Consider the following 56225-nt stretch of genomic DNA (forward strand, 5'->3'; position numbering starts at 1 on the left):
GGGATTTGGGTAAACACCGATAGCGTGCTGGTCGACCTGGCACCAAGTTTCTACGCAGTTGCCACCAGCGAACCGTTGGATCAAATACTGACCGATACCGAAGACCTGCGTCACCGCATTTCGATTGAACGCGCGATCCGGTCTGTCGGAGCGGCGATGCACATCCGTGGTGCTCAGGATTTTGCAGATGCCGTAATCCGGATCCGTGAATCCGAACAGTTGTATTCCATCCGCGAGAACACAGTGGCCGTGGACGAACAAACCTTGTTCCGGACGTCAATCGACATGCCCGCGGACCTGACCGAAGGGGATTATTCCGCCCGGATCTTCCTGACCCGCGGAGGAGAGGTTGTATCGCAATACGAAACCACAATCGATGTTCGCAAAGTCGGGTTAGAGCGGTTTCTGTACAATATGTCCCGTCAGCAACCCGTTTGGTACGGGCTGATGTCATTGGTTATCGCAATTGCAGCAGGTTGGGGCGCGTCGACAGCGTTCCGTCTGTTGCGGGAAAACTGACACTCACCCCCTGCCGATATAGGGCATGGTCGTGGCCATGACCGTCATGAACTGCACATTTGCTTCGGGTGGCAGGGTGGCCATATGCAGAACAGACCGCGCGGCATCCTCGACCGCCATGGTTGGGTCCGGCGTCTGGCCTGCCGCCTGCGCCGCATCCACCAGATCCTGAACCATCTGCGTGCACGCGTTGCCGATGTCGATCTGACCACATGCAATTCCAAATGATCGCCCATCCAGTGAAAGGCTGCGCGTCAGCCCGGTAACGGCATGTTTGGTCGCTGAATAGTGTACAGAATTCGGGCGCGGAACATGCGCTGCAATCGAGCCGTTATTGATGATCCGCCCGCCCTGCGGGCTTTGATGACGCATGATCCCAAAGGCCTCGCGCGCGCATAGAAACATACCGTTCAGGTTCACGTTGACGGTTTGATACCAATCGTCCAGAGCGATCTCGTCGATCGTGCCGCCCGGCGCAAAGATCCCGGCGTTGTTGAACAGAACATCAAGTCGCCCTGCCCGCTCCGTAAAGGCGTGGAACGCCTGTTTGACTGCGTCCGGGTCGGTTACATCTGCGGGCAATGCTATGGCCGCCGGGTATTCCTGCGCGAGGGCATTCAGCTTGTCCGCGCTGCGCGCCAGCAGCCCGACCGTCCAGCCCTGTACCAGAAAAAGCTCGGCGGTGGCCCGACCGATGCCAGAGCTTGCACCAGTTACGATTATGGAACCCATGTCTCTTCTGTCTCCAGTGTGAGTGAAACTGCGGGGATCGCGCGCAAATCATCTATCTGCAACGGGTGGGTGGGTTTTGACAATCGATTGCGAACCACCCAGATCAAACGCTCTTGTGCGCGGGTGATCGCAACATAAGCCAAACGCTTCCACAAAGGTTGCCCGGCCTCGGAACGGCCCATACGGGCGGCGGCGTAAATGTCGGGGGCAAACACCTGAACCGTGTCCCACTGTGATCCTTGCGCCTTGTGTATCGTCACAGCAGCCCCGTGCAAAAACGTTGCCCCCATGCGAGCGGCAAAAGGAATGAACGGCTCTTCCTCATCCGGTTTTTCGATCTGGACAATCGACGCAGCGCTGACCTGAGGGTCTTCGGCCCCCATCACATGCAAGCGCGAAAACCCAGGCTTACGACCGGGGCCAAGATAGACAACCTGGGCCCCTTTGATCAGGCCGCGCGCCTCAAGATCCAACCGCTTCTTGCGGTGCTTCAACGGCAACTCGATCCCATCGCAGATCAGCGGCTCACCTTCCAAAAGCTCGGTATCCGGCGCGCCGTGAACTTGCCTGAACGCCTGTATTAAACGAATGCGCGTGGCGTTGCGCCAGACCAGAACCGGGCTGCGCGCCATCAGATCAACTTCGACCCGCTGCCCCCAAACAACCCTGTCGTCCCGCCGGGCGGTTTCTTCGACCAGACGCTCAAATTCTTCAAATCCCATCGACGGATCGGCAAGAGCGTGCGCCAGATCCAGGATCGGGTTATCCGCGTCCTGCCGATGCACCCGCTGAAGCGTCAGCTTTCGCGGTTCGGGCAAGGCTTCAAACACCATGCTGCCGGACTGATTGACTGGAGCCAGCTGTGCGGGATCACCGAACAGTAGAAGGGTCGGGAAAATCTCTTTCAGGTCCTCGAACTGACGATCATCCAGCATCGATGCCTCATCGACAAACCCGATATCCAGCGGTTCCTCACGTCGTTTCCAACCGGTTATGAAATCTGAACCGCGCAATCCGGCTGCGGCCAGCGCACCGGGGATCGATTTGTTGTTACGATAAAACGCAGCAGCACGGTCCAAAGCTTCGTCTGTCAGACCTTCGATCTCGGGGCGCTCATCATTTCCGGCCAGCCACTCGGCGATACGCTCGTATTCCGGGTCATAGACCGGCGTATAAAGGATGCGGTGAATCGTGGTCGCAGGCACGCCGCGCAATCGCAGAACGCTTGCAGCCTTGTTCGTCGGGGCCAGGATGGCAAGGCTGCGCTTGTCTTTCGATTTGCGGCTTTCGTAATCGCCGGACACGACCTGAACACCGGTCTCAGCCAGCGCCTTATATAGTTCTGCCAGCAGCAACGTTTTGCCGGACCCGGCCTTGCCGATGACAGCCATCACGCCAGACTTCCTTGCCCCCGGTAATTTCAGAAGGGCATCGTCCTCGAGGTCGACACCGGCTAAGCGCAGCATCTCGGCGATGCTGTCGTACGCGGTGGCCTGATCGTCTGAGAAGGTCACATTGGGCAAAGGCATGGCGCGACCCTACAGGGCCGCGCCAACCATCACCAGATGCGGAATTGCGTTTTCCGGCCCTTAGGCAGACAAGGCAAATCGGTGCAGTTTGGATCGCCCGAAAGCCGCCCTGAACCACATGCGCGAAAGCTCACGCGGAATGCCTGCCCGTTCAGCCACGCGGTTGCAATCATCCGCTGAATAGGGCCACAACCCAACCGAGATCTGGTCACGCCCTTTGCCTTGGGTTCCAAGAACCTCGGGGGACGACCCGATCAGACGATAGATCCGGATCATACGGGCATCAAAAACACCGGCAATATGCGTCAGGCCAAAGCCTTCCATCATCTCGCCCCCGCTTAGCATTATGGCCCCGGCAGTGTGCGGGCTGGCTGTGCGGGACAGGCAGAACCGGGTCACCTCCCAGATCAGCGGGCTGCAAATCGGCTTGCCACTGTTGAGATGCCCAAACACCTCATTGATCATTACCCGGCCGGTTGTCGGCAATACCCGCATCGACCCGCCATGGCTGCCATCCGGTTCTTCCCAGATGACATATAGCGGGTTGAGGTCATCGTACTCATCCCGCTCTTCTCCTTTTTTGTTGACATGGACGTCCCACCCCAACCGGGTTTTGAACTGATCTGCGCGATCCTTGAACATCCCCTCAGCCAGAGTCGGAAATCTGTGTAACTCATCGGCATATAGATAACGCAACATGACTTTTCCCCTTGTCGTCCTGTGCAGGAACGAAGGGGGTACAGAGTCGTGGTTAATATTGCGTTTTGAGTACGCTCTGCCCTTAAACCACTATTAATCCCCGGCTGAGTGCCGTTGCGATTGCGTGGGTCGTGTTAAGGGCTCCGAGTTTCGATCGGGCGCTTTCAATGTAAACGCGTAGCGTATGTTCGGAAATCGACAGGGAATGCGCCACCTGAGCACGGCTGTAACCCAGTGCCAAAAGGGTAATAGCGTCGATTTCACGGGGCGACAGGCCTCGCGTGGCATCCGGTTGCCTGTCCTTTTCAAACTCCAGCGCTTTGCGGTTGATGTAGTGCGCGACAAGAATCAACTCGCGCCCGTAGGTCGAGATGAAGGTCTGCCAGGTTTGATCGTCGCAACTATGATTAACGGTAAAAAGAGCGAACTGGCCGTTTGGACCTCGAATCGGAATTGAGTATCCCTGATTGCCGACCCCATGGTCGTGGGCATCCTGAAGGAATGATTTGGCCACCTTGCTGGACCAGTCCAGCGACTTCCAGTCAACCGGGTGAAATCGCTGGAAACACCCCAGAATTACAGGATCGATCCGATGATAGTTTTTTTCCCTGTATCGTTCGTCCCAGGCGTCTGAGTATGTCGTATACCCGTATTGGTCCCCTGCGCCGTCAACCCAGTGATATGTCAGATGTGCAACCTTCAAAGTGTCTCGCAGACACTCGGCGACGATGCTGAGCTCTTCAAGCGTGCTGGTGTTTTCCAAATCCTGCAGGATTTGACCCAAATCGGTTTTCGTTCCCATCCGCGGGCGCCCGTGCCTCGTTCTTCAGGGACGCGATCTCGGCCGCGGCAATCAGCCTTGTATCATCAAGCTGTTCTGCAAGCGCGCTCAACCCATTCGCAACGGCGAAAGCGTTGAGGTCCGATAGTACGTCCAATATCCACTCATTTTGCGCCATCAGGGTCTCTCTGAAACAGTTAACGAAGCGTTAACACAACCATAACATGTATGAACTTTTTCGACCTATTCACCGGTTTCTACTCCCCAAAAATAGCGGGGGTAAAAATCGCAAGCATCTGAAAGCATGAAACAGGCCTGCAAACAGCAAACCACCCGCGAACTGACAGTGCGATTCGCGGGTGGTTTTTGTCTAAGGTCCTGAACTTTATCAGCCTGCGTCCAAAACTTCCTCGAGGGTGCGCAATCCGGTACGCGGTGCCTGAACAAGCACAGACATGTTGCCCGGCTTGTGTTCATTTCGCAGCATTTTCATATGTGCTTCCGGAAGGTCGTTCCAGGCAAACACCTCGGACATACAGGGATCCAGGCGGCGCTCGACCATCAGCTTGTTCGCCGCTGCCGCCTGTTTCAGATGGGCAAAATGCGAACCCTGCAGGCGTTTCTGGTGCATCCACATGTAACGCACGTCGAATGTGCAGTTGAACCCGGACGTCCCCGCACAAATCACAACCATGCCGCCTTTTTTCACCACGAAGGTCGAAACCGGAAAGGTGCTTTCGCCCGGATGCTCGAACACCATGTCGACATTGTTGCCCTTGCCGGTGATGTCCCAGATTGCCTTGCCGAACTTGCGGGCCTCTTTGAACCATTCGGCGTATTCGGGCGTATTGACCGTGGGCAGTTGACCCCAGCAATTAAAATCGCGGCGGTTCAAGACCCCCTTTGCGCCCAGACCCATGACGAAATCACGCTTGCTTTCGTCCGAGATCACCCCGATCGCGTTTGCCCCGGCTGTGTTGATCAACTGGATTGCATAAGATCCCAGACCGCCCGAGGCACCCCAGACCAGAACGTTCTGACCCGGTTTCAGGTCGTGCGGTTCGTGACCAAACAGCATACGATATGCCGTCGCGAGTGTGAGCGTGTAACACGCCGCTTCTTCCCAGGTCAGGTGCTTGGGGCGCGGCATCAACTGTTGAGCCTGAACGCGCGTGAACTGGCTGAATGAACCATCAGGCGTTTCATAACCCCAGATCCGCTGACTGGTCGAATACATCGGGTCGCCGCCGTTGCATTCCTCGTCGTCGCCATCGTCCTGATTGCAGTGAATGACAACTTCATCGCCAACCTTCCACCGCTTGACCTTGTCGCCAACGGCCCAAACGATGCCCGATGCATCAGAGCCAGCGATATGGTACGGCGCCTTGTGGCCATCAAAGGGGCTAATCGGCTGGCCCAGAGCAGCCCAGACACCATTATAGTTGACGCCTGCCGCCATCACCAGAACAAGCACCTCATTGCTGTCAAGCGTGGGTACATCGACCACTTCCTGCTGCATCGCAGTATTTGGCTCGCCGTGGCGTTCCTTTCGGATGGCCCAAGCGTACATTTGTTTCGGGACATATCCCATCGGAGGGATCTCACCCATTTCATAGAGGTCTTTTTCGGGTGCCTCATACGACGCGATACCGGTTTCGGTGTCCAAAGCCATGCTGGCCTCCTTTTTCAATACTTTTGCCGCGACGCAGAATCGCGTGCTTTATCAGATGAAATATTGGCCGCTGCGAAATATTGCAACCTGTTTCGGTGAAAAATTGTAATTTTATGACCCAGCAGTTGCAGAAATTATTTTGCAGACGCAGAATTTTAGGGGCGCGCGGAAACCGGTACAGATGCCGCATAATATTCCAGCAGATCACCGCGTTGCCCAGATGAAGAAAGAATATCTCCCTGCCGCTTGAGAATCCGTCGTTCAATCAACTGGTCCAAAGCGCTTGATATGGCCGGCGCATTGTCTTGGGTCTGCCTACCATCGCGTTCCATCATCGTCTGAATACAGGACCGCAGATCCAGTTCCGCCATCGGCCCATTGTCACGTATCAGCAAACAGGCCGCAGGGGCCGGAACCAACGGGATCGCGTTCTGGATACGCTGCATCAATGTGCGCGCCAGATCGGTCATCATGTCGTCACTGCCTTCGGCCCGGAACTCTTTCAGGGAAATCGGCATTCCGTACCGGACCGATGCCAGCCCAAACCGCTTGTAGCGTCCGATCACTCGCCGCCAGAATTGCTTGAAAATCCATCGCGCGATGACACCGATCCGGGCCCGAAAACGACGCTCTTTTCCCAGTGCCGCACGGGTAAGAATAGTGTCTTCAAGCACACGGTCATAATTCAAAGCGACGGGAACAAATACGACATCACGCCCCTGCGACGTCGTCCCATCCATTATGTACTTGAGCAATCCAAGCTTTGGGCGGGCGAGCGCTCCTGTCAGGCTTAAGCCACCTTCTGGAAACATGGCTTGCGTCACACCGGCTTCGGTCGCATGGCGCACATAGGTGGACAGAACCTGCCGGTAGAGCTCGCTACCCGACTTGCGCCGGATAAAGTAAGCCCCCATTGCCCGGATCAACCGGCTCAGCGGCCAAACCCGCGCCCATTCCCCTACTGCATAGGACAAAGCAGAATGCGGGGCCGCCAGATATGTAACCAACACGTAGTCCATATTGCTTCTGTGGTTCATCACAAAAACAACGGTTGCATCAGGGTCGATAGTCCTGACCGCGTCTTCGTCTTGGTAGCTAAGCCGCACTTCGTAGAATGTGTTGCTTAGTAGCCGGGCCAGCCGGATCGCAAAACTGAAATAGGCGAAGGCAGAAAAGGACGGTACGATCTCGCGGGCATAGCGGCGTGCCTGCTCGGACGCAACGGCTTCGGGTATTCCGGTTTCAAGGGCGTGATGCTGGACCGCTTTTCCGACCTGTGGATCATAAATCAGCCGTTGAATCATGTCGTGCCGGCGGGCCAACTTGAACGGTTGGATCGGACGTTGCAGGCGCTGGTTCAAACGCGCCACGGCACGTTCCAACCGGCGGCGGAAGAACCACCGGACTGACGGGAACAGGAAATGTGAAGCGAAGGTAACCATGGCAAAGACCACGATCAGCACAAAAAGCCAAAGCGGAAGTTCCACGGTTTGTGTCATGGCCGCACCTTGCCACCAATCTCAGCTGCTCACAATCTGAACAATTGCAGGATGCCGCAACGCAGCGAATTGACATGTCCCGAAAATTGCGCTTTAGAACCCCTAGACGTAATTTTATTGCCCACCGAAACGCGAGGCCCCTTCATGACGCAGATGCAGAAAGATCGCCCCTGGCTCATCCGGACCTATGCCGGTCATTCTACCGCCAAGGCCTCGAACGCGCTTTATCGTGGCAACCTTGCCAAAGGGCAAACCGGTCTTTCGGTTGCCTTCGATCTGCCCACCCAGACCGGATATGACAGTGACCACACGTTGGCACGTGGCGAAGTTGGCAAGGTCGGGGTGCCCGTTTGCCATCTGGGCGATATGCGGGTTTTGTTCGATCAGATTCCATTGGAACAGATGAACACGTCTATGACGATCAACGCCACCGCCCCTTGGTTGCTTGCCCTTTACATCGCAGCGGCCGAGGAACAGGGCGCTGACGTTTCCAAGTTGCAGGGCACGGTCCAGAACGACCTGATCAAGGAATATCTGAGCCGGGGCACTTATGTTTGCCCGCCAAAACCGTCGCTCAAGATGATCGCGGACGTGGCCGAGTATTGCTATACCAAAGTTCCGAAATGGAACCCGATGAACGTGTGCTCGTATCACCTGCAAGAGGCGGGCGCGACGCCAGAGCAGGAGCTGGCGTACGCCCTGGCCACTGCCATCGCCGTGCTGGACGAATTGCGCCCACGAGTACCTGCCGAGGATTTCCCGGCGCTCTGCGGCCGGATTTCCTTTTTTGTGAATGCCGGCATCCGCTTTGTCACCGAAATGTGCAAAATGCGTGCCTTCGTGGATCTTTGGGATGAGATTCTGCAACAACGCTATGGTGTTGAAAATCCGAAGTTCCGCCGATTCCGGTATGGCGTGCAGGTGAACTCTCTGGGTCTGACCGAGCAACAGCCTGAGAACAACGTCTACCGCATCCTGATCGAGATGCTGGCCGTAACCCTGTCGAAGAATGCACGCGCCCGTGCGGTGCAGTTGCCCGCCTGGAACGAGGCGCTTGGCCTGCCACGCCCTTGGGATCAGCAATGGTCCATGCGGATGCAGCAGATTCTGGCCTATGAAACTGATCTGCTGGAATTCGATGATCTGTTCGATGGCAACCCGGCTGTTGATGCCAAGGTCGAAGAATTGAAAGCAGGTGCACGCGCAGAACTGGCGAACCTGGATTCGATGGGCGGTGCGGTTGCGGCAATCGAGTATATGAAATCCCGCCTTGTGGATTCCAACGCTGAACGTCTGAACCGGATCGAACGCAACGAAACCGTCGTCGTCGGCGTGAACAAATGGATGGAAGGCGAGGCTTCGCCCTTGCAGACCGAAGATGGCGGCATCATGGTCGTAGATCCTGCCGTGGAACAGGAACAGATTGACCGCCTGAATGCGTGGCGGGTTGAGCGGGACGAAGCGGCTGTTGCAGCGACCTTGGCCGCATTGCGCCAGGCTGCTCAGACAGGAGCGAACGTCATGGAGCCGTCCATTGCCGCTGCCAAGGCGGGTGTGACAACCGGGGAATGGGCCGAAGAGATGCGCAAGGTCTTCGGCACTTATCGTGGCCCGACCGGCGTTTCCGGATCGGTCTCGAACAAGACCGAAGGGTTGGAGGACCTGCGCACGGCGGTTGATGCTGTCAGCGACAAACTGGGACGGCGCCTGAAATTCCTGGTTGGGAAACCGGGGTTGGACGGCCATTCCAACGGCGCTGAACAAATCGCGTTCCGTGCCCGCGACTGCGGCATGGATATCAGCTATGAGGGTATCCGGTTGACCCCAGAAGAAATTGTCACCTCAGCCCGTGACGATGACGCACATGTCATCGGGCTGTCGATCCTGTCCGGCAGCCATCTGCCGTTGGTAGAAGATGTAATGGATCGGCTGCAAAAGGCTGGCCTGTCTCACATTCCCGTGGTTGTCGGCGGAATTATTCCTGATGAAGATGCAGCAAAATTGAAAGCCATGGGTGTATCCAAGGTTTACACCCCCAAAAACTTTGAACTTAATGCGATCATGAGCGATATCGTAACGCTGGTAGACCCCAAAAACCTCGCAGCCGAGTAACTGAAGTTTTAGACTCCTAATTCCCCGTTTCTTCCCTTTGGATATTTGGGATGGAATAAACCATTTGTTAGAATTACGGTGCGCGCTCAAGTGCACCGTAAATATATCCTTCGGAGATGAATGATGGGGATCAATCTTGAACAGATGTCGCGTAAAGACCTTATGGCACTGCGTGACGATGTCGAAAAAGCCTTGGTAGGAGCCGAAAAACGCGAGCGCCGTGAGGCATTGAAAGCCGCTGAAAAGGCCGCCGCGGAATTCGGGTATTCGCTGTCCGAGCTTTCAGGCGACGCACCCCGCGCATCCAAGCAAAAGAAAACAAAAGAAAAATACCGCAATCCTGCCAATCCGGAACAAACCTGGACAGGTCGCGGCCGCAAGCCGAAATGGGTGCATGATGCGTTGCAGGCGGGTACCGATATCTCCGATCTTGAAATCTGATCAGGGCGGATCAAAACAATGACAATTCATATCGGCGCTGAAGAAGGCGAAATTGCAGAAACTGTTCTATTACCCGGAGATCCTTATCGGGCGAAATGGGCAGCCGAGACGTTTTTGGACGATGTGAAACAAGTCAATAACGTCCGGGGGATGCTTGGGTTTACCGGAAATTGGAAGGGAAATCCTGTAACGATACAGGGTAGCGGCATGGGAATGCCCTCGCTCTCTATTTACGTAAACGAGTTAATTCGTGATTACGGTGCAAAAACCCTGATCCGAATTGGGTCGTGTGGCGGAATGCAGGACAGTGTCAAAATTCGAGACGTCATTCTGGCAATGACCTCGACAACGCTAAGCACGCCGTCACGCGGTATCATGAAAGAACTGAACTTTGCGCCCTGCGCCGATTGGAGTTTGTTGCAGGCGGCCGCAAAGGCGGCGGCTGCCAAAGGGACTCCTACCCATGTCGGTGGGATTTATTCTTCGGACGTTTTCTATGATGAGCGCCCGGACCTGAATGAACAGATGGTGCGTCACGGGATTCTTGGCGTCGAAATGGAGGCGGCCGAGCTCTATATCCTGGCAGCGCGCCACAAATGTCGTGCTCTGGCAGTTCTCACTGTTTCCGATCACCTTCTGACGGGAGAAGCTCTGCCATCCTCGGAACGTGAAAGCAGCTTTGGAGACATGGTGGAAATCGCGCTACAGGCCGCATTCCCGGGCAACTAGCAGTAAGGTGGGTGCCCGCAGATCCTAACGCCCGTGCGTGCGATCATAGCCATTGCGCGCCGGGCTTTCCCAGCCATCCAGGTCTGTGGCCGTCGCGGCAAATGTTTCGACCAACAAGGGATAACACGCGGCGGTGTCAGAGGAATGTTCCGAGGAACAATCCCCACCCGGACAGGCGCTGAGATTGCCAAGCAAATCGATCTCGGCAAAGAATTCCAGATAGTCGCCGGGGCGAACGGGCGATGCTTTCATGAAATACCGCCCTGTATCCCGAGTGAAACCGGTACACATGAAGACGTTCAAAACGTCGTGCACCGCGGGTTCGGCCTCATCCATCGGGATATTCAGATAATCCGCCAGCGCGCGGGTCAGGTTGGAATGGCAACAGTGGTGATACTGCGTGCCGGACAGCAAGTTGCCCGTATATGGATCACAACGCGTACCGATTACGTCATGAACCGATCCCCCATAGGCATCGATCCCGTACCACTCCAGTGTATCCGCTATGATGGTGGCCATCGGGCGCAGATGTGGGAAACTGGACCACATCCGCTCTCCGATGGTCAGGTGCGTGCCATGCAGAGCCCGCGTCTTTCCGGAATAAAAGCGCTCGGACAAATCATTGCGGTTCCACAAATTCAAATCGCCAACCTGCGGGCCTTCAACCGATGTGATGCGAAAGAAATGCCCGGCAGGTACATCAAAGCAGCGCGCCTCACGCGGAGGAACCAGGACTTCGCCGGTTTTGGCTGCCCGTTGGCGCACAGATCTCATCCAGGGCAAATCTGGTCGCGGCAATGCATCGTTCGGATAACAAATGACAGGGGCGACCGAACGACGGGCTTCGGCATCTTCTGGGGGGCGGGCAATATTCTCAGAACCGGTCATGGCGTGCAGAGTGGCGGATTCTCTGGCTCGCGAAAAGCCCTATATTCAACCCTCACTTCCCTTAAGACAGCGCATAGGTTGGTCCGTCGCAGCGTCTTCCGCTCCACAAAAGCTGCACCGCCAGATGCCCTGACGTCTGTCCTGCCGCCAGCGACAATCACGTGTCAGCGTTGAATGGCGCGAGCGCCAAAAAAAAATAGGCGAACACTGCGGCGGCCAACAAAAGCAGAAGAACAGGCATTCCTCTGCTTTGCCGATTGACCAAAGCTTTTCAAGGGCTGTCGTATTTGATCAGGCCGCGTTTGCGTATTCGAACAGCTCGGGCTCTTTGTCGGCTTTAACCGGCTCCGGTGTGTAGTAGGCCCATGCCTGCTCCAGAAGATTCAGGGCCTCTTTAGCGTCGATTTTTTGTTTGGAAGTGTTTGTATTCATCGGAGTGATCCTGACTCGAACTCATCACTCCTCCCTGACCAAAAAAATAAGGCAATGCAGCCGGGGCTACATCGCCTTATTTTGCAAGATCGACATGCGCTTACCGCAATGCGGCGCAGGTGCTTAAACCGCGCGTTCAACCATCATCTTCTTAATCTCGGCAATCGCCTTGGCCGGGTTCAAGCCTTTGGGACAGGTCTTGGCGCAATTCATGATGGTGTGGCAGCGATAGAGCTTGAACGGGTCTTCCAGCTCGTCCAGGCGCTCGCCCGTGGCCTCATCCCGGCTGTCGATGATCCAGCGATAAGCATGCAGCAGAGCAGCAGGACCAAGATACCGGTCGCCGTTCCACCAGTAGCTGGGGCAAGAGGTCGAGCAGCTTGCGCACATCACACACTCATAGAGACCATCCAGCTTTTTCCGATCTTCAATCGACTGCTTCCATTCCTTTGCAGGACGGTTGGTCTTGGTTTCCAGCCACGGCATGATCGAAGCATGCTGGGCATAAAAATGAGTCAGATCAGGGATCAGATCTTTGACCACAGGCATATGCGGCAGCGGATAGATTTTCACGTCGCCCTTGATCTCATCCATGCCATAAATACAGGCCAGCGTGTTGATCCCGTCGATATTCATTGCGCACGAGCCGCAGATGCCTTCACGGCATGATCGGCGAAATGTCAGGGTCGGGTCGATTTCGTTCTTGATCTTGATCAGCGCGTCCAAAACCATTGGCCCGCACGTGTCCATATCGACAAAGTAGGTATCGACACGGGGGTTCTGACCATCATCCGGGTTCCAGCGATAGATCTGGAACTTGCGCACATTGGTCGCGCCATCCGGCTTGGGCCAGGTCTTGCCGGTCGTAATCCGGGAATTTTTGGGCAGGGTCAGTTGAACCATGTCAATTCTCCATTCAGCACAAGGCCGCCTTTCAGCCTGTCCGGGCGCGCTGGGACGCCCCTCGGTTATAATGCCCCCAATGGGCGATGTTCACGTCAAAATCCGGCGCGAGCCAGTCCGCAACGCGTTGCGGATCATCACAGTCGATATCAAAGCGCAGGAAGCGCGGGTTGCCGTTAAAATAGGCTTCTACCTCGGCATGGTGCACATCATACATATGCGCCCAGCCGCGTTTCACTTCATCCACACTCAGGCCATTGGCTTTGCAACACCGATCCAGATACCCGCCACCGGAATGGTTGGCACGCGAAACAATCCAGTCATCCTTGTCCCGTGTGTTCAGCAAGAAATAGGCATCCGGGTAAGCAGCATGCAATTCACGGAAGAAACGCGCCCCGTCCAGCATGAAGCGGGGATTGACAAAAGCGATGTCTGTGAAGGCCCGCACCGCTCCGAACCCGTCCAGTGGTCGTCGCCCCATGGCAATGTTGGTCAACATCCGGTGCGCAAGATTTCGACCTTGGTCATCTTCCCAATGAACCGACGGTATCCCGCTGTTCTGGAACAGTCTGTGAAACGAGGTCGTCGCACAGCGGTTCAGCCCGATCAGGATAATCTTGGGATCGCCTGAACCGGATTGCAGGACCTCGACCATCATGACAAGCACCGGACACGGATCGACCGCTGGCCAATGGCCGTTGCGGTCTTCGTGTGTATTTGGCGCTTGCTCACCATTGCCTGCTGTCCGAGCCTTTTAGAACGTACGTGCCTTGGGCGCGATTTTCTTCAGGCTGATGCCACCTTCGTCTTCGGTCGTCAGCGGATCGACGATCACGGGACGATAGCTGAGCTCAACCTTGTTGCCTTCGACCCGGCTAACCGTATGAACGCGCCAATTTTCGTCATCACGTGCAGAGAAATCCTCGTGCGCGTGGGCACCACGGGATTCTTTGCGCGCCTCTGCGCCGACGATCGTGGCCAGCGCGTTGGGCATCAGGTTGGTCAGCTCCAGCGTTTCCATCAGGTCACTGTTCCAGACCAGCGACCGGTCGGTGACTTTCAGATCGTCCATCTTGGCAGCGATTGCCGTCATCTTCTCGACGCCTTCGGCCATGGTCTTGGCGGTACGGAACACGGCAGCATCCGCCTGCATGGTTTTCTGCATTTCAAGCCGTAATTCTGCGGTCGGGATGGAACCGCTGGCGTTGCGCACCGCGTCGAACCGGTCAAAGGCCTTATCGACCGATACCTGGTTCAGAACCGGGTTCGCAGCTTCCGCATCCACGACTTTTCCTGCCCGGATCGCCGCCGCGCGGCCAAAGACCACAAGGTCAATCAGCGAGTTCGAGCCCAAGCGGTTCGCGCCGTGGACCGAGGCGCAACCGGCCTCGCCCACTGCCATCAGGCCCGGCACCACAGCTGTCGGGTTCTCGGCCGTTGGGTTCAGAACTTCACCCCAATAGTTTGTGGGGATACCGCCCATGTTGTAATGCACGGTTGGCAGAACCGGGATCGGTTCCTTGGTGACATCCACGCCGGCAAAGATCTTGGCGCTTTCCGAGATGCCGGGCAGACGTTCTGCCAAAGCCTCGGCTGGCAGGTGGCTGAGGTTCAAGTGAATATGATCGCCTTCCGCACCGACACCACGGCCTTCGCGGATTTCCATTGTCATTGAGCGCGAGACATAGTCACGCGGCGCGAGGTCCTTGTACTGGGGCGCATACCGCTCCATGAACCGTTCACCTTCCGAGTTGGTCAGGTAACCACCCTCGCCACGCGCTCCTTCAGTGATCAGACAGCCCGAACCGTAGATGCCGGTGGGGTGGAACTGAACGAATTCCATATCCTGCAAGGCCAGCCCAGCACGGGCCACCATGCCACCGCCATCGCCGGTGCAGGTATGGGCCGAGGTCGCGCTGAAATAGGCGCGGCCATAACCGCCGGTCGCCAGCACAACCATCTTGGCATTGAAGACATGCATTGTACCATCGTCCAGTTTCCAGCAGACAACACCCTGACACTGGCCGTCATCGGACATGATCAGGTCGATGGCGAAGTACTCGATGTAAAACTCAGCATTGTTCTTCAGCGACTGGCCATAGAGCGTATGAAGGATCGCGTGGCCGGTCCTGTCCGCAGCGGCACAGGTGCGCTGTACTGCCGGGCCTTCGCCGAATTCAGTGGTGTGACCACCAAACGGGCGTTGATAGATCTTACCCTCTTCAGTTCGGCTGAACGGAACGCCATAGTGTTCCAGTTCGTAAACAGCCTTGGGTGCTTCCCGTGCGAGATATTCCATCGCATCGGTGTCGCCCAACCAGTCCGAGCCCTTGACGGTATCGTACATGTGCCATTGCCAATGGTCGGGGCCCATATTCGACAGCGACGCGGCAATGCCACCCTGCGCGGCCACGGTATGAGAACGGGTAGGGAAAACCTTGGTCACGCATGCCGTGCGCAGACCTTGCTCCGCCATACCCAATGTCGCCCGCAGACCGGCCCCACCGGCGCCGACAACGACCACGTCATATTCATGCGTTTCGTATTCGTATGCAGCCATTTCTTTCAGCTCCGGGAATTAAAGGGCAATGCGCGCGATGGCGAAGATGCCGGCCGCAGCCGCACCGTAGGACAGGCAGGTCACCAGAATGATCAGGACCTTTTCAAGCGTGCCGTGAACATAATCTTCAAGCATCACCTGCGCACCGTCCGCAAAGTGTTTAAAGCCAACCGCCAGCGTCAGTGCTGCCACGATGGCAGGGAAAGGTCGCGAGTAGTAGTCAAGAACGACTTCGAATGGCTGGCCCAGGATCGGACCAAAGGTGAATACAAACAACGGCACAAGGATCAGCAAAGCAACCGAGCTGACTTTCATCGCCCAGAAATGGGCAGTGCCGGATTTCGCCGAGCCAAGTCCAGCGGCGCGTTTGCGGTCGGTCAGATAACGCATGTCAGGCCTCCAATCACGCGACGAGGACAAGGGTCAGAAGGGTCAAAACGACTGATCCGATGACAACAGCCCAACCCAGTTTGGTCGCCGTCGGAATATCCAGACCAACCGCATTGTCCCAGATCAGATGCCGCACACCGGCCAACGTGTGATACCAAAGCCCCCAAACGGACAGCGCCATCACAAGGTCTCCAAGCATCGAGGTTATTACCCCATTCGCTACTGCAAACGCTTCGGGCGAGGTTGCTGCGGCCAGAAACCACCAGACGATCAACAGAGCTGCGAGCAGAAGGGCGTTACCGGTGATGCGCGTCAGGATGGACGTGATCGACGTCAGCTGCGGGCGATAAATCGACAGATGCGGCGAAAGTGGGCGATTGCCCCGATTTACATCGGCCATGGCGGCTCCTTTTCGGTTGGCTACCGAACGTTTTACTGGTTTTTGCGACACTGTCACGTGCTGCGAGTGCAAAAACCATCAAATTGCGCTCAATTACACGGATAAATCAATTATGTGATCACACAAAATAATCTCGTGATCACATATTACATTCCGCGCTGTCAATGTTAGCGTTTTCAAGGCCGAAGAGATGTGATCACGAATCTCTCAAACCGTCATTTCAGGTCTGCCGTTTGCCGCGTCACTTCGCGCAGCAGTTTTCGGCGAATTCGTTCCGGGTAATCCGCGAACCCGGTGGCAGAAACGACAAAGGCACCTTCGCCCACGATGACATTCTCAAAGAAATATGCCGTCAGGTCCGGTTCGCTTTCCTCAATAGCCAGCGCGTTGACAACGATCCCCTCGGCGCGCAGGGCCGCATGAACCCGCGTCGGTTCAATCCCTTCATTGGACACACCGTCCCCTGACAGGTCAATCAAATGCCGTCGGCAGTCGGAAACCGAATCGAATGAACTCAGGGTCATTTGAAGCGCCTCGCCGATAGCCGTCGAAAAATTCCGCCAGATGCGCGGATCGGCGGCAACCTGGCCTGCAAACTGATCCAGCGTGGCAAAGCTATCGATATGGGTCCAGGGAATAGTGATCCGCTGGCGCGATGAGCCGGTCCATTGCACCAGCATCAGCCGCGCCTGCCCCCGCACCAGTGCCTCGGACACGATCGGGTCGCGCAAACCGGCGGCCAACCCATCCATCTGGATGCGGTATTCGCTGCTATCGACCGAACCAGAAACATCCACGGCCAAAGCCAAGGCCAGATCGCAGGCCTGAGCCGCCGGTGCCAGAATAACGCTGGCCAATATCGCGCGTAGCAGGTTCATTGTGCAAACCTATCACGCCTTGCAAGCCGTGGCGTCACATATCCGTCAGATCACTTATTTGGGCATCAATGCCCAATAGTCGAGATCCAGCAGAACGTCTGGCAGGTACCGCCCTTCTTCGTTCTTCAGCTTGAACGGATCACCTCCCTTGGTCGCGACCAGACGCAATCGTACTGCGCCTATGCCGGGAACCCCAGTTTCCGCTTTGTCCAGAACTTCGGACCATGCCTTGATCGTATCACCCGCAAAACAAGGGTTAGCATGGGCGCCACCATTCAAGCCGACAATCATCTGCGCATTTGCAAGGCCATTGAAGGACAAAGTCCGCGCCATCGAGATTACATGCCCACCATAAATGAGCCTGCCTTCCGGACGGAACGTCAGGTCGTAATGCACCTTGGCGGTGTTCTGCCACAGACGTGTGGCAAGCATATGTTCGGCCTCTTCGACGGTGACACCGTCCACATGATCGATGGTTTCACCGATCTCATAATCGCCCCAGCGATGCACCTCGCCCGCAAGGCCAAAATTGTAGTTTGAAAAATCAAGCCCTTCCGGCACGATCAGGTCCTGCGGATCAAGGGCCGCCTTCAAATCAGGAACAACTGTCTCGGGCGCGGGTGCATCTACGTTTGCCTTGCGCACCATGACCCAGCGCACGTATTCAAGAACCACCTCGTTCAACTGGTTCAGCCCGCGTGTACGAACCCAGACAACACCGGTTTTTCCGTTGGAATTCTGCTTCAGGCCAATAACCTCTGATACGGATCGCAGCGTATCGCCAGTATAAACGGGCTTCAGCCAACGGCCTTCGGCATAGCCAAGATTGGCAACCGCGTTCAAGGAAATGTCAGGCACGGTTTTGCCGAACACGATGTGGAACGCGGCCAGATCATCAATCGGGCTTTCCGGCAACCCACAGTCCCGGGCAAATTCATCCGAAGAGTAAAGCGCATGACGTGCGGGATAAAGCGCGTGATACAAGCCGCGCTCTCCCTCGGTCACGGTGCGAGGTACTGCATGCTGCAACACCTGCCCTACAGAATAGTCCTCGAAAAATCGGCCCGGATTAGTTTTCGCCATTACTGCTGTCCCAGTTTCATGTCGGGGGAATAATCGGCCTCGACCTCTTTGGTCACGGCCTGCGCACAACGCATTACGTTGCCGTTGGCATCAAAGGCGTAAGCCGGGTCGCCATACAGCTCCCATCCCTTTGACAGGGCGTCGGACACCTTGTGACAGAAGGCCGAAGTGTCTTCTTCGGTCAGCAAGCGATAAAGTTTCGACATCAAATCAAATCCTTATGAGCCGAACGGAGATGGGCCAACCAGCCCGTGGATGTATCCGATAATTCCCATCAGAACGATCGAAGCCACAAAGAACATCGCATCCTTGCCGTAAGTGCCAGGCTCTGCCGGGGTCCACTCGGGTTCAGACTTGTTGATTACAATGACTTCGACCACCGCCCAGGCCAGAAGGCCACCAAACAGAATGATCGAGGCCAGATCGCCGTTCACCAACAGGTGCGCAAAAGCCCACAGCTTGAACCCGCCCAGCATCGGGTGGCGCAGCTTGTTCAGCAGCCGGCCTTTTGTGCCCGCAGGGCTCATCATATAAATCGCGATCAAAACCAACAGGTTGTTGACGTGAACCAGAAAGGTTGGCGGCGCCCAAACATGGATGAAGTCGGTCATGCGATACCCGAAGATCATCAGTAGGATCGACGCGACCAAAGCCAGGGCAACAGCGCCTTTACCCGCGTCACCCATTGCGGCGCGGCGTTCAGGTGCCACACGTTTGAACAGATGCGCCCCCCACCACAGCGCCACACCCAAGATCAGAAGAACAAAGCCCATGCTGGCCTACCCCGCTTGCAAAGCTAATATCGCCTCTGCTTTTGCCAGAATTTCGCGGGCAGTTACAACGTGCAGATTTTCAACAATCTTGCCATCAACAACGGCGACCCCTTGGCCAAGGGCTTCGGTCTCTTCAAAAGCCGAGATCTGGCGGCGAGCCAGGTCGATCTCATCGTCCGATGGCGCGAAGGCGGTATTTGCCACTTCGACCTGGGCCGGGTGGATCAGCGTTTTACCATCAAAGCCCATATCGCGGCCTTGCGCACATTCGCAAGCCAGACCTTCGACATCCTTGAAAGCGTTGTAAACGCCGTCGATGATGATCAGCCCTTCGGCCTTGGCGGCCAGCAAGCACAGCCCTAACGAGGTCATCATCGGAAGGCGATCTGGGCGGAAGCGGGTTTGCAGCTCTTTCGCCAGATCATTTGTTCCCATTACGAATCCAGCCATCAGCGGATGCGCGGCTATTTCTGCCGCGTTCAACATTCCACGCGGGGTTTCCATCATGGCCCAGATCGGCAGATCTCCGGTGATTGCTGCCAGCGCATCCACGTCAGCCGCCGAATTCACCTTAGGCAACAGGACTACGTCGGCATCCATTTCGCGCACAGCCTCGGCATCCGCACGGCCCCATTCGGTGTCCAACCCGTTGATCCGGACAATCTTGACGCGTGACCCGTACCCTCCGGCAGCCAAAGCCGCCCTAAGCGTTTCGCGCGCATTGTCCTTTTCGTCGGCCGCGACCGCATCTTCCAGATCGAAGATGATTGCATCTACCGGCAGAGTGCGGGCCTTTTCCAAAGCCCGATCCCGGGACCCAGGAATATAGAGAACCGAACGATAGGGGCGCTGACGAGGATCCATGGACCACTCCCATTGAAATAAAGTTGCGCGGAATGGGGCATTTTTTACCGGAAAGTTCAAGCCCAAAATTGCCGCACCGCAGCAAACAGGGGGCAACGTGCTTTGCCTTAACTGAATTTCGGCCCCTACGCCGCACCCTGACCAGCAGAGGGAACCGAAAGGATTCGGGATGCGAAAGACAATGTTCGAGATGACGATGGGACTTGGGATCATGGTTCTGGCGGCACAACAGGTACAGGCCCAGGGGCAAAACTGCGCACCGCGAGAAGATGTGCTGACAAGATTGACTGACACTTATGACGAAACGCGCAGGGGCTATGGTCTGGCCCAGCAAGGCGCGGTCATGGAGCTTTTCGCCTCAACTCAACGCGGCAGCTGGACCATCACGGTGACTTTTCCCAACGGGGTCACCTGCCTTGTCGCTTCGGGGCAATCTTTCGAGGCTGTAGCCGAAGCGCTGCCCCCGAACGCCTGATCAGGTAAGTGCGTCCCAGATCAGCTTACCGCCGGTAAGGGTCAGCAACACATAGGCAATTCCAAAGAACAGGCGTTCGGACAACATGAAATGTGCGCGGACGCCCAGCCAGGCACCGAGAACAGCAAACGGTGTTAACAGCATATCGGCCCATGCCGTCTGCCATGTGAACATGCCCAGATAAGCGTAGGGTACGAACTTTGCGATATTTATCACCCAGAAAACCAATACTGTACTGGCTTGAAACTCGGTCTTGGTCAGCCGTTGGGACAATAGGTAAACGGCAGCCGGAGGGCCTCCGGCATGGCTGACGAAGCTGGTGAATCCCGCGACCAGCCCTGCAAACAGGCCAGCGGAGGGTGGCAACCGTCTGGCAAACCCGCGCACCCAGCCTTTTGACTGTGCGATGTGCCAGATCACAAACCCAACAGAGATGCCGCCGATCAGCAGGCGCAGCAGGTCATCATCCGTTGAACGGTAAAGCCATGCCCCCATTGCCACACCGGGTACAGCACCCAGGATCAGCACGCGTGCATCCCTCCAGCTCCACCGCTTCCAATAAGGGCCCAAAGTGGCCACATCGATCACCATCAGAATCGGCAGCATCAGGGCAAGGGCTTGCCCGGGCGTTAGGATCAAGGCCAGAATCGATGATGACGCAAAGGCCACGCCCGAGCCGAAACCGCCCTTCGAGATTCCCGCAAAAATCACCGCCGGGATCGCCACAGCAAAAAACATCAGGTTCAATTCGAACATCCACCAACCCCGGTTTTGGCTTGTCTCAAAGGCCCTTTAGCGCAACCACATAGGGTCTCGCAAACGGTATGCGGTTGTATGCCACGTCGCAGAACTCTTGCCTAATGCCGTTTTAGCGAATAGCACAGCCGCGATTTCAAAACCGACTGGAGATATTCCAAATGGCCAGACCCAAGATTGCGCTGATCGGCGCGGGGAACATCGGCGGCACGCTTGCACATCTTGCAGCTGTCAAAGAACTGGGTGACGTTGTCCTGTTTGACATCGCTGACGGGCTGCCACAGGGCAAGGCGCTCGACATCGCCGAGTCAGGCCCGTCCGAAGGCTTTGACGCAACGATGAAAGGCACCAGCGACTATGCTGATATCGCCGGGGCGGATGTTTGCATCGTGACCGCAGGCGTAGCCCGCAAGCCGGGCATGAGCCGCGATGACCTGCTGGGCATCAACCTGAAAGTCATGAAATCGGTCGGCGAAGGCATCGCAGCACACGCGCCCGATGCGTTCGTGATCTGTATCACCAACCCGCTGGACGCCATGGTCTGGGCGCTGCGCGAATTCTCGGGCCTGCCGCATAACAAAGTCTGCGGCATGGCTGGCGTGCTGGATTCAGCGCGTTTCGCGCATTTCCTGTCGGAAGAGTTCAACGTCTCGATGCGCGATGTAACCGCGTTCGTATTGGGCGGCCATGGCGACACCATGGTGCCGTCGGTTCGTTATTCGACCGTTGCCGGTATCCCGCTGCCTGATTTGGTTGAAATGGGCTGGACCTCGCAAGAAAAGCTGGATGCCATCGTACAGCGCACCCGTGATGGTGGCGCCGAAATCGTCGGTTTGCTGAAAACCGGATCGGCTTATTACGCGCCCGCCACCTCGGCGATCGAAATGGCCGAAGCCTATCTGAAAGACCAGAAGCGTGTTCTGCCTTGTGCGGCGTACTGCAGCGGTGAGTTGGGTGTTAACGGCCTTTATGTCGGGGTGCCGACAGTCATCGGCGCTGGTGGCGTCGAGCGCATTGTGAACATCAAACTGAACGAAGACGAGCAAGCCGGCTTCGACAACTCGGTCAACGCCGTGAAAGGCCTGATCGAGGCTTGCAAGGGTATCGACAGTTCACTGGCATAAAACTGCCAGACAATCCGAATTTGAGGCCGGCCCAATTCTGGGCCGGTTTTCATTTACCACCCTGGAACCCGGCCGCATATGTTGGCGCAAACGTCCCAAATCCCTTTTTTCGAATGTGATTTCAAAAAACTGTGCAGGAATATCGAATCAATCGATGACACTCGAATTTTTGTGATCACACCCTAAAAACCCGTGATCACAAATGTCGAAAATCTTCGACAATTTCCCGTCGCAGGTCAAAAAACCCTTTAAATTTGCCCGCTAGACACGCCTATAACGGTTAAACGCAGTCAGACGGGACAATTTCGATGAACATTCACGAATATCAGGCCAAGGCTCTTCTTCGCAGCTACGGCGCTCCGGTCTCCGATGGTCGCGCCGTATTGCGCGCCGAGGAAGCCAAAACCGCAGCCGGTGAACTGGATGGGCCGCTTTGGGTCGTCAAGGCGCAGATTCACGCGGGTGGCCGCGGCAAAGGCTCGTTCAAAGAAGCCGATGCTGGTGAAAAAGGCGGTGTCCGGCTGACCAAATCGGTCGAGGAAGCGGCCGAAGAAGCCAAGAAGATGCTGGGGCGCACTCTGGTCACCCATCAGACGGGTCCGGCAGGCAAGCAGGTCAACCGCATCTATATCGAAGCCGGTTCCGGCATCGAGCGTGAACTGTACCTGGCTCTGCTGGTGGATCGTCAGACCAGCCGTATCTCGTTTGTCTGCTCGACCGAAGGCGGTATGGACATCGAAGAGGTTGCCGCCGCGACGCCCGAGAAAATCCTGTCCTTCTCGGTTGACCCGGCCACCGGCTATCAACCCTACCACGGTCGCCGCATCGCGTTTTCGCTGGGGCTTGAGGGCGCGCAGGTCAAGCAATGTGTCAGGCTTATGGGCATCCTCTACAAAGCCTTCGTCGAGAAAGACATGGAGATGCTGGAGATCAACCCGCTGATCGTATCCGACAGCGGCGACCTGAAAGTGCTGGATGCCAAGGTCGGCTTTGACGGCAACGCGGTCTACCGTCACCCCGATATTTCCGAACTGCGCGACACGACCGAGGAAGACCCCAAGGAACTGGAAGCCAGCAAATACGACCTGAACTACATCGCACTGGATGGTGAGATTGGCTGTATGGTGAACGGTGCCGGTTTGGCGATGGCCACGATGGACATCATCAAGCTTTATGGGGCCGAACCTGCCAACTTCCTCGATGTGGGCGGCGGTGCGACCAAAGAGAAGGTGACCGAAGCGTTCAAGATCATCACCTCGGACCCACAGGTCAAAGGCATTCTGGTCAACATCTTCGGCGGCATCATGCGCTGTGACGTCATCGCCGAGGGCGTGGTGGCTGCGGTGAAAGAGGTCGGCCTGCAAGTTCCGCTGGTCGTGCGTCTGGAAGGCACCAATGTCGAGAAAGGCAAAGAGATCATCAACAATTCGGGTCTGGACGTGATCGCGGCAGACAACCTGAAAGACGGTGCCGAGAAGATCGTGAAGGCGGTTAAAGGGTAAGCAAGTTGCTGTGGAGTGGGCTACAGGCCGACCCCACGGCAACTATAACCCAAGTTTATCTGTTTCACGCGGGAAATCGAAAGAAACAACCGATCTGATGACCATCCCCATCTTCCTCATAGGTCTTGAACGCGCCACCGGGCGGGCGCGTTTGATGGAGCAGGAGCTGCAAAAGGCAGGCCTGTCGGCGACGCGCGTTAATGCTGTTGATTGCGATGCCGCCACCCGTGAGGATTTCCTGCGCGAATGCCGGGCCGAGGGGCCGTGGGGCTATTTCCATACCAAGGACATGGCCTGCACTCTCAGCCACGCCAAAGCGTGGGAGGCCGTTGTCGCCTCTGGCGCGGAACAGGCCTTGATCCTTGAGGATGATGTTTTCCTGTCGCCAGAACTGGCGGATTGGTTGAACGATGCATCCTGGTGGCCAGAGGATGCAGATATCGTGCGGTTCGAACGCTGGCGCAGTACAAAGCTCTACCTCGCACTTGAGCGCAAAAGCTCATCCCATCTGGGTCGGGAACTGCGCCTGATGCACTCACGCCACCCCGGAGGTGCAGCATATGCGCTGACCCGGCAAGCGGCAGAACACTTTCTGGCGCAAAAGCCCTATGATATCACGCTGGATGGCCTGTTGTTCAACCCGTCAGCCTCGCCTGCGGCGCGTCAGGTCAATGTCTATCAGGTGGTCCCCGCGATGGTCGAGCAAGGCAACGAAGCGCCGGGCGAAATCCAGATGGGTGCCCCCCGCGAACGCCCTTCGGGCTGGCCGCTGGTCCGACAAAAAATCAGGCGCGGTATCGCCGAAATCAGCAGCGGCCTGCGCACGACGGCCAATCTGGCCCTCGGTCGCGCCACGCTTCAGAAAATTACCTATGCGCCGCAGGTTCTTCCAGCGGCAGAACCCTATCAATCCAACACCGCCTAGAGAAAGGGACAAAATGGCAGTCCTCATCGACGAAAACACCAAAGTGATCTGTCAGGGCTTTACCGGCTCGCAAGGTACATTCCACAGCGAACAGGCCATTGCCTATGGCACCAAGATGGTTGGCGGCGTAACCCCGGGCAAAGGCGGGATGGAGCATCTGGGCCTGCCCGTGTTCAACTCGGTCCACGAGGCAAAGCACGTGACCGAAGCCAACGCATCGGTGATCTACGTACCGCCTCCATTCGCGGCGGACTCGATCCTCGAAGCGATTGATGCCGAGATGGAAGTGATTGTCTGCATCACCGAAGGCATCCCGGTTCTGGATATGATGAAGGTGAAACGCGCGCTGGAAGGCAGCAAGTCGCGCCTGATCGGCCCGAACTGTCCCGGTGTCATCACGCCCGACGCCTGCAAGATCGGCATCATGCCCGGCCATATTCACAAACGCGGCTCGGTCGGTGTTGTGTCGCGCTCGGGCACCCTGACCTACGAGGCGGTCAAACAGACCACCGATGTCGGTCTGGGCCAGTCCACCTGTGTGGGCATCGGCGGTGACCCGATCAAAGGGACTGAGCATATCGACGTGCTGGAATGGTTCCTGGCAGATGACGAGACCACGTCGATCATCATGATTGGCGAGATTGGTGGTTCGGCCGAGGAAGAAGCCGCGCAGTTCCTGGCAGATGAGGCCAAGAAAGGCCGCAAGAAGCCGGTTGCAGGCTTCATCGCAGGCCGCACAGCCCCTCCGGGCCGCCGCATGGGCCACGCAGGTGCCATCGTCGCTGGCGGCAAGGGCGGTGCCGAGGACAAGATCGAAGCCATGCGCTCGGCCGGTATCGTCGTGGCCGAAAGCCCGGCACAGCTGGGTGAGGCCGTGCTGGAAGCGATCGGGTAAGATGCTCAAGGACCGGGCATATGCTTGTAGGGCAGCGCCCGGCCCGAGGGTGGGCGAGAAGCGCCCGCCCTGGGGGGCCGGTCCGGCGCTGCCCGGCGGTACCCGCCGGGCGGTTAGCTTTGCATTCAGCCTTGCTCTTTGCCTTTGGGTCCCAACAGTTGGACTTGCCGAACAAAACAACCCCCTGAAAGCTGTTCTAGATGTTTGTGCAAGTGACGGTTCCACATTTGAAGAAACCGTTGCGGAAATTTATGCGAACGGTTGGATTAAAGTTTCTCCAGACAACCGTAGTTCCGCCACCGGTGCGATCGCTGACGCACATTTATTCTCGGGCAAAATAGCTTCGGAGAATGAGTGGCCAAGACTAAGGTTCGAGGAACGAAGTCAGGTTGGTAGCCGCGTGAACAGAGTGGACAGCCGTTACTTCCAATCAGCAACACTGTCTTCTCAAGACAAGAGTAGCTACGTAAATGTTTTCTTCGAAGAGCGGCGAAAACGGTTGGACTGTATGGCATCTACCACGAACACCAACGGCTTAGATGATTTGACTTACTCAATTGCCGACCGGTCCTCAAGCGGAAGACTTGGCGAACTAAGCGTTGAATGGGTGGCTCACTCGGACACTTCTGAGCATCCAGACGTGCGAGCAACCCTGTATTTGGTCAAACCACACGTTCAAGACAGCTTCAAAGCTGATCCGCTTCTTGCACCGGCAGGGTTAACTGTCCTTCGGTATTTGGATTGACCGCATGACCTTCTCCGACGCCATACGCACCTGCTTCTCCAAGTTTTTCACCTTTTCGGGTCGCGCATCGCGCCCCGAATACTGGTTCTTCTTCCTGTTCATCGTGATCTGGAACATCATCGCTGGGATCATCGATTGGCAGTTCTTCACGCAGGTTGCGGTGACGGAAACCGAAACCTCGAAATCCGTGTCGGCCACGTCCTCGCAACCGGTGCAGGGCATAGTCGGCCTGATTGTCTTCTTTCCTCATTTGGCGGTCGCTTTCCGGCGGATGCATGATACTGGTCGCAGCGGGCTGTATTCTCTGCTGCCGATCCTGCTGATCCTTGGCGCCGGAGCCGTGCTCGTTTTCGGTATCGGCCTGGCCTCTCATTTCCAGCATGGCGGCAGGCTGGATATCCTGTTCACCCGCGCCACGTTGCTCATCGTTCTTCCGACACTTCTGGTACTGGTCGTGTCGCCCCTCCTGGTTCTATGGTGGCTGACACGCCCCAGCCAGCCAGGCGCCAATCAATACGGTCCCAACCCAACAGAGGTAGCCCAATGACCGAACATTCGCCCAATTCCGCCTTTCATGCCTCAAGCTTCATGCAGGGGCATAATGCCGAATATCTGGAGCAGCTTTACGCGCAATACACAAAGAACCCCGGTGCGGTGGATGCCGCATGGGGCGCGTTCTTTGATGCCATGGGCGATGCCGCACCCGATGTTCAACGCGAAGCCGACGGTCCGTCCTGGGCGCGTACCGACTGGCCGCCGATGCCTGCAGATGACCTCACGGGCGCTCTGACCGGGGAATGGGCCGAGATTGACGCCAAAGCGGCGGGCAAGAAGATCAAGGACAAGGCGGCTGACAAGGGGGTCGAGGTCAGCGATGACCAGATCAAGCGTGCGGTGCTGGACAGTTTACGGGCACTGATGCTGATCCGGGCCTATCGCATCCGGGGCCATCTGGCCGCGGATCTGGACCCGCTGGGCATGCGCACCGCCAGCACACATCCTGAGCTGGACCCGAAGACTTACGGCTTCACCGATGCCGACATGGATCGCCCGATCTTTATCGACAACGTACTGGGTCTGCAGGTCGCTTCGATGCGGCAGATCGTTGAGATCGTGAAACGCACATATTGCGGCACTTTTGCGCTGCAATACATGCATATCTCGAACCCCGAGGAAGCCGCGTGGCTGAAGGAGCGGATCGAGGGCTATGGCAAGGAAATAGCGTTCACCAAAGAAGGCCGCAAGGCGATCCTGAACAAAATGGTCGAGGCCGAGGGCTTTGAGAAGTTCCTGCACGTCAAGTACATGGGCACAAAGCGGTTCGGTCTGGACGGTGGCGAGGCGCTTATCCCGGCGATGGAACAGATCATCAAGCGCGGCGGTGCACTTGGCCTCAGTGACATCGTCATCGGGATGCCGCACCGGGGTCGCCTGAACATTCTGGCCAATGTGATGGGCAAGCCATATCGCGCGATTTTCAACGAATTCCAGGGCGGTAGTTTTAAACCCGAAGACGTGGATGGCTCTGGCGATGTGAAATATCACCTCGGCGCCTCCAGCGATCGCGAATTCGATGGCAACAGTGTGCACCTGTCATTGACTGCCAACCCCTCTCACCTTGAGGCGGTAAACCCGGTGGTTCTGGGTAAGGTCCGCGCCAAGCAGGACCAACTGGGCGATACAGATCGCACAAGGGTCATGGCGATATTGCTGCACGGTGATGCGGCCTTTGCCGGTCAGGGTGTTGTGGCCGAGGGCTTTGGCCTGTCCGGCCTGAAAGGGCACAGAACCGGAGGCACCATGCATATTGTGGTGAACAACCAGATCGGGTTCACAACCGCGCCGCATTTCAGCCGCTCAAGCCCCTATCCCACCGATATCGCGCTGATGGTCGAGGCCCCGATCTTCCATGTGAACGGTGACGACCCCGAGGCGGTAGTTCACGCCGCGAAGGTGGCGACCGAGTTCCGCCAGAAGTTCCATAAAGACGTGGTTCTGGACATCTTCTGCTATCGCCGGTTTGGCCATAACGAGGGCGATGAGCCCATGTTCACCAACCCGATCATGTACAAGAAGATCAAGACCCATAAGACAACGCTTTCCTTGTATACCGAGCGGCTGGTCAAGGACGGGCTGATCCCCGAGGGTGAGATCGAAGATATGAAGGCCGCCTTTCAGGCCCACCTGAACGACGAGTTCGAGGCCGGGAAAGACTACAAACCCAACAAGGCCGACTGGCTGGATGGGCGCTGGTCGCATCTTGACAAGAACAAGGACGATTATGTCCGGGGTGAAACAGCGATCTCGGCAGAGACACTGGCGGAAATCGGAGCCGCACTGACCAAAGCTCCTGACGATTTCGCAATGCACAAAACCGTTGGGCGGTTGCTGGAACATAAGAAGCAGATGTTCGAGACCGGTGCAGGTTTTGACTGGGCCACGGGTGAGGCACTGGCGTTTGGATCGTTGCTGACCGAAGGATATCCCGTGCGTCTGGCCGGGCAGGATGCAACGCGGGGCACGTTCAGCCAGCGTCACTCTGGGTTTGTTCATCAGGAAACCGAAGAACGGTATTACCCGCTTAACAACATCCGTGCCGGGCAATCCCAATACGATGTTATCGACTCGATGCTGTCCGAATACGCTGTGCTGGGTTTCGAATACGGCTATTCGCTGGCAGAACCTAACGCTCTGGTTCTGTGGGAGGCGCAGTTCGGCGACTTTGCCAACGGTGCGCAGATCATGTTCGACCAGTTCATCAGCTCGGGTGAAAGCAAGTGGCTGCGGATGTCCGGTCTGGTCACATTGCTGCCACACGGGTTCGAAGGGCAAGGCCCGGAACACTCGTCAGCGCGTCTGGAACGGTTCCTGCAAATGTGCGGTCAGGACAACTGGATCGTGGCGAATTGTACGACACCGGCGAACTATTTCCACATCCTGCGCCGTCAGTTGCACCGGACCTTCCGGAAGCCACTGATCCTGGTGACACCGAAGTCACTGCTGCGTCATAAGCTGGCCGTCAGCACGGCGGATGACTTCACCACTGGGTCCAGCTTCCACCGGGTGCTGTGGGATGACGCGCAGAAGGGCAACTCTGACACCAAGCTGGTGGCCGATGACAAGATCAAGCGCGTCGTCATGTGTTCCGGCAAAGTCTACTTCGACCTGCTGGAGGAACGCGATGCGCGTGGCATCGACGACATCTACCTGATGCGGATCGAACAATTCTATCCGTTCCCGGCACATTCACTGATCAACGAGCTCGAACGGTTCAAGAATGCCGAGATGGTCTGGTGTCAGGAAGAGCCCAAGAACCAGGGTGCGTGGACCTTTATCGAACCCAACATCGAATGGGTCCTCTCCCGTATCGATGCAAAACACACTCGCCCGACCTATGCCGGTCGCGCCACATCGGCCTCGCCCGCAACGGGGCTGGCCAGCCAACACAAAGCCCAACAAGAAGCGCTGGTAAACGAAGCGCTGAGCATTGAAGGAAAGTAAGCGATGACGATTGAAGTTCGTGTTCCCACGCTTGGCGAATCGGTCACCGAAGCCACAGTTGCAACCTGGTTCAAAAAGCCCGGTGATGCGGTCGCCATGGATGAGATGCTGTGTGAGCTGGAGACAGACAAGGTCACCGTCGAGGTTCCTTCGCCGGCAGCGGGTGTAATGGGTGAAATCGTGGCAGCCGAAGGCGAAACCGTCGGTGTTGATGCCTTGCTGGCAACGATTGCGGCTGGAGAAGGCGCGGCCCCTGCCCCGGCGGCAGCCGCAGCTTCGGCAGCGGCACCTGCCGCATCGGCCGGGTCGGTTGACGTGATGGTGCCGACACTTGGTGAGTCTGTGACGGAAGCAACCGTTGCGACCTGGTTCAAGAAGGTTGGCGACAACGTCGCGCAGGACGAGATGCTGTGCGAATTGGAAACCGATAAAGTCTCAGTTGAAGTTCCTGCGCCAACTTCGGGTGTTCTTGCGGAAATCGTTGCTCCAGAAGGATCGACCGTGGATGCGGCTGCCAAGCTGGCTGTCATCTCCGGAGCAGCCGCTGGTGCAGCAGCCGCGCCGGCCCAGGCAGCAGCGGCTGCGCCCGCAGCAACCAGCACAGGAAAAGACATCGCAAACGCGCCGTCCGCCCAGAAGGCAATGGCCGAAGCCGGACTGTCAGCTGATCAGGTCACCGGAACAGGCCGCGACGGTCGCATCATGAAGGAAGACGTGTCCAAAGCCGTCGCAGCAGTTTCGGCCCCGGCACCTGCGCCCGCCCCTGCGGCGCAAGCCCCACGCGCCCCGGTGGCCGCCGAGGACGAGGCCCGCGAAGAACGCGTGCGGATGACCCGCTTGCGCCAAACCATTGCCAAACGTCTTAAGGACGCACAAAACACCGCTGCGATCCTGACCACCTACAACGAAGTGGACATGACCGAGGTCATGGCCCTGCGCAATCAGTACAAAGACCAGTTCGAGAAGAAGCATGGCGTGCGTCTTGGCTTCATGTCCTTCTTCACCAAAGCCTGCTGCCACGCCCTGAAAGAAGTGCCCGAGGTAAATGCCGAGATCGATGGCAATGACATCGTCTATAAGAATTTCGTGCATATGGGCGTGGCGGCCGGTACGCCGCAGGGTCTGGTGGTTCCGGTGATCCGCGACGCCGACAGCATGTCCTTTGCCGCGATCGAAAAAGCCATCGCCGAAAAGGGCAAGCGCGCCCGTGACGGCAAGTTGAGCATGGCTGAGATGCAGGGTGGCACCTTCACGATCTCGAACGGTGGTGTTTACGGCTCGTTGATGTCCTCGCCGATCCTGAACCCCCCGCAGTCGGGCATTCTGGGCATGCACAAGATCCAGGACCGTCCGATGGTCATCAATGGCGAGATCAAGATCCGCCCGATGATGTATCTGGCCCTGTCCTATGACCACCGCATTGTTGACGGCAAAGGTGCCGTGACCTTCCTGGTTCGTGTGAAAGAGGCGCTGGAAGACCCGCGCCGCCTGCTGATGGATCTGTAACCATGGCGACACATGTACTCTGGCAGGCCGATGTGGCCGATTTCGACGCCTGGCTGAAGGTGTTCCGCGAGGATATGCCAATGCGCAAGGCCGCGGGTATCCGCGACCTGCATGTCTGGCGCGATCCCGATCAGAAAGACCATGCGATCGCGATGTTCGAGGTGATCAACCTGGAAAAGGCCAAGGCATTTTTCGGATCCGAGGAGTTGGCGATGCATCACGAACGCGGCGGTATCGCGCATATCTCGATCAAGATGCTGGAACCTGTTTGACAAAGTCTATTTCCGGCCCACCAAATCGGGTCGGGGAAGCGCCGGAACGTCCGGTCGATTTAGGAGAATGTAATGGCAAATTATGACGTCATCGTAATCGGCGCCGGACCCGGCGGCTACGTCTGCGCGATCCGCTGCGCTCAACTGGGTTTGAAAACCGCCGTGGTCGAAGGGCGCGAAACACTGGGTGGCACTTGTCTTAACGTGGGCTGCATCCCCTCGAAGGCGCTGCTGCATGCCAGCCACCAACTGCACGAGGCCGAGCATAACTTTGCCAAGATGGGCCTGAAGGGCAAAGCGCCTTCGGTCGATTGGAAACAGATGCAGGCCTATAAAGATGAGGTGATCGAGGGCAACACCAAGGGCATCGAGTTTTTGTTCAAGAAGAACAAGATCGACTGGCTGAAAGGCTGGGGCTCGATCCCTGCGGCCGGCAAAGTTCAGGTCGGCGATGAAATCCATGAAACCAAGAACATCATCATTGCGTCAGGCTCCGAACCGTCCTCGCTGCCCGGTGTCGAAGTGGATGAGAAGGTGGTTGTGACCTCAACCGGTGCTCTGTCTCTGGGCAAGATCCCGAAGAAAATGGTGGTGATCGGCGCGGGTGTGATCGGGCTGGAACTGGGATCGGTATACAGCCGCCTGGGCGCTGAAGTTACCGTGATCGAGTTCCTCAAGGAGATCACGCCGGGCATGGACCCCGAGGTGCAAAAAACCTTCCAGCGCATTCTCAAGAAACAGGGCCTGACCTTTGTCATGGGCGCGGCGGTGCAGAAAACCGAAGCGACCAAGACCAAGGCCAAAGTTACCTACAAGCTGCTCAAAGACGACAGTGAACATGTGATCGACGCCGATACCGTGCTGGTGGCCACCGGGCGGAAACCCTATTCGGATGGTCTGGGATTGGACGCTTTGGGCGTCGAGATGACCCCGCGCGGCCAGATCAAGGTGGGCAAGGACTGGCAGACCAACGTACCGGGCATCTACGCCATCGGCGACGTGACCGAAGGCCCGATGCTGGCACACAAGGCCGAAGACGAAGGCATGGCCGCCGCCGAGCAGGTTGCAGGAAAGCACGGTCATGTGAATTATGGCGTGATTCCGGGCGTGATCTATACATGGCCCGAAGTTGCCAATGTCGGTGAAACCGAAGCGACGCTCAAAGAACAGGGTCGTGCCTATAAGGTCGGCAAGTTCATGTTCATGGGTAATGGCCGCGCCAAGGCGAATTTTGCGGCAGACGGGTTCGTCAAGATTCTGGCCGACAAGGAAACCGATCGCATTCTGGGTGCCCATATCATCGGCCCCGGCGCGGGTGATCTGATCCATGAGGTCTGTGTGGCAATGGAATTCGGTGCTTCTGCCGAGGATCTGGCGCTCACCTGCCACGCACATCCGACCTATTCCGAAGCGGTGCGCGAGGCTGCCCTGGCCTGCGGCGACGGCCCGATCCACAGCTAACATCCCGGACCCCGGTGGCGATCAGCCTGCCGGGGTCAACCACGCATCCAGATATGTTTCCAGCCTGTCTGTGAACGTTGTTGCTGAGTGCAACGCACAATACTGTAAGGACATGGCCTGAATGGCAAAGGCCTGCACGCCTTCTGCCAACAACTCGGACGGTACATCCTTGCGCATCTCTGCGGTTTCAAGCCACATCATCACGACCCGAAAATATCGTTCAAAACAATAGGCAATCGGCCCAATATCTGCGATGGCCGTTGCCCCCGAGTATCTGATCAACAGATCGAACACGTACCGTTCGGATGTCATGAATTCGTGGACCGGTTCCAGCGATGCGATGATCTCTGGTACCGTTTTGGGTGGAGTTTCGGATTGGGCCTGATCCAGACAGGCATTCAGCTTGTCCGCGATCAGGATTTCCATCAGTGCGTCCTTGTCGCGGAAATGCGCGAAGAAGGTCCCCTTGGCAACTCCCGCGGCCTTTACAACTTCTTCCACCCGCAATGCTTCATATCCGCCATGTCGGATAACCTCTTCCGCAGCTGAGAGAAGCTTGGCGCGGGTCTTGATCGTACGTTTCTGGATCGGTTTTCGCATACCGCTCAATCGCACAGTTTTTGACCGTGGTCAAATTTTATATTGACCGTGGTCATTTTTTGATTCTATAAACTGACCACGGTCATTTTCAGGAGAACTACAATGCACCCTAAGAAAATTCTTATCCTCGATGGACACCCGGCAGAAAGCAGCTTGTCACGCACATTCGCAGAAACCTATGGCGAGGCAGCCCGCAAAAACGGACATGACGTCCGGATAGTCCATCTGAGCGACCTACAGTTCGATTTTGATTTCGGTCAGGGCAACTATCACGACTTCAAGCCGCTTGAACCGGTTCTGGAACACGTGTTGCAGGACTTCGAATGGAGCGACCATCTGGTCCTGACCACACCTATGTGGTGGGGCGGGCTGCCTGCAAAACTCAAGGGATTGATTGACCGGATGTTCATACCGGGGCGGACATTCGACACCCGCAACACCACGATGGCTGGCCTGCCAGCCCCGATGCTGACCGGACGCACCGCGCGCGTTATCCTGACCTCTGACACGCCGGGCTGGTTCATGCGCCTGATGTACAGGCAAGCGCTTATTCGACAGGTTCGGGGCCAGATCCTCGGGTTTGTTGGCTTCAAACCAACGCGGTTCACTTATTTTGCAGGCGCAAGCTATCCCAAACCGGGCAGCGTCGAGCGCTGGATCAAAAAAGTGTCCAGAATCGGAGCCGCCGCAGCTTGACTGAACAGCCGTCCGTTACCTACCACATTGTTTTGGCGGCGCGTGCAGCCCAGTCTTTGTCATACTGCGCGCCGCCCTCTTCACCTTCTGACGCCTCGGACAAAAGCTGCCCAATCGTCGGAAGGTCCTTGCTTTCGTCGCCACAAGTCCAAGTGCGGGCGCGCATCAGTGCACGCGCGCACTGGCTGTAAATCTCGTCAATCTGCACAACGATAACCGTCGCCGGAACCTTGCCAGCCTTTTCGAACTGGTTGCGCAATGCCGCGTCTGCGGTCAATCGGGCCGTTCCGTTCACCCGAACGACATTCTCAGAGCCCGGCACAAAGAACATCAGCGAAACGCGCGGGTCCCGAACGATGTTGCGCAAGCTGTCCAGGCGGTTGTTTCCCCGCCAGTCAGGCAACGCCAGCGTTTTTGTGTTCAATTCGCGCACAACAGCACCGTCGTCCCCACGGGGGCTTCCGTCCACCCCCTCGGGACCAACTGTACTGAGAACACAAAGGCGCGCCGCTTCAATCCACTTGCGATAGAGCGGAGTTAAATGTCGAACGACCTTCCGCAAAGAAGCAGCACCCGGCGTTCCGTACAACGCCTCGAGATCTTCTACTTTTTCAATGAATTCCATCAGGATCAAACCCCACTTCGCGCATCAATTCGTTCGAACGTGTTTCGATCACTTCCTCCAACCGCGCGAGGAACTCATCGCGGGCTACACCCGGTTTGATCGGCTCCAGAAAATCTACAATGGCAAGGCCGGGTTTACGCATCACGCCTGTACGGGGCCAGAACACGCCAGCATTCGTCGCAACCGGAACGCATGGAAAACCGAGGCCTTCATACAGGATCGCTGTACCAACCTTGTAGGGTTTCTTTGCACCAGGCGCCACACGCGTGCCCTGCGGATAGATCACCAGCTGTCCAGGTTCGGAAAACTCTTTTGAGACGTCCTTGACCATTTTTGCCACAGCCGCACCGCGTTTGCCGCGATTAACCGGGATACAACCAAGGCGTCGTGCATACATGCCAATGACGGGTGTGAACAATAGCTCGCGCTTCATGATAAATTTGCCGTGAGGAATGGCATCAAAAATCATGATGATATCAAGGAACGACTGATGTTTAGCCCCTATGACCACTTCATTCGTTGGGGCATTGCCCCGCACCTCGCAGCGGATACCAACCATCCACCGGGCCAGCCACATGGTGCTTTTGGCGTAGGTTTTGCACGCTTTCAGGGCACCGTTTTTGGAAAACAGCGCATAAGGTAGAAACGCGATACCAAGGATCAGCATCCAGGCATAGATCACAATCATGAAGATGAGGGAACGAACCCACTGAATTGCCATCAACATCAGGAAAGCTCCTTCAACTTGCGTCGGGCCGCGGCCCATGTGGCAACAAAGGCAACGGCTGCCCCAAGGACGGGGATAAGAACCGGCAATACCCAGTCTTTGCCCTGAAATCCAACTCCGGTCAGAAACCCGCCCGCGTCCGAAGCTTCGGGCAAAAGCAAGACACCTGTCATTCCCAGCAGGGTCCCAACCGAGGCGCCGAAAAACGCGCGATAGGTAAACCGCCGTACAAAAGCACCAGCGATGAAACCATCCTGTGCGCCAACCAATCGCAGGACCTCGATAATCTGCGCATTGGCCGCAAGCGATGCGTTGGCCGCAAGAGTAATCATCGCAGCGGTCGCGCCACCGATCAGCAGGATTGATATCCACCCCAAACGACGCAGGGACATCGCAGCATCGACCAGCGGTTCGCGCCATCGCGTATGATCATCCAGAACCGCGCCGGGTACCTCGGCCCCCAATCGCAATCGCAGCCCGAGCGCATCCAGTCCCGGTTCGCCCTCGATGATCTCGATCAGCTGCGGGATTGGCAAAGTATCCAACGGCAGGTCCGGCCCGAACCATGGTGCCAGCAACGCGGCTTGTTCATCTGCGCTAAGCGCACGGGCAGACGAGACACCGGGTGTCTGGCTGAGGACGGTCAATGCCGCTTCTGTCTGGGCAGCAAGCTGCTCGGCCGGTGCGTTGATGCGCAAGGTTGCAGCGCCCGCCAGTTCCGAGGCCCACCGATCCGCGATGCGGCCAGCGGCGAGGGACAAAGCCAAAGCAAAAACAGCAAGAAATGCCATAGCACCAGCGACAAACAGCGTCAGATGCGCGGTGTAGCCGGTTGGCGGAACAACACGGTCAGCACGGGTATCGCCGCGCAGCAGGTTTCGGATATCAGCCCCAGTCACAGGTCTGCCCCCGCCAGATGCAGCTTTCGCTGCGAAATCCGCAAAACACGTGCCTGAACATGACTTTTTGCCGCGCGGATCAGGCTCAGGTCATGGGTGGCAATCAGAACGGTCTTTCCCATACGGTTCAGCTCAACCAGCAGGTGCAACAAACGTTGCGACATCTCCCAATCTACATTGCCGGTGGGTTCATCCGCCAATATGACATCAGGCGACAGGATGACAGCGCGCGCCAGAGCCGCCCGTTGACGTTCACCGCCGGATAATTCCGGTGGCCGCGCTTCGAGACGTGCACCAAGCCCCACCCAGCTGAGCAGTTCGGTCAAATTGTCTTGCCCAGACGATTCCCCGCGCCCGGAGACCATCAGTGGCAAGGCGACATTCTCGGCAAGCGTCATATGGTCAAGGAACTGGCAATCCTGATGAACAACGCCGACGCGTCGGCGGAGCACGGCCAGCTGATCCCGATCAAGGGCCGAGATATCTTGATCAAATACGCTAAGACGTCCAGAGGTTGGTAACAGTGCCCCGTAACACAGCTTGAGCAATGTCGTCTTTCCCGCTCCTGACGGACCGGTCAGAAAGTGGAACGACCCCGGCTGTAGTTGAACCGAGACATCGCTCAGCAACTCGCCGCCACCGTAGGTATAGCTGACATTTTCCAGCTCGATCACACGTGCCCCCAATATTTTGCCGCTCTTCTTGCCCGAGCAGGGCGACGGTTTCAATGGCTCTACCGAGTCCAATTGGTGACACTTGACCTATGAAACCGAAAACGCCCTTTGCTGTTGGGTCTTAACGGAATATCATCCCTGAAAAAACTATTATCGGCCCTTCATCCGGCCGAGGAGGCAGTATGCGTCTTACATGTCCGAATTGCACTGCGCAGTACGAAGTTCCTGACGAGGTCATCCCCGAGGAAGGCCGCGACGTGCAGTGTTCGAACTGCGATCAGACTTGGTTTCAGGCCAAGCATCCATCCGAGCAGACGGATGAACCGAACGCGCCCGAGGACAAGCCTGTTGAGGCAGATACATCGGACACCGAGGTCGAGGCCCAGAAGGACGCCGAGCCCGCAGAAAAAACAGCGCCAGAGGTTGAAAAACCTGCGGCATCCACAGGAAATGTCGCCCCATCAGTTGCCAGCATCCTGAAAGAAGAAGCCGCACGAGAAGCGGAGTTGCGTGCGCAGGAAGGCGGTGGTCTGGAAAGCCAGCCCGATCTGGGCCTGGAAGCCCCGCCAGAGCCAAAGGTCAGGCCCAAACGCCCTGCAACTTCGGAAACCGCTGTAGATGCCGGGCAAAAGGATGCACTGCCGGATGTCGATGCCATCAACTCGAGCATGCGCTCCGACCCGGCAGAAGATGAGGCGCAAGCACCCCGCAAGTCCGGTGGGTTCTTGCGCGGTTTTGCGCTGATGCTGATCATCGGCGTGGTTCTGTACCTGATTTACGGGAATGCCCGCCAGATCAGCGAGGCTGTACCGCAGGCCGATCCGCTGCTCAGCTCATATGTGTCGCTGGTGGATCAGGCGCGAATCTGGCTCGAAACTCAGGCAGGGTCCGGTGCGCAGAACTGAGGGCTAGAACCGTTCCAGCAACCGCTTGAGGTATTCCAGCTCGATCTGGGGACGGTCTGTTTCACCGGTCCGGCGGCGGATTTCATCCAGCAACTCGCGCGCACGGCGATAAACGTCTTCGCCCTGCAACAGGTTTTCATCGGTTGAAATCGAACCCGCAGCGCCTGGGTTTCGGCCCAGCGGATCGCGGTTGTTGGCCTGCATATCGCCGTCCTGCGTTCCCTGCCCCGGTTGGTTCTGCTGTTCCTGCGCCATGGCTTCACCCAGCGACCGCATCCCTTCGCGCAGAGCTTCCATCGCTTCGGACTGGCGGTCGATAGCTTCGGCGAGATCATCGCCACGCAGGGCTTGCTCGGCCTCGTCCATGGCGCGCCCGGCCCGATCCAACGCCTCGCGCGCGGCGTCACCTTCGGGCGTGCCGGCACCGGGCAATCCCTGTTGCTGGCGGCTCAGTTCATTTCTCAGCGCTTGCTGCCGATCCGCAAGTGAGCCTTGACCCTGCTGGCCTTCGCCAGCCTGATCCGAGCCTTCGCCCTGACCGCCCTGACCTTCGTGGCTTTGCCCCCGACCTTGCCCGCCGTTGCGGCCTTCGTTCCCTTGGCTTTCACCTGATTGCGCGCCTGGGTTGAACTGTTCCTGCAAATCACGAAAGGCCTGATCGCTAAGGCCCTGCTGTTCGCGCAGGGTTTCGGCGAGACCTTCCATGGCCTGCTGGCCTTCGGATTGCTGCCCTTGGCCCTGACCCTGAGTTACACGCATGTTCTCCATCATCTGCTGGAATTCTTCCAACGCCTGCTGGGCTTCGGCCATGCGGCCTTGTTCCATCAGTTCCTGAATGCGGTCCATCATGCGCTGCAGGTCATCCTGCGTCATTTGCAAAGATTCACCATTCTGGCCGGGCTGACGCTCGCCGTCTTCGCCATCTTGCTGTGCAAGGCGTTGTAGTTGCTGAAGGTAATCTTGCGTCGCCTCGCGCAACTCCTGCATCAGTTCGGCTATTTCTTCATCGCTGGCCCCGTTCTTCATCGCTTCGGTCAGACGTTCCTGCGCGCGGCGCATCCGTTCCAATGCATCCGCCAGCGTCCCGTCCTCGATCAGCACGGCAAGGTCCCACAGGGCCTGCGCAATCTCTTCCTGTTGTTTGGGCTTCAACCCGTATCGGTGAAACGTTTCCAATCGCCGCAGCACAACCCGCAAGCGCAGATAGGCTGTGTCAGAGCGAAACAAATCCTCGGGGCGGTGCGACACAGCCCTCAGGACCTGCGAGACACGAGGTGCATTTGATCGCGACCAAAGCAGATCGCGCCTCTGTTCAATCACGGCTGCCGCCAGCGGATCAAAGAAGCGCCGTGCTGGCAATGCTGTCGCATAGGGATCCGAAGACGTTTGCTGATCCGCTGCATCCGTCGCCATCAAGGTTATTCTGACCGGCAGATGCGCCCACGGATGCTGCGAGAAATCCTCGATCAGGTCTTCGGTAAAGTCCGCCCTGTCACCGGTGATCGGCATAGGTAACTCGATTTCGATCACCTCGCGCGGCTCTGGCTCGGCCGCCAGTCCGTACCGACGGTCAATCGCCGCCAGATCCAGCTCGATCCGGGCCAGACCCGAGACCACTCCGTAATCGTCGCTGGCGGAAAATGGCAGCTTCATCTGCCCGCCCGCTTCAGACTCTGCGGTACCGGAAACTTCGATCTTCGGAGCCACGTCATCAATGACCTGCACCGACCACTCCCGCCCCGCCGGTCCATCGATGCGAAACTGACCCGAGCGTTCGGCGACAAACTCCTGTTCCGGGTCTGTTGCCGCCTCGGTTCCGCTAGCAGAACTGCTCTCGGACAGACTGTGTGCGCCAACTTCACCATAAAGTCGCAAGGTGATGCGACTGCCCTTGGGAACAGAAAGCGCGCCCGTCTGATCAGCAAGATATAAGGTCGGTAAACCTGTGTATCTGGGGGGTTCCACCCATCCTTCCCAAGTTGGGCCCTGTCCAGCGACGGCTGTGCCCGGGGCCATGTCCGCCACTGAACCTACGCGCCACAATGAACCAAAGATCAGCGCCACAACAAATGCCAACAGAGCGGCATACCGCAGCGCATACGGGTCGCGCGACGCAAGCCGAAGATCAGGTTTCACGGCCTCAGCAGTGGCCGCACGCTGTGCCATGCGTTCCTTGTGCGCCTGCCACAAAGCAACCGAGTCCCCATCATTGGCACCGATTGCCTGCTCATCCAGCAAAGCCTGAATCGGCCGGCCAGGCAGAGCCTCATCCAGCCGCGCCAGCGCATCAGCGCGGGATGGCAGTTTGAATTTCGTGACACCCCGGACGGATGCCACACCAAAAGAAATCAACGACAGCGCACCAGCACCCCAGACGATTTCAACGGGCAGATGATCCTGCAACCCCAGAATCAGAGCGGCGAGCAAAGCCAGAACAATCGAGAACGCAGGCCAGAACGCGCGCAGCACCTGTTCAGCCACCATGCCGAGATGGGTTAGCCACAGGGACAGGCGCGGAATGGGCAGGTTCGTTCTGTTGGTCAAGACGGGCCTCCGAGGTGGGCCCGCGCGGTTATCGCGTCAAAGCCACGATGGTATGGTATCGCGGTTTATGATTTCGTCAAAGCTTGGCCGTTCACGAATGACTGCAAATTGATCACCATTCACCAGAACTTCGGGGATCAACGGGCGGGTATTGTATTCGCTGGACATCACCGCACCGTACGCACCCGCGCTGCGAAATGCGACAAGATCACCCGATCTCAACGGCGGCATATTGCGCTGCTTGGCAAAGGTATCCCCGGATTCGCAGACCGGACCGACAATGTCATAAGGGCGCTGTTCCACACCGGCGACAGGCTCCTGCACTGCAACGATATCGTGGTAAGCTTCGTACATTGCGGGGCGGATCAGGTCGTTCATCGCCCCATCAAGGATCAAAAAGTCGCGACCTTCGCCTGATTTCACATAGATGACCTTGCTGACCATAATCCCGGCGTTGCCCGCGATCAGGCGGCCCGGCTCAATTTCGATCTCACAGCCCAGATGGCCCAATGTTCTCTTGACCAGCGCACCATATTCAATCGGCAAGGGGGGTGCGTTGTTCGACCGGGTGTAAGGAATGCCCAGACCGCCACCCAGATCGAGACGCCGAATGTTGTGACCTTCAGAGCGGAGACGCTCGGTCAGCTCGGCCACCTTTTTGTAGGCCAGCTCATACGGTTCAAGTTCGGTTAGTTGCGAGCCAATATGAACGTCGATACCGATCACCTCCAACCCCGGAAGGCTGGCGGCGTGGGCGTAAACTTCCGAGGCACGGGCAATCGGAATGCCAAACTTGTTCTCGGACTTGCCCGTGGCAATCTTGGCGTGCGTCCTGGCATCAACATCCGGGTTTACCCTGACGGTGATCGGCGCGATCACGCCAAGCTCAAGCGCGATGGCGTTGATCACTTCCATCTCGGGCTCGGATTCGACATTGAACTGGCGAATGCCACCGCTCAGCGCCATGCGTATCTCGTCCGCTGTTTTCCCAACGCCTGAGAACACGATCTTGTCACCGGGAACACCAGCCGCCTTCGCCCGCAGATATTCTCCGCCCGAGACCACGTCCATCCCCGCACCCGCTTGCGCCAGTGTCTTCAGGATCGCCTGATTGCTGGCCGCTTTCATCGCGTAGCAGACCAGATGATCGGTGCCGTCCAACGCGTCATCGAACAGTTTGAAATGCCGCAGTAATGTAGCCGTGGAATAGACGTAGAACGGTGTTCCGACCGCGGCTGCGATTTCGGAGACTGGGACGTCCTCGGCGAAAAGCGCGCCGTCGCGGTACAAAAAGTGATCCATGCCTGCGCGCTTAGACCATAAGAGGACTTCGGATCAATGGATTCCGAACCCCTCGCCCTTGTTTAATTTTGTGTTGAAACACCAACGCGGCCGTAGCCCGAGATTGAAATGCCGGTGCCCGATTGCTTTGGTTCAGCTGCAGGTTCCGGGCGTCGCGCTGACGAAGGCTCACAAGCTGCCAAAACCGCAAGTGCAGAAACCAGTCCCAGTATTCTCATTTCAGTACCATTTCTTTGCGTGACAGGTGATTGATACGTGGACCCAACATGAGGTGTCGGGACCAAGGGCGCAACATTCAAAAGGATCAGAATCCAAGATAAATGCCCAGCGGTCCGCGGCTTAGGCCGACACCCCCGCCAACATACGCGCCGCTTGATCCAACCCCGATTGTTGCACTGACCGTGGGCTGAGGGGCAATTGGTTGCTCAGGCTCGCCATCAGCCCCGCACCCGGCCAGCACCAGGCCGGAAACCGTAATCAGGATCGCACGTAGCGCGGTTGTCATACCATTGCCTTCCATCGTTCGATCTGGGCCCGCACCTGATCGGGGGCGGTACCGCCATAGGACTGGCGCGAGTTTACCGAATTGTCGACGCCAAGGACAGAGTAGACGTCACCCGAGATTTCACCATGAACCGATTGCATTTCGTCCAGAGTCAGATCGGGCAGGTCAGACCCCTTGCCCTCGGCCATGGCCACCAGCGATCCGGTGACGTGATGCGCATCCCGGAACGGCAGGCCCAGCACCCGCACCAGCCAGTCGGCTAGATCGGTTGCAGTCGAGAAACCTGAACCCGCAGCAGCAGCAAGGCTGTCGCGATTGGCGGTCATGTCCTTGACCATCCCTTCCATCGCCGCCAGAGCCAGCATCCAGTTGTCGGCGGCGTCAAAGACCTGTTCCTTGTCTTCCTGCATGTCCTTTGAATAGGCCAGCGGCAGGCCCTTCATCACCATCATCAACGCGGTATTGGCCCCATAGATGCGCCCAACCTTGGCGCGGATCAGTTCCGCCGCATCCGGGTTCTTTTTCTGCGGCATGATCGACGAGCCGGTCGAAAACCGGTCGGACAGGGACACGAAACGGAACTGGGCCGAAGACCAGATCACCAGTTCTTCGGCAAAACGCGACAGGTGCACGGCGCAGATCGACGCGGTCGACAGGAATTCCAATGCAAAGTCGCGGTCGCTGACAGCATCCAGCGAGTTGGCGGCGGGGCGGTCAAAGCCCAGCGCCTGTGCCGTCATGTGGCGGTCGATGGGGAACGAGGTTCCGGCCAGCGCTGCGGCGCCCAGCGGGGATTCATTCATGCGCGCGCGCGCATCGCGGACGCGGGACAGGTCGCGGCCAAACATCTCGACATAGGCCATCATATGATGGCCCCAAGTTACGGGTTGCGCCGTTTGCAGATGGGTAAAGCCCGGCATGACCCAATCGGCGCCTGCTTCGGCCTGCGCCAAAAGCGCGCGGATCAGGGCCAGAATACCGGACTCCGCCGCATCAAACTGATCCCGGACCCACAGTTTGAAATCCGTCGCCACCTGATCGTTACGCGAACGCCCTGTGTGCAAACGGCCTGCCGGCTCGCCAATGATCTCTTTCAGCCGCGCCTCGACATTCATGTGAATGTCTTCCAACGCTGTTGAGAACTGAAACGTGCCGCTCTGGATTTCTGACAAAACGGTGAGCAGCCCTTCCCGAATGGCCTGCGCATCACTATCACTTATGACGCCTGTGGCAGCCAACATGGCCGCATGGGCGCGCGAGCCTGCGATGTCCTGGGCTGCCATCCGCTGATCGAACCCGATCGAGGCGTTGATCGCCTCCATGATCGCGTCTGGACCGGCGGCAAAGCGGCCGCCCCACATCTGGTTCGAGGATTGATCGGTCATGTAAGAAAATCCGGAGTTGATATGCGCCTATTTCGTTTGATCCCCCTTTATATGGCCCTTGCGCTGGGTGCAAACGCCGCTTTTGCGACCGATGCCGAAACGCTGGCTCCTCTGCGGGAAGACAGCCTGAAACGTCTTATCCTGCACAAAGAACCCAAACCCGCAAAAGAGATCGAGTTTCAGCTGGAAGATGACGGCGGTGTTGGCACGTTGGCTGATTACGAGGGCAAGTATGTGCTGCTGAACTTCTGGGCCACCTGGTGCGCCCCCTGCCGCAAAGAGATGCCGCAGATCGCCGAATTGCAGGACGAGTTCGGGGGTGACAAGTTCCAGGTTCTGACTCTTGCCACAGGCCGCAACTCGCCAGCTGGGATCAAGAAGTTCTTTGAAGAAAATGGCATATCCAACCTGCCGCGTCATCAGGACCTCAGCTCGGCCGCCGCGCGCGAATTTGGCGTAATTGCGTTGCCCATCACGGTCATTCTGAATCCCGAAGGTCAGGAAATCGCGCGTTTGATCGGCGACGCCGAATGGAATTCGGACAGCGCCAAGGCGATTATCTCGACGCTTGTTGGCGCAGAAAGCTGATGAAATAGCTTTAAAATCAGTGAATCATCCTATCCTCCGGGCATTCAACCCGGAGGATATTTTGGTGAAACCAATTGCAGGAATTGCGGCGATGGCGGGTGTTTTCTAGATGGCCGCCGATGCTGCTACTGCCAAGGATGTAAGCAAGAAGGGCAAGGGAGATCCGGTAACCTACACGATCTCCGACCAGTATTCCCGCTTGTCGAATGGTTCCGGTCAAAGCCTTGGTTTTGGAACACAACTGACGCGACGCCACCTTTGACAGTTTCCATCCTCCTTTGCACTCTGCGCTCAGGAGGATGGAATGCCGCTGGAAATTCTATTGGTGCTGGTCGTTGGGGGCATAGCCGGGATTACGCTGTTGCTGCATCTGACGGGCAAGTCGCGGTTGCACGTGCTGACGCCGGACACTGCGCCACGCCAATGGATGCGGCATTTTCCCGATGACACGGTGATCGACGTGACAATCGCCCATGACGGCCACGCGGCACTGGTGCGAACCCAGAACGGGGCCGGACTGATCTGGTCCTTCGGGGCCGATACAGTAGCGCGGCATCTTCAGGATTTCGACTGGTTCGAGACCGCCAATGGCATCGAAGTTCGGTTTCACGACTTCAGCACACCGCGCGCGACCCTTCACCTTGACCAGACAGAGCGCCAGCACTGGCAACACATGATGAGGCCCGCATGACAGACCAGGTAAGTTTTCCCGATGCGGTGCAATGGGCCGTTCCTTTTTTCATCGCTGCCATACTGGCAGAATTCCTGTGGATCGCAGTCAAGGGCAAAGGCGGGCGGTATGAAACACGCGATGCTGTGACCTCGCTGATCATGGGGGCCGGAAACATCGCGTCGGGCTTTTTGCTGGGCTTTATCGCCTATGCGTTTTTCATGTGGCTGTGGCAGATCACACCGTTGGATTTGGGTACATCAATTCCCGTTATCATTCTGTGCTTTGTCCTAGATGATCTTCGCTATTACTGGGTACACCGTTTTGGACATCGCATTCGCTGGGTCTGGGCCAGCCATGTCAACCACCACAGCTCGCAGCACTACAATCTGACCACAGCTCTGCGGCAGACTTGGACCTATACCTTTACGTTCATGATGGTCGTTCGCGCGCCGCTGATACTGCTGGGTTTCCATCCGGCTATGGTTCTGTTCGTTGGCGGATTGAACCTGATCTATCAGTTCTGGATTCACACCGAGGCCATCGGCAAGATGCCCCGATGGTTTGAGGCGGTCATGAATACCCCCAGCCATCATCGCGCGCATCACGGCCGGAACGCACGGTATCTGGATTGCAATTACGCCGGAGTTTTCATCATCTGGGACAAGATGTTCGGGACATTTGTGCCTGAACAGGAAAACGACCGGGTCGATTACGGGCTGGTTCACAATATCGGTACCTTCAACCCTTTGCGCGTTGCGTTTCACGAGTGGGTCGGCATCTGGCACGACGCCACGCAGCCCGGCCTGACACTGCGGCAACGTCTGGCCTATTGTTTCGCACCTCCAGGGTACAGCCACGACGGCAGCCGCGACAACTCGGAACAGATAAAAGCCAAGCACCTGGCTCGCCACCCCGAGGACCGGGGAACGCCCGGTTTTGAGCAGGTCGACAAGATCCTGCCCAAAGGACAGGCAGAACAGGCCTGACACAGCCAACAGGCCCCGCCCAGACTTGAACTCCGATCGTTGCACGCCATATCGGTGATTAAATGTGGCGCATAACTGAGCGAGGGGCGGCATGAAACGTTTGGCAACCATTTCAACCTTCGTCGGGTTGTTTGGCCTGTTGCTGGCCATGCTTGCTGCGCTTGGCAGCTTTGTTGGTGCACTGGTCGCATTGGGTTTTGCCCTGATGATTCTGGGTGCGACAGGAGCCCTTCTTGGAGCCGCGGCATCACTTGTCCGTGCCGGACATTCCGCGCGCTGAAACCACGATTAGCAACTTCTTCTGACGCTTTAACCGCAGATTCATCTGTTTGCCCCGAAACTGTGTCAAAACACCTGTTCCGGACACACGGGAATCTACGCCTATGGGAAACAAAAAGCTCGCCAATCTTCCCGAAGGATTGGACACCCCTTTGAATGCAGCGGTGTCAACGCGGGATCGTTCGGTGGTGCAGATGGCAACCGATGCTGTGAAGCACAAGCAATGTCGGTTGGCCTTTCAGCCGGTTGTTCAGGCGCACCCGCCGCATGACATCGCGTTTTACGAAGGCTTCATTCGTGTATTGGATGAAACAGGGCGCGTTATCCCGGCGCGCGAGTTCATGCCACAGGTTGAAAACACTCCGATCGGACGTGATCTCGATTGCGTCGCGTTGGAACTTGGTCTGCGCACGTTAGTGAAGAACCCCCAGATCCGCCTGTCGATCAACATGTCCGCCCGCTCGATCGGTTATTCCAACTGGTCCGGAATACTGGACCGGTTTCTGAAACGGGACCCGCAGCTGGGCGAACGGCTGATCCTCGAAATTTCCGAAAGCTCTGCCATGCAGGTGCCTGAATTGGTGGTCGACTTCATGGACCGCCTTCAGGATCGCGGCATCGCCTTTGCGCTAGACGACCTTGGTGCCAGCAACTTCAGTTTCCGCCACTTTCGAGAATTTCTGTTCGACGCCGCCAAGATCGATGGACAGTTTATCAGGGGCATCAGCGACAGCCCCGACAACCAGGCTTTGGTGCGGGCCCTGATCGCAGTGGCGCGTGAGTTTGAAATCCTGGTCACTGCCGAATCGGTCGAAACTCACAAGGATGCAGCATTTTTACGTTCGAGTGGCGTGGATTGCATGCAGGGCTTTTTGTTTGGTGCGCCCAGTGTTTCACCCCCGTGGAAGCAGGAAAGAAGTTCAAAAACAGCAAGTTGATCTGTGGTTGATCGACATTTTTTCGCCAGTTCCTATGCTGAGACAAGCTGCCCGTTGCTGCAACTGCAGCATTACGCTATTGCAGAAGTACTTGAGCGGGGGATAACGGGGCGCTCTTGTTTCGAGAGGGAAACTCTCGGCCTGCGCCGTCAGCCATTCCGCCAGACAATGACGGTAAAGGACTGATCATATGACCAACGTAGTAATCGCATCCGCCGCACGAACAGGTGTTGGCAGCTTTAGTGGTTCGTTTGCGAACACCCCCGCACATGATCTGGGCGCGGCCGTCCTGGAAGCAGTTGTCGAGCGCGCCGGGATTGAAAAAGGCGAAGTCAGCGAAACCATCTTGGGTCAGGTGCTGACAGCGGCTCAGGGCCAAAACCCGGCTCGGCAGGCGCATATCAACGCCGGTTTGCCGCAGGAAAGTGCCGCCTGGGGCATCAACCAGGTTTGCGGCTCGGGCCTGCGTGCGGTCGCATTGGGCGCTCAGCACATCCAACTGGGCGATGCCGAAATCGTCGCCGCTGGCGGTCAAGAGAACATGACCCTGTCGCCCCACGCAGCTGCCCTGCGCGCCGGTCACAAGATGGGTGATATGAAATACATCGACACCATGATCCGCGATGGTCTGTGGGATGCCTTCAACGGCTACCACATGGGTCAGACGGCGGAAAATGTTGCCGAGAAATGGCAGATCAGCCGCGACATGCAGGATGAATTCGCTGTCGCTTCCCAGAACAAGGCCGAGGCGGCGCAAAAAGCTGGCAAATTTGTCGACGAAATCGTGCCCTTCACCATCAAGACCCGCAAGGGCGACATCGTGATGGACAAGGACGAATACATCCGCCACGGCGCTACAATGGAAGCCATGGCAAAGCTGCGCCCCGCCTTCACCAAGGACGGATCGGTCACAGCTGCAAACGCTTCGGGCCTGAACGACGGCGCGGCCGCAACCCTGCTGATGTCGGCGCAAAACGCAGAAAAGCGCGGAATCGAACCTTTGGCGCGCATCGCGTCCTACGCAACTGCTGGACTGGACCCGTCGATCATGGGCGTTGGCCCGATCTACGCTTCGCGCAAGGCATTGGAAAAAGCGGGTTGGTCCGTCGACGATCTGGACCTGGTTGAAGCCAACGAAGCCTTTGCTGCGCAAGCCTGCGCAGTGAACAAGGACATGGGCTGGGACCCGTCGATTGTGAACGTGAACGGTGGCGCAATTGCCATCGGCCACCCGATCGGTGCATCAGGTTGCCGCGTTCTGAACACTCTGCTGTTCGAAATGAAGCGCCGCGATGCAAAGAAAGGTCTGGCCACTCTGTGCATCGGCGGCGGCATGGGTGTCGCCCTGTGTGTGGAGCGCGACTAAGTGCGCCAATAACGAAATAGATAAGGGCGTCCACGGGACGCCCTTTTTTGTTACACTGGGGTCGTACCCCTTAGATGCGACGATATTGCCATCCGAAATAAACACCTTGATGACGAAACAATATTGCGCACAAGTATCTCTCAAAGTAACAGCATTACCAAGACGACTAAAATTGGAGGAGTCCTAAATGGCACGTACAGCACTCGTTACCGGCGGTTCCCGCGGCATTGGCGCAGCAATTTCCAAGGCGCTCAAAGCCGAAGGATACAACGTTGCGGCCACCTATGCGGGGAATGACGAAGCCGCCGCGAAATTCACCGAAGAAACCGGCATTAAGACCTACAAGTGGAACGTCGCCGATTATGACGAATCCAAAGCAGGTATCGAAAAGGTTGAGGCCGAGGTTGGCCCCATCGATATCGTTGTCGCCAACGCAGGCATCACCCGTGATGCACCTTTCCACAAAATGACACCCGATCAGTGGAAAGACGTGATCGACACCAACCTGACCGGTGTATTCAACACTGTGCACCCTGTCTGGCCCGGCATGCGCGAGCGCAAATTTGGCCGTGTCATCGTCATCAGCTCGATCAACGGCCAGAAGGGTCAGTTCGCTCAGGTGAATTATGCTGCGACCAAGGCAGGCGATCTGGGCATCGTGAAATCTCTGGCGCAGGAAGGCGCGCGGGCAGGCATCACGGCCAACGCGATCTGCCCCGGTTATATCGCAACCGAGATGGTGATGGCGGTGCCCGAAAAGGTGCGCGAATCGATCATTGGCCAGATCCCCGCCGGTCGTCTGGGCGAGCCCGAAGAGATTGCACGCTGTGTGACCTTCCTGGCCTCGGACGAATCTCAGTTCATCAACGGCTCGACCATCTCGGCCAACGGTGCGCAATTCTTCGTCTGATCCAGACTTGTGAACAAAAAAACGGGCCGGTCACTTTGGACCGGCCCTTTCTGATCCCGTAAGAACGCGCGCGCTGCGATCAGCGGGAACCGAATATCCATCCCCAAAACTGCCAAATCACCCTGCTGCGCTCTTGGTGGGCACGCAGGATCGCCATCTGGGCGGCGGGATTTGTCGTCATCTCGATCATGGCAGTCTCCTTTTTCAAATCAGTTTTATTTGACCTGATGCGAACATGGCGGATAAAAACAAACGCGACAAACGAGCTTTCTTGGAACTTCAGTTAAGTTTTTCTTCACTATGAGTGACTATCTGCCCCCACTTACCGCATTGCGTGCTTTTGACGCCGCAGCCCGGCACATGTCTTTTTCGAAGGCGGCGGAAGAGCTGCATGTGACGCCAGCTGCGCTGTCCTTTCAAATCAAGTCGCTTGAAGAACACCTTGGACGTCCGCTGTTTCGCCGTCTGAACCGCGCCGTAGAGCTGACCGAGGCGGGCCGCGCCCTTGCTCCTGGTGCGGCAGAAGGGTTTGCCACCTTGCAAACCGCGTGGCGCGCCGTGCGCAGGAAGGAGAATGATACCGGACTGACCGTCACCGCAGGTCCGGCACTGACTGCAAAGTGGCTGGCGCCTCGCCTTTACGAGTTTGCCCGTGCGCATCCCGAGATCGACCTGAAATTCTCGGCCACGTTACGCAACATGGATCTGGAGCGGGACGATGTGGATGTTGCCATCCGGTTCGGGAACTCGGCCGATGACGGGCTGTATTCCGTTCCTGTCAGAAAGGAGTGGCTGACCCCGGTTATGACCCCGGAGCTGGCAGAACAATTCACCACGCCAGACAGCCTGCGCAACGCACCGTTGATCCATGACGATTCGATCAGTTTTCTGACCCCGCCCTGCGATTGGCCCGCTTGGTTCCGCGCCGTGGGAATGGATTTTACCCCGACCCATGGTGCGCATTTTTCCAACGCAGATCACGCGATTGACGCCGCTGTCGCCGGTGTTGGTGTCGCCCTTGGACGGCGTGCCATGATCCTCAAGGACTTGACCGAAGGTCGGCTGGTCGCACCCTTCAAGGTCGCGCTGGAAACACAGGGCCGGTTCCGGTTCCTGTGCCTTCCGGGGGCCGAGAAACGTCCTCAGATCGCAGCCTTTCGGGATTGGTTCCTGACCGAGATTGAAAAGACCGCACATATTTCGGATGAGTTCGACATCATTCCGATCGAAGAGGTTTCCGGTTCATGACCAAAACGCGCGCAACAGCCGTCGGCTTTGGGGCCGTCCTATTATGGGCTTTGCTGGCACTTTTGACCGTCGGCTCTGCACCTACACCACCTTTGCTGTTGAACACGATTTGCTTTTCGATTGGTGGGGCGCTTGGGTTGATCTGGACAGGTGCAACCGGTGGGTTTAGCGGGTTGAAACAGGTCCCCTGGACGACCTATCTGTTCGGTTCATTGGGTCTGTTCGGGTACCACGCATTGTATTTTTCGGCCCTGCGTATGGCCCCTGCGGCCGAGGCCGGACTGATTGCCTATCTCTGGCCCCTTCTTATCGTTCTGTTTTCCGGCCTGCTGCCGGGCGAACGGCTTCGCGCGGGTCATCTGATTGGGGCATGCCTTGGCTTTGCTGGGGCTGCTTTGATCATCACCGGAGGCGGGGGCGCCGGTTTTCAGGCGCAACATCTGCCCGGGTATGCATTGGCCTTGCTTTGCGCCCTGACATGGTCAGGCTATTCGGTTCTGTCGCGCAAATTGGGGGGTACACCGACCAGTTCGGTTGCGGTCTTTTGTCTGATGGCTGCGTTGGCTTCGGGTCTGCTGCATCTGGCTATAGAAGACACCGTGCTGCCTAACACGACACTGGGGTGGGTTTCTGTACTGGCACTTGGCCTCGGGCCCGTTGGACTGGCCTTTTATATCTGGGATATCGGGGTAAAGCAGGGCGATATTCAAATGCTCGGAACCTCATCTTACGCGGCCCCGTTATTGTCGACACTTGCTTTGGTGATGGCCGGGATCGCTGCCCCATCCTGGGGGCTAGCGATCGCGGCCTGTCTGATTACCGGTGGGGCCTTGATCGCGGCCCTTTCCAGTTTGAAATCTTAAGCAGACAGTCGCTCGATCTCTTCCTTCAGCTTGAGCTTCTGTTTCTTCAGCTGGGCGATGTGGAGATCATCGATGCCTGGCGAGCGTTGGGCTTGTTCTACTTCTAGACCGAGAGATTCGTGCTTTTTCTTCAGTTCTGTCAGATGTGCGCTCACGCTCATTGCGATCCTCCTTTTATACGTGTCTGAATGTCACGTAAGAAGTTGATCACATCGTTTCCACCCTGTCACGCTGCAGACGCACAGAATCTGAAACAAATCCGACAAAATCGGCTGGACATTGCCGGTCGCCGTCAGAACCCGGGCAGTGCAGCGGCCTTCCGGAGCACGGCCGAAACTGCATCCGTATAGCTTTCGCCGTCTTCTTCGTGACGTTCACCCGCGTGCACAATCAAAGGTGGGTGGAGGCGAAATGCCGCACGCCCTCCTTTGCGGGCGCGCAGAATGATCAGCTCAGCCTCTCGCCCTGTCCGTGGGCTTAGCGGCAACAACTCCACCGATCCCAGCACCCCCTGGCACGCTGCCAGCATGTCGGGCAGCCGATCGGCTTTCTGGATCATGTGCAGGTACCCTTTTGGCGCAAGGCGTTTTGCAGCCACTGCAATCCAGTCGGCCAACTGGGTGTCTTCGCTCAGGGCCACACTTCGTCCCGCATCCTTTGCAGGGCTATGCGCCCCTGCCCGATAATAGGGCGGATTCGCAATGACGTGATCGAACTGGCGCTGCCGAAACGCCTCGGGCAAAGCGGTCAGGTCTGCTTGGACAACTTCCAGCTCTATCCCGTTGATTTCCGCATTTCTGCAGGCCAATTCCGCATAGGCGGGCTGTAGCTCGATACCTGTCAGGTGCAGACCGGGCAGTCGTGACGACAAGCAAAGAATGGCAGCCCCTGCACCGCACCCCAGTTCCAACACGGACTGACCTGCCCTGGCCGGAACGGATGCGGCAAGCAATACCGGGTCGACCCCGGCACGATAACCCGACCGAGGTTGCAGCAACCGGACCCTGCCCCCCAGGAAATCATTGCAGCTGAGTTCACTATCGGAAAACCGGGTCATCGGCCCAGTGGAATTTCATTGTCGCGCATCACACGTTCGGCACGGGTCAGGTCTTCGGCGCGAACCATCAGTCGGCGGGGAAAGATCCCGATCCCACCTTCGAGGATGCTCATATTTACGTCCATCTGAAAGCAGTCTATATCCTCGCCTTCAAGGAGAGCGGATGCAAAGGCCAGGATCGTCGGATCGGTACTGCGCAATAGTTCTTTCATGGGGATGGATGTAAGGGCAAGGCGGGGCGAAAGTCGAGCCTTGTATCAGGAGTATGATGACCGTCGGCATGATCTCAAAACCGCATGAGCGCCTCGCTGAAATACTGGCGGGTGAAATGGAGGCTGTGAACACGTTGATCCGCACCCGGATGGCGTCGGACCATGCCCCACGTATCCCCGAAGTGACCCAGCATCTGGTCGAGGCGGGCGGGAAGCGCCTGCGCCCGATGCTGACATTGGCAGCTGCGCGGCTGTTTGGCTATTCGGGCGAGCACCATGTACGCCTTGCTGCCACGGTCGAGTTCATCCACACCGCCACCCTTCTGCACGACGACGTTGTGGATGAGAGCGCCCAACGGCGCGGACGCCCAACTGCAAATCTACTTTGGGACAACAAATCCAGTGTGCTGGTCGGTGATTACCTGTTTTCCCGCAGCTTCCAATTGATGGTCGAAACGGGTTCGCTCCGGGTTCTGGATATCTTGGCCAATGCCTCAGCCACCATCGCCGAAGGCGAGGTACTGCAAATGACCGCAGCAACCGACCTGCGTACAGATGAAAGCGTTTACCTTCAGGTCGTGCGCGGCAAGACAGCAGCTTTGTTTTCAGCTGCGACCGAGGTGGGTGGCGTGATCGCCGGCGCATCGGAAGAACAGGTCAAAGCTCTGTTCGATTATGGTGACGCATTGGGGATCGCATTCCAGATTGCAGACGACCTGCTGGATTATCAGGGTGACAGCAAGACAACCGGCAAAAATGTGGGCGATGACTTTCGTGAACGGAAACTGACCCTGCCTGTAATCAAGGCCGTGGCGCAATCCACGCCCGAAGAACGCGCATTCTGGGAGCGAACGATCGAAAAAGGCCGCCAACAGGATGGCGATCTGGATCATGCGCTGGGTCTGATGGACAAATACACAACGCTGGAAAAAACCCGGCAGGACGCTTTGGGTTGGGCGAATAAGGCAAAGGCATCTCTGGATGTTCTGCCCGATCATGAGATTCGCAGCCTGCTGCGCGAACTGGCCGATTACGTGGTCTCGCGCCTCAGTTAAGCTGCGTCGCGCGGCACCACCAGTCAGGATGCGCCGCACCGATCTCATAGGCCGCGAAATGCGCGTCTTTCATTGTGGGGTATAGGGCAAAACAGGTCGAGCCGGATCCCGACATGCGCGTCACAAGGGCACGATTGGTCATGTTCAACTCGTCCAGAACCTGCTCGATCTCACGTGCAACACCCATGGCAGGTACCTGTAAGTCATTGCGTTGATCACGCAACCACAGAGCACAGGCTTCAGCGTCTTCAAAATCAGGGACCAGCTCAGGCATCGGCGGATTGTCTCGGGACGCCAGCGCGTTGAAAACGGTACCTGTCGGCACCGGCACATTCGGGTTGACCAAAAGCGCGGGCAGGTGCGGAAGGTTCACCGCCGCCAAACGATCGCCAATGCCTTGCATTCTGATCGCCCGGTTTTCGAGACAAACGGGCACATCTGCGCCCAGTGACAACGGCAGGTCAGGCCGGACGTCACATCCCTGACCTGCCAATGCCCAAAGCGTGGCGGCCGCATCCGATGACCCGCCCCCTATACCTGCCCCGTGGGGCAGAGACTTGATCAGCTCGACATGCCCGGTCCAGCCGACGCCTTCGGCCGCTTTCCAGACCAGGTTACGGCTGTCCGTGGGCACGCCTTCGGCAAACTCCCCACTCACGTCGATAGTCAGCTCGGGACCGGGCGAGAATGTCAACTGATCGCCCAGATCTGCAAAAACCACTAACGAATCCAACAGGTGATAACCGTCCTTACGACGTCCGGTCACATGCAGGGTCAGGTTGATTTTGGCGGGCGCAAACGCCTTAATTTCCATTTGCGACTTTCAAGGGTTCCGCGCCTTCTTCGGCCAGAACGGCACTTAGTCCGACCTCGATCTTGCGTCGAATCCGATCCGGGTCAGCCTCACCATCCGTGTCTTCGGGATCAACAAAGGACAGCGCCCGTTTCCATTGGAACTCGGCCTCGCGTGCACGCCCAACAGCCCAATAGACATCCCCCAGATGATCATTGACGACAGGATCAACGGGCATCAGCTCGACCGCGCGCTCCATATGCTCGACCGCTTCTTCGTAACGACCCAGACGGAACAGAACCCAACCCAGACTATCCACGATGTAGCCGCTATCCGGGCGGGCTTCGACCGCACGCTGGATCATGTCCAGCGCTTCATCCAGCTTTTCTTTCCGTTCTACCAGAGAATAGCCCAGATAGTTCAGCACCTGCGGCTGATCCGGATTCAACTCCAGCGCCCGACGGAAATCGGTTTCAGCCTGATCCCACTGCTTCAGCCGCTCGTGGCTTATGCCGCGCGCGTAGTGCAGGAACCAATTCCCGCCTGCCTGACTGTCCGTCAGAGCAATCGCAGTGTCATAAGAGGCAACCGCAGCTGCATAGTTTTCCTGACGACGCTGAAGATCTGCCAGAGAAACATGCACGCTGGGCAAATCAGGATTTTGCAACGCCAGATTTTGAAGAACTTCAATGGCTGCATCGGTTTTTCCGGATTTGTCCAGGATTTCGGCCCGCCCAAGTTCTGCGGCATGGTGGTCATTGCTGCTTGCCGGGACCATGCGATAGGCGGCAACGGCCAGATCATACTGTTGCAGCTTGTCCAGCAATTCCGCGCTCAGCAGAATGGCGTCCACGTGGTCTGGGCGCAGAAAGCTCGCCAGTCGTGAATAAAGCAGGACGTAGTCAGCCGAAGCCTCGCTGTTCAATGCGGCACCAACGGTAAAGAATATTTCCGCCATTCCATCCAGCGCAGAGCCCGCGTGGGTGAACGGAAGCGTCTCGCCCGCGGTCAATTTATCAGTGTAGGCTTCAATGGTCGGATCGCTACCGGAAACAAACACATCGTCCAGAAACTGTATGGCGTCTTCGTTGCGATCCAGCTGTGACAGCACCTCTGTACGGGCCAGCGCGGCCCGGCGCGAGAACCGCGCAACCGCGCCGTTGTTATCCGCAAATATCACCTCGGCACCTTCGAAATCGCCGATAGAGGCCAGTGCCATGGCTTTGTGATACAGCGCAAACTCCCTGAGGCCTTCCTGCGTGGCCACGGCATCGAACTGCTCCATGGCCTTTGTCATTTCACCTTGCCCCAGGTGGGCCCATGCAATCATCAGCCCATCAACCAAAGGA

61 protein-coding genes (2 of these 61 only partly in view) are annotated in these 56225 nt (G+C 57.3%); 28 read left to right on the forward strand and 33 right to left on the reverse strand.

The features are described 5' to 3' along the window. Positions 1-519: the 3' portion of a TIGR02186 family protein gene (locus tag I9188_RS11170; RefSeq protein ID WP_209506481.1), read on the forward strand. Its footprint begins 249 nt before the window's first position; only the last 519 of its 768 coding nucleotides appear in the window; its start codon lies off the left edge, out of view; its stop codon occupies positions 517-519. A 3-nt stretch (positions 520-522) separates the two neighbouring features. Here I9188_RS11170 and I9188_RS11175 read toward each other — a convergent pair whose 3' ends face one another. The 6 genes from I9188_RS11175 to I9188_RS11200 all read right to left on the reverse strand — a co-directional run bounded on the left by I9188_RS11175 (position 523) and on the right by I9188_RS11200 (position 7431). Next, positions 523-1251: an SDR family oxidoreductase gene (locus I9188_RS11175; RefSeq protein WP_209506483.1), complete on the reverse strand. Its 729-nt coding sequence runs from the start codon at positions 1249-1251 to the stop codon at positions 523-525. After that, positions 1239-2780, reverse strand: coding sequence for an AAA family ATPase (locus I9188_RS11180; RefSeq protein ID WP_209506485.1), 1542 nt, complete (start codon positions 2778-2780; stop codon positions 1239-1241). Before I9188_RS11180 ends, I9188_RS11175 begins: the two co-directional genes overlap by 13 nt. Positions 2781-2840: 60 nt before the next feature. Beyond that, positions 2841-3479, reverse strand: coding sequence for an acyl-homoserine-lactone synthase (locus tag I9188_RS11185; RefSeq protein ID WP_209506487.1), 639 nt, complete (start codon positions 3477-3479; stop codon positions 2841-2843). A gap of 82 nt (positions 3480-3561) precedes the next feature. Further along, entirely contained in the window at positions 3562-4281 is a 720-nt protein-coding gene (locus I9188_RS11190) for a LuxR family transcriptional regulator (protein WP_209506490.1), read from the reverse strand. Between the two features lie 367 nt (positions 4282-4648). Continuing rightward, positions 4649-5932, reverse strand: a complete 1284-nt coding sequence (gene ccrA, locus I9188_RS11195; protein ID WP_209506493.1) for a crotonyl-CoA carboxylase/reductase — start codon at positions 5930-5932, stop codon at positions 4649-4651. Positions 5933-6087: 155 nt separating this feature from the next. Beyond that, positions 6088-7431: a 1-acyl-sn-glycerol-3-phosphate acyltransferase gene (locus I9188_RS11200; RefSeq protein ID WP_209506495.1), complete on the reverse strand. Its 1344-nt coding sequence runs from the start codon at positions 7429-7431 to the stop codon at positions 6088-6090. A gap of 51 nt (positions 7432-7482) precedes the next feature. On the opposite strand from I9188_RS11200, the gene I9188_RS11205 reads away from it, so the two are divergent. The 3 genes from I9188_RS11205 to deoD all read left to right on the forward strand — a co-directional run bounded on the left by I9188_RS11205 (position 7483) and on the right by deoD (position 10713). After that, positions 7483-9543 (forward strand): protein meaA, encoded by a 2061-nt coding sequence (locus I9188_RS11205; protein WP_280922395.1) that lies wholly within the window; start codon positions 7483-7485, stop codon positions 9541-9543. A gap of 123 nt (positions 9544-9666) precedes the next feature. Continuing rightward, positions 9667-9984 carry an H-NS histone family protein gene (locus I9188_RS11210; RefSeq protein ID WP_209506499.1) on the forward strand — a complete coding sequence of 106 codons (318 nt, stop codon included), beginning with the start codon at positions 9667-9669 and terminating at the stop codon, positions 9982-9984. An 18-nt stretch (positions 9985-10002) separates the two neighbouring features. After that, positions 10003-10713, forward strand: a complete 711-nt coding sequence (deoD, locus tag I9188_RS11215; RefSeq protein ID WP_209506502.1) for a purine-nucleoside phosphorylase — start codon at positions 10003-10005, stop codon at positions 10711-10713. Between the two features lie 24 nt (positions 10714-10737). Here the strand turns inward: deoD and I9188_RS11220 are convergent, their stop codons facing one another. The 12 genes from I9188_RS11220 to I9188_RS11275 all read right to left on the reverse strand — a co-directional run bounded on the left by I9188_RS11220 (position 10738) and on the right by I9188_RS11275 (position 19884). Continuing rightward, on the reverse strand, positions 10738-11601 hold the full coding sequence (locus I9188_RS11220) for a DUF1989 domain-containing protein (protein ID WP_209506504.1): 864 nt from the start codon (positions 11599-11601) through the stop codon (positions 10738-10740). Positions 11602-11892: 291 nt separating this feature from the next. Then, the gene (locus tag I9188_RS11225; protein WP_209506507.1) at positions 11893-12033 is read right to left on the reverse strand and encodes a hypothetical protein; all 141 of its coding nucleotides are present in this window, start codon (positions 12031-12033) and stop codon (positions 11893-11895) included. 123 nt (positions 12034-12156) lie between these two features. Then, a complete protein-coding gene (locus I9188_RS11230) occupies positions 12157-12936 on the reverse strand; it encodes a succinate dehydrogenase iron-sulfur subunit (protein ID WP_152456842.1) in 780 nt (259 codons plus the stop codon). A gap of 31 nt (positions 12937-12967) precedes the next feature. After that, positions 12968-13594 carry a sulfotransferase gene (locus I9188_RS11235; RefSeq protein WP_209506509.1) on the reverse strand — a complete coding sequence of 209 codons (627 nt, stop codon included), beginning with the start codon at positions 13592-13594 and terminating at the stop codon, positions 12968-12970. 96 nt (positions 13595-13690) lie between these two features. Next, a complete protein-coding gene (sdhA, locus tag I9188_RS11240; RefSeq protein ID WP_209506511.1) occupies positions 13691-15496 on the reverse strand; it encodes a succinate dehydrogenase flavoprotein subunit in 1806 nt (601 codons plus the stop codon). Positions 15497-15514: 18 nt separating this feature from the next. After that, complete coding sequence (gene sdhD, locus I9188_RS11245) at positions 15515-15886, reverse strand: succinate dehydrogenase, hydrophobic membrane anchor protein (RefSeq protein ID WP_209506513.1); 372 nt, start codon at positions 15884-15886, stop codon at positions 15515-15517. 13 nt (positions 15887-15899) lie between these two features. Further along, on the reverse strand, positions 15900-16286 hold the full coding sequence (gene sdhC, locus I9188_RS11250) for a succinate dehydrogenase, cytochrome b556 subunit (RefSeq protein ID WP_209506515.1): 387 nt from the start codon (positions 16284-16286) through the stop codon (positions 15900-15902). Positions 16287-16501: 215 nt separating this feature from the next. Further along, on the reverse strand, positions 16502-17164 hold the full coding sequence (locus I9188_RS11255) for a DUF1194 domain-containing protein (protein ID WP_209506517.1): 663 nt from the start codon (positions 17162-17164) through the stop codon (positions 16502-16504). A 54-nt stretch (positions 17165-17218) separates the two neighbouring features. Continuing rightward, positions 17219-18247, reverse strand: coding sequence for a MaoC family dehydratase (locus tag I9188_RS11260; protein WP_209506519.1), 1029 nt, complete (start codon positions 18245-18247; stop codon positions 17219-17221). Then, the gene (locus tag I9188_RS11265) at positions 18247-18453 is read right to left on the reverse strand and encodes a DUF1737 domain-containing protein (RefSeq protein WP_209506521.1); all 207 of its coding nucleotides are present in this window, start codon (positions 18451-18453) and stop codon (positions 18247-18249) included. The genes I9188_RS11260 and I9188_RS11265 overlap by 1 nt, the downstream gene beginning before the upstream one ends. Before the next feature lie 12 nt (positions 18454-18465). Continuing rightward, positions 18466-19020 carry an NnrU family protein gene (locus I9188_RS11270; RefSeq protein ID WP_209506524.1) on the reverse strand — a complete coding sequence of 185 codons (555 nt, stop codon included), beginning with the start codon at positions 19018-19020 and terminating at the stop codon, positions 18466-18468. A gap of 6 nt (positions 19021-19026) precedes the next feature. Next, positions 19027-19884 carry a CoA ester lyase gene (locus I9188_RS11275; protein WP_209506526.1) on the reverse strand — a complete coding sequence of 286 codons (858 nt, stop codon included), beginning with the start codon at positions 19882-19884 and terminating at the stop codon, positions 19027-19029. A 169-nt stretch (positions 19885-20053) separates the two neighbouring features. Here I9188_RS11275 and I9188_RS11280 point away from each other — a divergent pair, with 169 nt between their 5' ends. Continuing rightward, positions 20054-20359 carry a hypothetical protein gene (locus I9188_RS11280; RefSeq protein ID WP_209506528.1) on the forward strand — a complete coding sequence of 102 codons (306 nt, stop codon included), beginning with the start codon at positions 20054-20056 and terminating at the stop codon, positions 20357-20359. On the opposite strand, the gene I9188_RS11285 is transcribed toward I9188_RS11280, so the two are convergent. Then, a complete protein-coding gene (locus I9188_RS11285; RefSeq protein WP_209506530.1) occupies positions 20360-21115 on the reverse strand; it encodes a sulfite exporter TauE/SafE family protein in 756 nt (251 codons plus the stop codon). It lies immediately after the preceding gene. 161 nt (positions 21116-21276) lie between these two features. On the opposite strand from I9188_RS11285, the gene mdh reads away from it, so the two are divergent. The 10 genes from mdh (at position 21277) to lpdA (ending at position 33046) form a co-directional block, all read left to right on the forward strand. Further along, positions 21277-22239, forward strand: coding sequence for a malate dehydrogenase (mdh, locus tag I9188_RS11290; RefSeq protein WP_209506532.1), 963 nt, complete (start codon positions 21277-21279; stop codon positions 22237-22239). Between the two features lie 308 nt (positions 22240-22547). Continuing rightward, on the forward strand, positions 22548-23741 hold the full coding sequence (sucC, locus tag I9188_RS11295; protein ID WP_209506535.1) for an ADP-forming succinate--CoA ligase subunit beta: 1194 nt from the start codon (positions 22548-22550) through the stop codon (positions 23739-23741). A gap of 97 nt (positions 23742-23838) precedes the next feature. Next, the gene (locus I9188_RS11300) at positions 23839-24666 is read left to right on the forward strand and encodes a glycosyltransferase family 25 protein (protein WP_209506537.1); all 828 of its coding nucleotides are present in this window, start codon (positions 23839-23841) and stop codon (positions 24664-24666) included. 13 nt (positions 24667-24679) lie between these two features. Then, positions 24680-25561: a succinate--CoA ligase subunit alpha gene (gene sucD / locus I9188_RS11305; RefSeq protein ID WP_209506539.1), complete on the forward strand. Its 882-nt coding sequence runs from the start codon at positions 24680-24682 to the stop codon at positions 25559-25561. A gap of 49 nt (positions 25562-25610) precedes the next feature. Then, positions 25611-26306, forward strand: coding sequence for a hypothetical protein (locus I9188_RS11310; protein ID WP_209506541.1), 696 nt, complete (start codon positions 25611-25613; stop codon positions 26304-26306). Positions 26307-26310: 4 nt separating this feature from the next. Further along, entirely contained in the window at positions 26311-26853 is a 543-nt protein-coding gene (locus I9188_RS11315) for a DUF805 domain-containing protein (RefSeq protein WP_209506543.1), read from the forward strand. Beyond that, entirely contained in the window at positions 26850-29807 is a 2958-nt protein-coding gene (locus I9188_RS11320) for a 2-oxoglutarate dehydrogenase E1 component (protein WP_209506545.1), read from the forward strand. The genes I9188_RS11315 and I9188_RS11320 overlap by 4 nt, the downstream gene beginning before the upstream one ends. A 3-nt stretch (positions 29808-29810) precedes the next feature. Then, positions 29811-31313: a 2-oxoglutarate dehydrogenase complex dihydrolipoyllysine-residue succinyltransferase gene (odhB, locus tag I9188_RS11325; RefSeq protein WP_209506547.1), complete on the forward strand. Its 1503-nt coding sequence runs from the start codon at positions 29811-29813 to the stop codon at positions 31311-31313. Between the two features lie 2 nt (positions 31314-31315). After that, entirely contained in the window at positions 31316-31585 is a 270-nt protein-coding gene (locus tag I9188_RS11330; RefSeq protein WP_209506549.1) for a hypothetical protein, read from the forward strand. 72 nt (positions 31586-31657) lie between these two features. Further along, positions 31658-33046, forward strand: coding sequence for a dihydrolipoyl dehydrogenase (gene lpdA / locus I9188_RS11335; protein WP_209506551.1), 1389 nt, complete (start codon positions 31658-31660; stop codon positions 33044-33046). 21 nt (positions 33047-33067) lie between these two features. Here the strand turns inward: lpdA and I9188_RS11340 are convergent, their stop codons facing one another. Further along, a complete protein-coding gene (locus I9188_RS11340; protein ID WP_209506553.1) occupies positions 33068-33646 on the reverse strand; it encodes a TetR/AcrR family transcriptional regulator in 579 nt (192 codons plus the stop codon). Between the two features lie 102 nt (positions 33647-33748). Between I9188_RS11340 and I9188_RS11345 the strand changes: the two genes are divergently transcribed. Next, positions 33749-34342 (forward strand): NAD(P)H-dependent oxidoreductase, encoded by a 594-nt coding sequence (locus I9188_RS11345; RefSeq protein ID WP_209506555.1) that lies wholly within the window; start codon positions 33749-33751, stop codon positions 34340-34342. Between the two features lie 19 nt (positions 34343-34361). Here the strand turns inward: I9188_RS11345 and I9188_RS11350 are convergent, their stop codons facing one another. Genes I9188_RS11350 through I9188_RS11365 form a run of 4 tightly spaced genes read right to left on the reverse strand, consistent with a single transcriptional unit; the run spans position 34362 to position 37267 of the window. Continuing rightward, entirely contained in the window at positions 34362-34967 is a 606-nt protein-coding gene (locus I9188_RS11350; protein WP_209506558.1) for a pyridoxamine 5'-phosphate oxidase family protein, read from the reverse strand. Beyond that, positions 34954-35694, reverse strand: a complete 741-nt coding sequence (locus tag I9188_RS11355) for a lysophospholipid acyltransferase family protein (RefSeq protein WP_209506560.1) — start codon at positions 35692-35694, stop codon at positions 34954-34956. The genes I9188_RS11350 and I9188_RS11355 overlap by 14 nt, the downstream gene beginning before the upstream one ends. Further along, positions 35694-36593, reverse strand: coding sequence for an FtsX-like permease family protein (locus tag I9188_RS11360; RefSeq protein ID WP_209506562.1), 900 nt, complete (start codon positions 36591-36593; stop codon positions 35694-35696). The genes I9188_RS11355 and I9188_RS11360 overlap by 1 nt, the downstream gene beginning before the upstream one ends. Continuing rightward, positions 36590-37267: an ATP-binding cassette domain-containing protein gene (locus I9188_RS11365; protein ID WP_209506709.1), complete on the reverse strand. Its 678-nt coding sequence runs from the start codon at positions 37265-37267 to the stop codon at positions 36590-36592. Before I9188_RS11365 ends, I9188_RS11360 begins: the two co-directional genes overlap by 4 nt. A gap of 182 nt (positions 37268-37449) precedes the next feature. Between I9188_RS11365 and I9188_RS11370 the strand changes: the two genes are divergently transcribed. After that, a complete protein-coding gene (locus tag I9188_RS11370) occupies positions 37450-38172 on the forward strand; it encodes a zinc-ribbon domain-containing protein (protein ID WP_209506564.1) in 723 nt (240 codons plus the stop codon). Between the two features lie 3 nt (positions 38173-38175). Here I9188_RS11370 and I9188_RS11375 read toward each other — a convergent pair whose 3' ends face one another. From I9188_RS11375 to argH, 4 genes are all read right to left on the reverse strand, one after another. After that, positions 38176-40716, reverse strand: a complete 2541-nt coding sequence (locus I9188_RS11375; protein WP_348540334.1) for a TIGR02302 family protein — start codon at positions 40714-40716, stop codon at positions 38176-38178. A gap of 36 nt (positions 40717-40752) precedes the next feature. Further along, entirely contained in the window at positions 40753-42018 is a 1266-nt protein-coding gene (lysA, locus tag I9188_RS11380) for a diaminopimelate decarboxylase (RefSeq protein WP_209506566.1), read from the reverse strand. Positions 42019-42322: 304 nt separating this feature from the next. Beyond that, complete coding sequence (locus I9188_RS11385; RefSeq protein ID WP_209506568.1) at positions 42323-42523, reverse strand: argininosuccinate lyase; 201 nt, start codon at positions 42521-42523, stop codon at positions 42323-42325. Next, positions 42520-43908 carry an argininosuccinate lyase gene (gene argH / locus I9188_RS11390; RefSeq protein WP_209506571.1) on the reverse strand — a complete coding sequence of 463 codons (1389 nt, stop codon included), beginning with the start codon at positions 43906-43908 and terminating at the stop codon, positions 42520-42522. The genes I9188_RS11385 and argH overlap by 4 nt, the downstream gene beginning before the upstream one ends. Before the next feature lie 21 nt (positions 43909-43929). On the opposite strand from argH, the gene I9188_RS11395 reads away from it, so the two are divergent. From I9188_RS11395 to I9188_RS11440, 10 genes are all read left to right on the forward strand, one after another. Further along, positions 43930-44496: a TlpA disulfide reductase family protein gene (locus I9188_RS11395; RefSeq protein ID WP_209506573.1), complete on the forward strand. Its 567-nt coding sequence runs from the start codon at positions 43930-43932 to the stop codon at positions 44494-44496. Positions 44497-44605: 109 nt separating this feature from the next. After that, on the forward strand, positions 44606-44758 hold the full coding sequence (locus I9188_RS11400) for a hypothetical protein (protein WP_209506574.1): 153 nt from the start codon (positions 44606-44608) through the stop codon (positions 44756-44758). 42 nt (positions 44759-44800) lie between these two features. Next, positions 44801-45187: a hypothetical protein gene (locus I9188_RS11405; RefSeq protein WP_209506576.1), complete on the forward strand. Its 387-nt coding sequence runs from the start codon at positions 44801-44803 to the stop codon at positions 45185-45187. Then, positions 45184-46155, forward strand: a complete 972-nt coding sequence (locus I9188_RS11410) for a sterol desaturase family protein (RefSeq protein WP_209506579.1) — start codon at positions 45184-45186, stop codon at positions 46153-46155. Before I9188_RS11405 ends, I9188_RS11410 begins: the two co-directional genes overlap by 4 nt. Positions 46156-46246: 91 nt before the next feature. Further along, on the forward strand, positions 46247-46435 hold the full coding sequence (locus I9188_RS11415; protein ID WP_209506581.1) for a hypothetical protein: 189 nt from the start codon (positions 46247-46249) through the stop codon (positions 46433-46435). A 103-nt stretch (positions 46436-46538) separates the two neighbouring features. Next, complete coding sequence (locus tag I9188_RS11420; RefSeq protein WP_209506583.1) at positions 46539-47372, forward strand: EAL domain-containing protein; 834 nt, start codon at positions 46539-46541, stop codon at positions 47370-47372. A 190-nt stretch (positions 47373-47562) separates the two neighbouring features. After that, the gene (locus I9188_RS11425) at positions 47563-48738 is read left to right on the forward strand and encodes an acetyl-CoA C-acetyltransferase (protein ID WP_209506585.1); all 1176 of its coding nucleotides are present in this window, start codon (positions 47563-47565) and stop codon (positions 48736-48738) included. A 187-nt stretch (positions 48739-48925) separates the two neighbouring features. After that, the gene (gene phbB, locus I9188_RS11430) at positions 48926-49648 is read left to right on the forward strand and encodes an acetoacetyl-CoA reductase (RefSeq protein WP_209506587.1); all 723 of its coding nucleotides are present in this window, start codon (positions 48926-48928) and stop codon (positions 49646-49648) included. Positions 49649-49948: 300 nt separating this feature from the next. Continuing rightward, complete coding sequence (locus I9188_RS11435; protein ID WP_209506588.1) at positions 49949-50896, forward strand: transcriptional regulator GcvA; 948 nt, start codon at positions 49949-49951, stop codon at positions 50894-50896. After that, on the forward strand, positions 50893-51759 hold the full coding sequence (locus I9188_RS11440; protein ID WP_209506589.1) for an EamA family transporter: 867 nt from the start codon (positions 50893-50895) through the stop codon (positions 51757-51759). The genes I9188_RS11435 and I9188_RS11440 overlap by 4 nt, the downstream gene beginning before the upstream one ends. On the opposite strand, the gene I9188_RS11445 is transcribed toward I9188_RS11440, so the two are convergent. The 3 genes from I9188_RS11445 to I9188_RS11455 form a co-directional block, all read right to left on the reverse strand. Beyond that, positions 51756-51920, reverse strand: a complete 165-nt coding sequence (locus I9188_RS11445; RefSeq protein ID WP_083445267.1) for a DUF465 domain-containing protein — start codon at positions 51918-51920, stop codon at positions 51756-51758. The two genes, I9188_RS11440 and I9188_RS11445, sit on opposite strands and share 4 nt — an antisense overlap. A gap of 131 nt (positions 51921-52051) precedes the next feature. Beyond that, positions 52052-52816: a methyltransferase gene (locus I9188_RS11450; RefSeq protein WP_209506590.1), complete on the reverse strand. Its 765-nt coding sequence runs from the start codon at positions 52814-52816 to the stop codon at positions 52052-52054. Then, entirely contained in the window at positions 52813-53028 is a 216-nt protein-coding gene (locus tag I9188_RS11455) for a DUF2007 domain-containing protein (RefSeq protein WP_050604033.1), read from the reverse strand. The genes I9188_RS11450 and I9188_RS11455 overlap by 4 nt, the downstream gene beginning before the upstream one ends. Before the next feature lie 56 nt (positions 53029-53084). On the opposite strand from I9188_RS11455, the gene I9188_RS11460 reads away from it, so the two are divergent. Next, entirely contained in the window at positions 53085-54083 is a 999-nt protein-coding gene (locus I9188_RS11460) for a polyprenyl synthetase family protein (RefSeq protein ID WP_209506711.1), read from the forward strand. Here the strand turns inward: I9188_RS11460 and I9188_RS11465 are convergent. Then, positions 54076-54897: a 4-(cytidine 5'-diphospho)-2-C-methyl-D-erythritol kinase gene (locus I9188_RS11465; protein WP_209506591.1), complete on the reverse strand. Its 822-nt coding sequence runs from the start codon at positions 54895-54897 to the stop codon at positions 54076-54078. The two genes, I9188_RS11460 and I9188_RS11465, sit on opposite strands and share 8 nt — an antisense overlap. Next, positions 54887-56225, reverse strand: partial view of a tetratricopeptide repeat protein gene (locus I9188_RS11470; RefSeq protein ID WP_209506712.1) — the 3' portion only. The gene runs 332 nt beyond the window's last position; the window shows 1339 of its 1671 coding nt (coding positions 333-1671); its start codon lies beyond the right edge, outside the window; it ends in the stop codon at positions 54887-54889. Before I9188_RS11470 ends, I9188_RS11465 begins: the two co-directional genes overlap by 11 nt.

This window comes from Ruegeria sp. HKCCSA071 (assembly GCF_017872555.1).
GTDB lineage: Bacteria > Pseudomonadota > Alphaproteobacteria > Rhodobacterales > Rhodobacteraceae > Ruegeria.

Coding starts and splice junctions, on each gene's coding strand:
- I9188_RS11275 (WP_209506526.1), bottom strand. CDS start 19,884: ATGGATCCTCGTCAGCGCCCCTATCGTTCGGTTCTCTATATTCCTGGG.
- I9188_RS11465 (WP_209506591.1), bottom strand. CDS start 54,897: ATGGAAATTAAGGCGTTTGCGCCCGCCAAAATCAACCTGACCCTGCAT.
- I9188_RS11280 (WP_209506528.1), top strand. CDS start 20,054: ATGCGAAAGACAATGTTCGAGATGACGATGGGACTTGGGATCATGGTT.
- I9188_RS11455 (WP_050604033.1), bottom strand. CDS start 53,028: ATGAAAGAACTATTGCGCAGTACCGATCCGACGATCCTGGCCTTTGCA.
- I9188_RS11445 (WP_083445267.1), bottom strand. CDS start 51,920: ATGAGCGTGAGCGCACATCTGACAGAACTGAAGAAAAAGCACGAATCT.
- I9188_RS11435 (WP_209506588.1), top strand. CDS start 49,949: ATGAGTGACTATCTGCCCCCACTTACCGCATTGCGTGCTTTTGACGCC.
- I9188_RS11370 (WP_209506564.1), top strand. CDS start 37,450: ATGCGTCTTACATGTCCGAATTGCACTGCGCAGTACGAAGTTCCTGAC.
- I9188_RS11395 (WP_209506573.1), top strand. CDS start 43,930: ATGCGCCTATTTCGTTTGATCCCCCTTTATATGGCCCTTGCGCTGGGT.
- sdhD (WP_209506513.1), bottom strand. CDS start 15,886: ATGCGTTATCTGACCGACCGCAAACGCGCCGCTGGACTTGGCTCGGCG.
- I9188_RS11405 (WP_209506576.1), top strand. CDS start 44,801: ATGCCGCTGGAAATTCTATTGGTGCTGGTCGTTGGGGGCATAGCCGGG.
- argH (WP_209506571.1), bottom strand. CDS start 43,908: ATGACCGATCAATCCTCGAACCAGATGTGGGGCGGCCGCTTTGCCGCC.
- lpdA (WP_209506551.1), top strand. CDS start 31,658: ATGGCAAATTATGACGTCATCGTAATCGGCGCCGGACCCGGCGGCTAC.
- I9188_RS11285 (WP_209506530.1), bottom strand. CDS start 21,115: ATGTTCGAATTGAACCTGATGTTTTTTGCTGTGGCGATCCCGGCGGTG.
- I9188_RS11230 (WP_152456842.1), bottom strand. CDS start 12,936: ATGGTTCAACTGACCCTGCCCAAAAATTCCCGGATTACGACCGGCAAG.
- I9188_RS11220 (WP_209506504.1), bottom strand. CDS start 11,601: ATGACCGGTTCTGAGAATATTGCCCGCCCCCCAGAAGATGCCGAAGCC.
- I9188_RS11420 (WP_209506583.1), top strand. CDS start 46,539: ATGGGAAACAAAAAGCTCGCCAATCTTCCCGAAGGATTGGACACCCCT.
- I9188_RS11175 (WP_209506483.1), bottom strand. CDS start 1,251: ATGGGTTCCATAATCGTAACTGGTGCAAGCTCTGGCATCGGTCGGGCC.
- lysA (WP_209506566.1), bottom strand. CDS start 42,018: ATGGATCACTTTTTGTACCGCGACGGCGCGCTTTTCGCCGAGGACGTC.
- phbB (WP_209506587.1), top strand. CDS start 48,926: ATGGCACGTACAGCACTCGTTACCGGCGGTTCCCGCGGCATTGGCGCA.
- odhB (WP_209506547.1), top strand. CDS start 29,811: ATGACGATTGAAGTTCGTGTTCCCACGCTTGGCGAATCGGTCACCGAA.
- I9188_RS11340 (WP_209506553.1), bottom strand. CDS start 33,646: ATGCGAAAACCGATCCAGAAACGTACGATCAAGACCCGCGCCAAGCTT.
- I9188_RS11345 (WP_209506555.1), top strand. CDS start 33,749: ATGCACCCTAAGAAAATTCTTATCCTCGATGGACACCCGGCAGAAAGC.
- I9188_RS11385 (WP_209506568.1), bottom strand. CDS start 42,523: ATGACAACCGCGCTACGTGCGATCCTGATTACGGTTTCCGGCCTGGTG.
- I9188_RS11200 (WP_209506495.1), bottom strand. CDS start 7,431: ATGACACAAACCGTGGAACTTCCGCTTTGGCTTTTTGTGCTGATCGTG.
- I9188_RS11210 (WP_209506499.1), top strand. CDS start 9,667: ATGGGGATCAATCTTGAACAGATGTCGCGTAAAGACCTTATGGCACTG.
- mdh (WP_209506532.1), top strand. CDS start 21,277: ATGGCCAGACCCAAGATTGCGCTGATCGGCGCGGGGAACATCGGCGGC.
- sucD (WP_209506539.1), top strand. CDS start 24,680: ATGGCAGTCCTCATCGACGAAAACACCAAAGTGATCTGTCAGGGCTTT.
- I9188_RS11300 (WP_209506537.1), top strand. CDS start 23,839: ATGACCATCCCCATCTTCCTCATAGGTCTTGAACGCGCCACCGGGCGG.
- I9188_RS11350 (WP_209506558.1), bottom strand. CDS start 34,967: ATGGAATTCATTGAAAAAGTAGAAGATCTCGAGGCGTTGTACGGAACG.
- ccrA (WP_209506493.1), bottom strand. CDS start 5,932: ATGGCTTTGGACACCGAAACCGGTATCGCGTCGTATGAGGCACCCGAA.
- sucC (WP_209506535.1), top strand. CDS start 22,548: ATGAACATTCACGAATATCAGGCCAAGGCTCTTCTTCGCAGCTACGGC.
- I9188_RS11460 (WP_209506711.1), top strand. CDS start 53,085: ATGACCGTCGGCATGATCTCAAAACCGCATGAGCGCCTCGCTGAAATA.
- sdhC (WP_209506515.1), bottom strand. CDS start 16,286: ATGGCCGATGTAAATCGGGGCAATCGCCCACTTTCGCCGCATCTGTCG.
- I9188_RS11205 (WP_280922395.1), top strand. CDS start 7,483: ATGCCGCAACGCAGCGAATTGACATGTCCCGAAAATTGCGCTTTAGAA.
- sdhA (WP_209506511.1), bottom strand. CDS start 15,496: ATGGCTGCATACGAATACGAAACGCATGAATATGACGTGGTCGTTGTC.
- I9188_RS11235 (WP_209506509.1), bottom strand. CDS start 13,594: ATGATGGTCGAGGTCCTGCAATCCGGTTCAGGCGATCCCAAGATTATC.
- I9188_RS11270 (WP_209506524.1), bottom strand. CDS start 19,020: ATGGGCTTTGTTCTTCTGATCTTGGGTGTGGCGCTGTGGTGGGGGGCG.
- I9188_RS11355 (WP_209506560.1), bottom strand. CDS start 35,694: ATGTTGATGGCAATTCAGTGGGTTCGTTCCCTCATCTTCATGATTGTG.
- I9188_RS11410 (WP_209506579.1), top strand. CDS start 45,184: ATGACAGACCAGGTAAGTTTTCCCGATGCGGTGCAATGGGCCGTTCCT.
- deoD (WP_209506502.1), top strand. CDS start 10,003: ATGACAATTCATATCGGCGCTGAAGAAGGCGAAATTGCAGAAACTGTT.
- I9188_RS11190 (WP_209506490.1), bottom strand. CDS start 4,281: ATGGGAACGAAAACCGATTTGGGTCAAATCCTGCAGGATTTGGAAAAC.
- I9188_RS11225 (WP_209506507.1), bottom strand. CDS start 12,033: ATGAATACAAACACTTCCAAACAAAAAATCGACGCTAAAGAGGCCCTG.
- I9188_RS11450 (WP_209506590.1), bottom strand. CDS start 52,816: ATGACCCGGTTTTCCGATAGTGAACTCAGCTGCAATGATTTCCTGGGG.
- I9188_RS11315 (WP_209506543.1), top strand. CDS start 26,311: ATGACCTTCTCCGACGCCATACGCACCTGCTTCTCCAAGTTTTTCACC.
- I9188_RS11260 (WP_209506519.1), bottom strand. CDS start 18,247: ATGGCGAAAACTAATCCGGGCCGATTTTTCGAGGACTATTCTGTAGGG.
- I9188_RS11425 (WP_209506585.1), top strand. CDS start 47,563: ATGACCAACGTAGTAATCGCATCCGCCGCACGAACAGGTGTTGGCAGC.
- I9188_RS11330 (WP_209506549.1), top strand. CDS start 31,316: ATGGCGACACATGTACTCTGGCAGGCCGATGTGGCCGATTTCGACGCC.
- I9188_RS11320 (WP_209506545.1), top strand. CDS start 26,850: ATGACCGAACATTCGCCCAATTCCGCCTTTCATGCCTCAAGCTTCATG.
- I9188_RS11265 (WP_209506521.1), bottom strand. CDS start 18,453: ATGTCGAAACTTTATCGCTTGCTGACCGAAGAAGACACTTCGGCCTTC.
- I9188_RS11255 (WP_209506517.1), bottom strand. CDS start 17,164: ATGAACCTGCTACGCGCGATATTGGCCAGCGTTATTCTGGCACCGGCG.
- I9188_RS11185 (WP_209506487.1), bottom strand. CDS start 3,479: ATGTTGCGTTATCTATATGCCGATGAGTTACACAGATTTCCGACTCTG.
- I9188_RS11180 (WP_209506485.1), bottom strand. CDS start 2,780: ATGCCTTTGCCCAATGTGACCTTCTCAGACGATCAGGCCACCGCGTAC.
- I9188_RS11400 (WP_209506574.1), top strand. CDS start 44,606: ATGGCCGCCGATGCTGCTACTGCCAAGGATGTAAGCAAGAAGGGCAAG.
- I9188_RS11415 (WP_209506581.1), top strand. CDS start 46,247: ATGAAACGTTTGGCAACCATTTCAACCTTCGTCGGGTTGTTTGGCCTG.
- I9188_RS11440 (WP_209506589.1), top strand. CDS start 50,893: ATGACCAAAACGCGCGCAACAGCCGTCGGCTTTGGGGCCGTCCTATTA.